The organism is Myxococcus hansupus (genome assembly GCF_000280925.3).
Taxonomy (GTDB): Bacteria; Myxococcota; Myxococcia; order Myxococcales; family Myxococcaceae; genus Myxococcus; species Myxococcus hansupus.
In genome coordinates, this window is the sequence record NZ_CP012109.1 from 4881928 (window position 1) to 4939598 (window position 57671).

The window sequence follows — 57671 nt, forward strand, 5'->3', positions numbered from 1 at the left end:
GCGCCCGGGCTGGCGCCGGACGTGCGGCAGCGGCTGGGCGCGCGGCTGGTGGAGCGCGTGGGCCCACCGGACGCGGCGTCGCTCGCCGCGGTGCTGGCCTCGGCGGAGAGCACCGAGGCCTTCCTGCGCGCCCGCGTTCAAGGAGCGCGCTGACATGGCCACGCCCCTTCCCGCCTATGTGGCCCGCCGCCGGCAAGACTGGGACGCGCTCCAGGCCCTGCTGACGCGCCAGCGCGCGGGCACGCTGAAGCTGGACGAGCTGCGCACGCTGGACACGCTGTACCGGCGCGCGTCCGCCGACCTGGCCCATACCCAGACGTTCTATCCCGGCACGGATGCCCACCGCTTCCTCAACCAGCTCTGCGGGCAGGCCTACGCCGCCATCTACCAGCCGCCGCGCGAGCGCTGGCCCGCGGTGCGCGACTTCTTCCGCCGGGAGTTCCCCGCGACGCTGCGACGCGAGCGCGGCTTCGTGGGCGCCAGCGCCGCCTTGTTCATCCTGGGCCTCGTCCTGGGCGCGGTGGTGGTGCTGTGGGAGCCCCAGGGCGCCGAGCTGCTGGTGCCCTCCGGCGTGCGCCACTACGTGGCCCAGGGCCGCATGTGGACGGACGACATCCTGTCGGTGGCGCCGCCCAACTCAGTGGCGTCCGGCATCGCCACCAACAACCTCACCGTCACCATCGTCACCTTCGCCACGGGCCTCACCTTCGGCCTGGGCACGCTGTTCCTGCTGGTGAACAACGGCGTGCACATTGGCGCCATCACCGCGCTGTGCGCGCGCGAGGGCATGGTCGGCGGGCTGCTGGACTTCATCGCCGCGCATGGGCCGGTGGAGCTGTCCATCCTCGTCATCGCCGGTGGGGCGGGACTGATGGTGGGCCAGTCGCTCATCGACCCGGGGGAGCTGCCCCGGGGACAGGCGCTGGCGCTGCGCGGACGGGAGGCGGTGAAGCTGGTGCTGGGGTGCGCGCCGTTCCTGGCCCTCATCGGCGTGGTGGAGGGCTACGTCTCACCGGGCGACCTGTTCCCCACCTGGATGAAGGCGGGGCTCGGGTTCGCCCTGGGCGCGCTCTTCTGGGGCTACCTGCTGCGCGCGGGCAGGACGGACGCGGAGGCCGCGGGCACGCCGGACGACAGCGCCTCCTGACGCTTGCGCTGGCGGTGCCGGAGGATGCGCTCATAGGCCGCGTTCAGCTCGCGCATCTTCTCCGGTGAGCCGCCGCGGTCCGGGTGCGCCTCCATGGCGAGCGCGTGGTAGCGCGCGCGCACCGTGTCCGCCGAGTCCAGCGGCGACACGCCCAGGAGCCGGTACGGGTCCTGCTCCTCCAGCGCGGACAGCCAGCGGTCCAGCCGGTCCTTGACCTCGATGAACTGCTCGTCCTGCGCGCCCGAGTCCTTCACCGGGTGCGTCCGCACCTTCGCGTCCGCCCGGAAGACGTCGGAGTACACGCTGGACACCCAGCGATGACACCCGGAGCACCGGTAGTAGCGAACCCGGGTCCCGGGTTGCAGGGTCATCCGGATGCCGCAATGGGTGCACTCCACATCGACGTTTTCCAGCGTCTGCCAGTTCGCGGCCGCGTTCATCGAACCTTGCTCCTGTTCGCAACACACATGTAGCAGCGGCAAGCTCCCACGATGAGCGATCGCGTCAAGAAAAACTCTTCGCTCCGGGGTAGAAGGGGCTCCATGCCTCCCCTGTTTCTCACTGGCCTGCTGCTCGCCGCCACCGCACCCGCCCAGGCCCCGGCTGCCCCGCCGCCCGCCGCCGTGGCCCCGGCGGCGGCCCCGGCCACGGCAGGTGCGCCTGGCGCCGCAGCGGAGGCCTCGGACGACACCGCCCTGCTGCGGGGGCTGCTGGGGGCGATGAAGCCGGCGCCAGAGGAGGTCCGGGCCCTGGCCATCGAGGACCTGGCGCTGCTGGGTGACGCGCGGGCGTTGGATTCGCTGGCGCTGCTGCTCTGGGACCCCAATCCCCGCATCCAGCAGGCCGCCCTGCGCGCGGTGGCGCTGTTCCAGCACACGCGGGCGGAGGAAATCCTCGCCAACGTGGTGCGCCACCCCCGCCTCCCGGACGCGCTGAAAATCCAGGCGCTCAACGGGCTCATCTTCCAGCGCACCCCCACCGCGCGCCGCGCCGTCCAGGACGCCGCCGTGGATGCCCGGCTCACCTCGGGGGTGCAGAACGCCGCCCGGACCGTGGTGTCCCAATGGGACGCCGCCCGCCGCTGACGCCCGCCCGCCGGGCAGCCAGCCAGGCACCACGCCGTGGGGCTCCACCCCGGCGCCAGGGCCGATTCCTGGAGAAGTGACGCCCCTGCGCTACACTGCGGCGTCATGAAAATCACCCCGCTCGACATCCGGCAGAAGCGGTTCGAAACGGCCCTGCGCGGCTTCTCCCGCCGTGAGGTGGAGGCCTACCTCGAGCTCATCGCTGGCGAATTCGAGGAGGTGGTGAAGGAGAACATCGCGCTCAAGGAGGAAGTGAAGCGCACCCAGTTCAAGGTCGAACAGCACCAGGAACGGGAACGCACCCTCCAGGAGACGATGGTCACCGCCCAGCGCATCAGCGAGGACCTGAAGGACGCCGCGAAGAAGGAAGCGGAAATCATCATCGCGGACGCCGAACATCAGGCGGAGAAGATTGTCCACGGCGCCCACCAGCGGCTGGTGCAGGTGGTGGAGGACATCAACGAGCTGAAGCGCCAGCGCACCCAGTTCGAGTCGCAGGTCCGCTCGGTGCTGGAGGCGCACCAGAAGCTGCTGGAGACCTTCAAGAGCCCCACGTTCGCGGACCGCGACTACGCGCGCGTCGAGGACAACGTGGCGTACCTGTCCCAGAAGAAGGCCAACGCCGACTCCTGACGCACCGCGCTGCGCCCACCACGGGCGCGGAGGTTGCGGCAACCAGGGGCGAGGCTGTTATGTCAGTGGAACGTGAGGCCGTCGCACATGCGCCACCTGCTTGTTCTGCTCCTGCTGCTGGCCGCCCCGCTCGCCCGGGCGCAAGAGCCCGGCGGCGCCCACGGCACCCACGCGCATGACGTGGTGTACGACGCCGCGCTGGTGCCGCTCACGCCCCCGCCCGTCGTCAGCGGCGAACTCACGACGAAGCGCTTCCGCATCCTCCACACGGCCGCCGCCACTGGCGCCGCGCACGAGCTGTCCCGTCACATCGAAGGCGTCCGGGACACCTTTGGCACCATCCTGGGCAAGGACTGGCCGGGGGTGACGGAGATTCGCCTGGGCGTGGGCCGCTCGGAGTTCGAGGCCCTGGCGCTGCCCGGCGGCAAGCCTCCCGGCTGGGCCGTGGCCCTGGCCTACCCCGTCCACCAAATCATCCTCCTGGACGCGCTCAGCCTGAATGCCCCGGACGGACAGCAGACGCTGCGCCATGAGCTGGCCCACGTCGCGCTGGGGCAACTGGCCCCGCAGTGGCCCCGCTGGTTCCAGGAGGGCGTGGCCCAGAACGTCACCGGGGAGCGGTACTCCATCACGCACTACGGCGCCCTCTTCCGCGCCGTGACACAGGAGCGCGTCTTCCACTTCGAGCACCTGGACCGGGCCTGGCCGGATGTCCCCTCCGACGTGGAGATTGCCTACGCGCAGAGCGCCGCCTTCGTGGCGCACCTGTCCGCGAAGTTCGGCCCGCTGGCCATGGCCGCGCTCGTGGAGGGCGTGGCGCGCGGCGAGCCCTTCGAAACCGCCTTCGGCAAGGCCTTCCGCACCTCGCTGCTGGTGGAGGAGACGGATTGGCGGGAAGGCCTGGCCGCGCGCTACGGCTGGCTGCCGCTCACCACCAGCTCCGCGCTGGTGTGGCTGGGCGCCTCCTTCCTCTGCGTGGCCGCCTACGCCCGCCGCCGCCAGCAGCGCGCCGCGAAGCTGGCGGAGATGGCCGCCCAGGACGCCGCCGAGGACGCCACCCTGCGCCTGCTGGCCGCCCAGGCCGCGGCGGCCAACGCCCAGGCCGAGGCGTCGCTGGCCAGCACCACGGACGCGACGTGGCCGGACTGGCCCGCGGGTCCTCCGGGCGCGGAGGGCCACGAGCCCGCGCACGAGTCCGACGCCGCGCTCGCGGAGGGTGCGGCAGCCGACTTCCCAGGGGACCTGGACGACGAGGAAGGCCCCCACGGCCGCCCGCCCAAGCCCACGCTGCACTGAGTCCTCCCGACCCGGTAGGACTGCAATCCCCGCCCTGTAGTTTCTACCGCGCTCCCGCCCCTCTGCCTGCTCGCCACTCCGGGCCAACCCGCTGAATTCATTGGAGTCTGGGACTCCAAAGGCGTTGGCAGCCGGATTGCTATGACCTCCGTACGCGATGCGGAAGGCACTGGACATGAGCGAGCGTGGACGTAAGGCAGCCGTGCTGGCGCGGTTCTTCCGCCAGCAACCGGATCGAATCTCGGCGCTGTGGCGGAGGATGGTGTTGGCGGCGCCCGAAACGGACGTCTCCCAGGGCATGCCCACCCAGTTGGACAACCTGGTGGAGCCCTTCATCCGCGAGCTGGGCAAGACGCTCGCCGGTGAGGAGTCGAGCCCCTGGAGCCGCACGCGCGCGGTGCTGCGCCTGTCGCCGCACCGGGGGGCCCGCGCCCTCTATGACGAATTCGCGGCGCTTCGGCGCTGCCTGGTGGACGCCTCCGAGGTGCTGGGTGGCGGGGATTGGGAACGCGAGCGCATCAACCGCGCGGTCGACGAGGCCGTGGACTCCGCGGTGGCGCTGCTTCAACGGATGAAGGACCCGCGGGCGGATGGGCCGCGAGTTCCCTTCGGTGGGCTGGTCGTCGAGTACTTCGAGCGTCCTTCGCGGACGCGGCGCGTGTCTCCGGACACGGGAGATGGACGTACGGCAATGCACTGAGGGCGTGTAGGGGTTGGCCGGCCCGTTCGACTTGACGCTTCCGGCAACGGGAGCGTCCGAGACCGGCGGGAGGGAGTGCGCCTGGGTGGGGGCCCATGGCGCGCTTGTGGGAAGTCGCGCTCCCGCTGGGGAGTGGTGAGCGCGCACCGCGAGCCGCTGGCAAGACGTGTGGATGGGGGTCCACACGACTCGCCGGTCGGACGGGTCGGCGCATTTGTCGAAGTGTGCAGTGGCGGCCGTGGGGGCCGTGGGGTGCAGCATCCGGGAGGGGCGCCTACGGGGGTGGGCGCTCCTCCCGTCTTTTTTGGAGCGTCAGTGCGCGTCCGCCCAGCTCCGGCCCGCGCCCACGTCCACCTTGAGCGGCACCTTCAGGTCCGCCACCGACGACATCGCCTGCACGGCCAGCGCCTTCACCTGTTCGACCTCCGCGTCGGGGGCCTCGAAGAGGAGTTCGTCGTGCACCTGGAGCAGCATCCGGGTGCGCAGCTTCTGGGCCGTCAGCGCCGCGTCCACCGCGAGCATCGCCTTCTTGATGAGGTCCGCGGCCGTGCCCTGGATGGGCATGTTGATGGCGGCGCGCTCGGCGGCCTGGGCCACGCCGCGGTTCTTCGAGTTCAAGTCCGCCATGTACCGGCGGCGGCCGTAGAGCGTCTCCACGTAGCCCGTCTTGCGCGCCACGGAGACGGTCTCCTCCAGGTAGCGTTTGATGCCCGCGTAGCGGATGAAGTACCGCTCGATGATGTCGCGGGCCACGTCCTGCGCGATGCCCAGCCGCGCTGACAGGCCGTGCGGCGACAGGCCGTACGCGATGCCGAAGTTCACCATCTTCGCGACGCGCCGCTGCTCCCGGTCCACCTTGTCGGTGGGCACGCCGAAGACTTCCGCGGCGGTGCGGGTGTGGATGTCCTCGTCGTGGCGGAAGGCCTCGATGAGCACCGCGTCGTCCGCGATGTGGGCCAGCAGCCGCAGCTCCACCTGGCTGTAGTCGGCGCTCACCAACTGGTGCCCCTCCGCGGCCACGAAGGCCCGGCGGATTTCGCGGCCCAGCTCCGTGCGGACGGGGATGTTCTGGAGGTTCGGGTCGGTGGAGGACAGGCGCCCGGTGGCGGTCGCCGCCTGGTGATACGTCGTGTGGATGCGCCCGTCGGCGGCCACCAGCGTGGGCAACGTGTCCAGGTAGGTGCTCTTCAGCTTGGACAGGCTGCGGTACTCGATGATGGCGCCCGGCAGCGGGTGCTCCTCGGACAGCTTCTCCAGCACCTCCTGGTCCGCCGAGGGGCCCGTCTTCCCCTTCTTGATGATGGGCAGCTTCAGCTCGTTGAAGAGCACGTCGACCAACTGGGGGTTGGAGCCGATGTTGAACTCGCGCCCCGCGTGCCGGTAGACCTCCTTCACCTGCGTCTCGACGGCCGCGTCCACCTTCACGGACGTGCGCGACAGCTCCGCGGTGTCGAGCAACACGCCCCGCTGCTCCATCTGCGCGAGCAGCGGCAAGAGCGGCAGTTCCAAGTCCCGGGCCAGGTCCGCCAGCTTCGCGACCTCCAGCTCCTTCCACAGCTCGGGGGCCAGCCGGCGCGCGGCCTCGGCGCGGATGGCGAAGCCGGTGGCCACCTCCTCCACCGTGTGGTCCGCCAGGGCGCGGTCCTTCTTGCCGCGCTTGCCCTCCGCGGCGGCTGGCAGCGGCGGCAGCTCCGTGAACAGCCGCTCCCGCGACAGGTCCACCAGCGCGTGCTCGCGGCGCGACGGGTTGAGCAGGTAACTCAGCAGCTCCACGTCGTCGTGCGCGCCCCGCAGGGTGATGCCGTCATTGGCCAGCACCAGGGAGAGCGCCTTGAGGTCATGGCCGCCCTTCTTCACCGCCGCGTCCTCCAGCACGGCGCGGAAGGCCGTGGTGAAGGCGTCCGGCTTCACCTGCGTCACGCCCAACTGCGCATGCCGCAGGGGCACGTACGCCGTCTGCCCATCCGGCAGCGCGAGCGCCAGTCCCACCAGCTTCGCGCCGAAGGGCGCGCCCTCGTACGCGGGAATCAGGCTGACGGCGCCCGCCTCGCGCACGGCGTTGGCCAGGGGTGCAAGCTCCTCCTCCGTGCCCACCAGGCGCGGCGTCACCGTCAGCGGCGCGGGCTTCTCCTTCGCCACCTCGGGCGCGCCCGCCGCGGCGCCGTCCTGCGCCGGCAGCTCCTTGAGGAGCGCGAAGAACTCCAGCTCCGTGAAGAGCTCGCGCGAGCGCTGCGCGTCCAGCGGCCTGCGGGCCAGGTCCGCCATGCCCACGTCCAACGGCAGGTCCGTCTTGAAGGTGACGAGCTGCTTGGCGCGAAGGAGGCTCTCGCGGTGGGAGGCGATGTTCTCCCGAATCTTCGGCTTCTTCACTTCCTCCAGGCGCTCCAGCAACGTCTCCACGTTGCCGAACTGCTGGATGAGTTCCGTGGCCGTCTTCGGGCCAATGCCCGGCACCTTGGGGACGTTGTCCACCGCGTCACCGATGAGGGCCAGGTAGTCGCGCATCTGCCCCGGCTCGATGCCCAGCCGCGCCTTCACGTCCGCGGGCAGCGTGTGCACGTCCTTCATCGGGTCGTACAGGCGCACGTCGTCGTCGACAATCTGGACGAAGTCCTTGTCGCCCGTGACGACCTGGACGCAGAAGCCCTCCTGCTTCGCCTTCACGGCCAGCGTGCCAATGACGTCGTCGGCTTCCCAGCCGGCGACCTCCAACACGGGCACGTTGATGGCTTCCACCACGCGGCGGATGAGGGCGAACTGCGGGATGAGGTCCTCGGGAGGACCCTCGCGGTTCGCCTTGTAGGTGGGGTCAATCTTCTGGCGCTCGGTGCGGCTCTCCTTGTCGAAGGCGAGCGCCACATGCGAGGGCTTCAGCTCGCGCAGGGCCTTGAGCACCATGCGCGTGAAGCCCAGCACCGCGTTGGTCTGCACGCCCTTGCTCGTCGTGAGCGGAGGAATGGCGTGGTACGCGCGGAAGATGAAACCCGAAGCGTCGATGAGGACCAGGGTGGGCGCGGAGCGCGAGGGGCTGGTGTCGACCATGCCCCGTGCCTAGCGCGCCCGCCCCGCCCTGTCCATGACGGGCGCTACTTGCAGCCCAGCTCCGCCTTCTTCGCGACGACCATCTCCTCCACGCCGTCACCCTTGACGGCGTAGTCGAGCGGCACCGCCATGTCGTTGCAGGTGCTCGACGCCCGGAACGCCTCCAGGGCCCGCGTGGAGCAGAAGGCCGCCGCCTTGTTGAGGTTCGGATTGCCCGCGTAGAAGCTGAAGCCCAGCTTCCACACGCGGCACGCGCGGCGGCGGTCCTCGCGGTCCGCCCAGTGCTTGCCGCGCTGGTAGGACTTCTCCGCGAAGTCCTGGAGGATGTTGCGCCGGTAGAACGACGGCTTGGCCTCGGCCAGCTCCTGCATGAGCATCTTGTCGGTGGCCAGCGCCTCCCGGAAGGGCTCGGCGGCCTTCTCCGGGTCCTCCGCGGCCAGGTAGCTCTGGCCCGCCTTGAAGAGCTGATCCACCGTGGACATGCTCTTCATCAGCTCGTCCGCCTGGGCGTGGTACTGCGCGGCCTCGTAGTTGGCGCGCAGCTTCTGCATCGTCGCCAGCGCTTCGCTGCCACGGCCGCCCCAGTAATCCAGCAGCGCGGCCTGCATCAGCTTGTTGGGATAACGCTTCTTCGCCGCCTCCGCGATGATGGTGCGCGGATCCACGGCACGCTCGTCACCGGCGAGCACCTCCGCCACCGGGCACACCCACGGCGCCGCGTTGGGGTCCATCTTCTGCCGCGCGATGAGGAACTTCACGAACATCGGTTCCTTGGGCCGCCACTCGTTGCGGCGCAGGCGGCCCTCCAGCTTCAGCGTGAAGCCCAGGGGCGGCTGCAGGTCGTCGCGCGGGACGGACTGGCACCACACCGCCATGTACACCCCGCAGCGAGACACCGCGGCGCTCCACTGCGAGTCGCGCAGGTACAGCTTGCAGTCCTCCTGCGCGCGCTTGGTCACCGCGTCGGCGGCCTCGCGCGCCTTGGCGCGGGCCCGGCGGAAGTACTCGCTCTCCTTCTGGATCTTCCGGAACGACTCCAGGGCCTCTTCCGGCTTGAGGCGCTGCAGCAGCCGCTCACCCTGCGAGTAGTAGTCGAAGGACTCCTTCTCCAGCTTGATGCGCCGGATGAGGGTGTTCGCCTCCGGGTGAATGGGGTCCAGGTCCAACGCCTGGGTGCAGACCTCGTTGGCCTTGTCCCAGTTCGGCGCGCCCAGCTCGCTGGACGCGTAGGAGCGGCACTCGCTCAGCAGCTCCTGGATCTTCTGCGCCTGGTCCGCCTGGCTGACGACACCCGGGGGGGGAGGTCCGCCGGCGGAGGGCTGAAGATGGACGACACCATCCCCACCATCAGCAGCACGCCCACGAGCGCCGCCGCCACCATGATGAGCTTCTTGCGCTTCTCGGCCGGGTCGACCTCCACGTCGCCGCCTCGCGCCGCTCCCGGGCCACGACGCGCCGGCGCCGCGGATGCGTCCTCCTCGAACGACATCTCCACCACGCCGAACTGGAGCAGATCCCCGGGCTCCAGGGGCACTGGCGTCTGGTCCAGGGGCTCGCCGTTGAGCAGCGTCCCGTTGGCGCTGCCCAGGTCCTTCACCATCACGCCATCGCGGGTGACCTCGAGCTCCGCGTGCCGACGGCTGACCGAGTCATCATCCAACTGGATGGACGCGGGCGGCTGACGGCCCACGATGACCTTGCCCTTGAGGGGATACGTCTGCCCCGCCCATGGCCCCACCATGCCGCGCAGCGAAGGCCCGCTGGCGGTCGGCTCCGGACGGGCGCCGCCCGCGGCCGGGGAGCGCGCTGGACGCGGACGCTTCGCGAGCTCCGCCCCGGCGCCGCCTCCCTTCGCCCCGCCCGGCGACTTCTTGATGCTGGGCATGGCCCGGGTAGCGCGAGGGCCCGCGCCCTCGCCGCCCACGGGCATGGCGTCATCGCCCCCCGCCGCGGGCTTCGCCGCGCGCCGCGCCCCCGAGCCCCGGACCGCGGCGGCCTTGAGGGTGAGGGTGTAGTCCCCGAGCAGCACCTCCGACTGAGGCGTCAGCGCGGTGGGCTCCATGATGCGCTTGCCATCCACGAACGTGCCGTTCGCGCTGCCCACGTCATCGATGAAGACGGTACCGCCCTCCTCGAAGACGCGCGCGTGCGTACGCGACACACCGCCTTCGGTGAGGAGGATGTCGCAGCCTTGCTGGCGGCCCAGCTTCAGCTCGCCAGTGATGGCGTATTCGTTCTCAGTACCGTCAGGCAGACGGACGACCAGAGTGGCCATGGGGACGCGTCACTCCTCGCGGAAGATGCTCATGTTGACGGGGATGCCCTTGCGCTGGAGCTCGTCGTAGAACTTCGGCACGAAGCCGGAGGCGACGTAGCGGCCACGGACCTTGTGGTCTTCCGTGAAGCCATCCTGCTTGAAGTAGAAGATGTCCTGGAGGGTCACGATGTCGACCTCCATGCCGGACACCTCCGTGATGTAGCAGATCTTCCGCGTACCGTCGGAGAAGCGCGTCTGCTGCACGATCATGTGCACCGCGCTGGCGATCTGCTCGCGGATGGCCTTCACCGGCAGGTCCATGCCGGACATGAGCACCATCGTCTCCAGGCGGGCGATGGCGTCACGCGGCGTGTTCGCGTGCAGCGTGGTGAGCGAGCCGTCGTGGCCCGTGTTCATGGCCTGGAGCATGTCCAGCGTCTCACCGGAGCGGCACTCACCGACGACGATGCGGTCGGGCCGCATGCGCAGGCAGTTCTTCACCAGCTCACGGATGGTGATGGCGCCCTTGCCTTCCAGGTTGGGAGGCCGGCTCTCCAACTGCACCCAGTGGTCCTGGGGGAGCTGCAGCTCGGCGGCGTCCTCCACGGTGATGATGCGCTCACCCTCCGGGATGAACGAGCTGATGATGTTCAGCGTCGTCGTCTTCCCGGAACCGGTTCCGCCGGAGATGACGATGTTGCGCCGGGCGGTGACGCACATCTCCAGGAACTCGGCCATCTGCGCGGTGACGGTCTTGTACTTGATGAGGTCCGCGATCTTCAGCGAGTCCTTCTTGAACTTGCGGATGGTGATGCAGGGACCCTTCAGCGCCAGCGGCGGGATGATGGCGTTGACGCGGCTGCCGTCCTTGAGGCGCGCGTCCACCAGCGGGCTGGACTCGTCGATGCGGCGACCGATGGGCGCCACGATGCGCTCGATGACGCCGAGCACCGCCTGGTTGGAGGAGAACGTCTTCTCCGACAGGGTCAGCTTGCCCTTGCGCTCGATGTAGATCTGGTTGGCGTGGTTCACCATGATCTCACTGATGTCATCCGACGCGAGGAACGCCTCGAGGGGCCCCAGGCCCAGCGCCTCGTTGATGACGTCGGTGAGCAGCTCCTCGCGGTCCACGTCCTCCGGAAGCTCACCGTCCGCTTCCATCTGGTCGATGATGTCGCGGATGGCCTTTTCCGTGCGCCGCCACAGCTCGTCGTCGCCGAGCCGGTCCATGTCCATCCGGCGCAGGTCGAGGTACTCGATGAGGCGGTCGTGGATCTCCTTCTGCAGGCGCGTGTAGCGCTCCTGCCGGGGGTCCACCTTGCGCTTGTTCTTCGCCAGCGCGGAGGCCAGCGACGCGGGCATGTTGCTCTTGACCGCGGGGGGCGGCGCCGGCTCCGGCTCCTCCTCCTCGTAGGGGCCCTCCTCGTCCTCGTAGGGGCCCTCCTCGTCCTCGTAGGGCCCTTCCTCGCCCTGCTCGTCGTAGTACTCCTCCTCGGGCTGACCCGCGCGGGTCATCACGGGGCCCTCGTCTTCGAGCCCCTCCACGTTGAGGATGTAATCGCCGATGTAGACCTGATCGGTCGGTTTGAGGACCTGAGGCGCGGCAATCTTCTTGCCGTTCACGAACGTGCCGTTCGTGGACTTCATGTCCACGATGATGAACTTCCCGTCCTTGGCGACGATTCGCGAGTGGTACTTGGAGACGTTGCCCTTCGCGAGGATGATGTCATTGCCCGGCAGACGGCCGATGGTGACTTCATTCTTGTGGTACTCGCGCTGCTCGGTCCCGCCGCCCTTTTCCGCGAGGGTGATGAGAAACATGGGGACGGATGCTAGCAAGCCCCCCTTCGTACTCAAAGCGTGAGAACCGGGTTGCTCGCTTGCCCGCAAGGCGACGGGCCGGCAACCACCCCTGAAAGGGTGGCGGCCGGCCCGTGAAGGCAGCGCCAGGAGGCGCCCGCCTCAGTCGAAGATGTTGAAGTTCACCTCGGACCGGGCCTGCTTGTAGCGGCTCTTCACGTCCTCGATGATGGTCCGGACCTTGTCGGAGTCCGGGTTCACGATGCGCGGGGTGACGAAAATCACCAGCTCGCGCTTGGTGGAGTCGAAGCCGCGGCTCTTGAAGAGCTCACCGATGATGGGGATGTGACCCAGGCCCGGCAGCTTGGACACCGACTTCTGCTCGTCGTGGCTGAACACGCCGGAGAGGACGATGGTCTCACCGTGGCGCACGGTGACGTTCGTCTTCACCCGGCGGGTGCGGAAGCCCGGGATGGAGGCCGAGCCACCGAAGGACACCGCCACGGACGTGTCGATTTCGGACGCCTCCGCCTCGATCTCCGTCTGGATGTTGCCGTTGCGGTCCGCGGTGGGGCGCAGGTTCAGGATGACGCCGTACTTTTTGAACTCGACCGTGAACTGGTTGTTGGTGATGAGCGGGATGGGCACCTCGCCGCCGGCGAGGAACTCCGCCTTCTCACCGCTGGCGCACACCAGCTTGGGCTGCGCGAGCAGGCGGCCGTAACCGTCGTTGCCCTGGAAGCCGAAGGAGAAGTCCGCGCTGGCGTTGATGCCGATGTTGGCGATGCCCTGGCCGAACGTCGCGGGGAAGAGCTGCTGGGTGATGGTGGAGACGGCCTGCGCGGTGCCCGTGATGTCCGTGGGGTACCGGATGCCGTAGCGGTCGCGGCTGTTGCGGCGGATCTCCACGAACTGGACCTCGGAGAGAATCATCCGCTTGATGCCGACGACGAGGAGGTTCTCCACCTTCTCACCGATGGCCTTGGTGATGAGCTCGGCCTTCTGGAGGTCCTGCTGGCTCTCCACGGAGCCCTCCAGGAAGATGGTGGCGCCCACCACGTTGGCCTGCACGTTCTTCAGGCCGGCCTTCTGGAAGGCCGCGTTGAGGTTCTGGGCCACCAGCTTCTTGGCGTTGGGGGCGATCTTCACGAACGACTTCACGTTCGGGTAGAGGCCCACGACCTGCTCGATGCGGTCGGCGTCCTGGGTGGTGTAGGCCTGACCGTCCAGGTAGATGCGATCTCCCACCATGCGGACGGACACACCTTCGATTTCACCGAGCAGCCGCTTGATCTCGGTGATGACCTCGTTGGGGTCCTGCTTGCGAACCGCGACCAGATAGCTGACGCGCTGGCCCGAGGACTTCCAGACGAGCAGCGTCGTCTTGCCTTCGGCCTGACCGGTGATGAGAAGCTGACCGGAGCCCAGCGTCTTCACGTCCGCGATGCTCGGGTCACCGAGCGCGACGCGGCTGAGACCCGGAATGGTGATCACCTTCTGGGAGCCCACGCCGAGGCTGACGGTGGTGTTATCCTGCGCCAGGGCATTGCCGCCAGCCACCATTGCGATGAGGGCGCCAAGCGCCGCGGCATGCGTGATGCGTGTGAACATCGTCCGTGTCCCCTCTTCTCTTCCAGAAGTCCGAGCTAACTCAACGTTCCGTGCTGCCACCACAGCGCCCAGAAGGTGCCGAGCGCGATGGCCACTCCATAAGGAATGTGGCGCTGGGGAGCTGGCTGCGCGTCCGCGCTCGCCAACCGGACCCGCACCGCCCACCGGCGGACCACGGCCGCCAGTGTGTCCCAGACGGCGCCCTGCCAGAGCAGCGTCACCACCGCCTGCAGCGCCCCCACCAGTGAAATGAAAGCCGCCGCCCCGAGCACCGCCGGAAATCCCAGCACGGCGCCCACCCCGCCCATCAACTTCACGTCGCCCCACCCCATCCGCCCGCGCAGCGCCGCTGGCAGCAGCAGCAACGCGAGCCCCACCCCCGAAATCAGGCCGCTGATGAGGCCGTTCTCCAGGTCCCCCACCCCCTCGGTGGCGAGACGTACGCCCAGCCCCACCGCCATCAGCGGGTAGGTGACCACGTCGAGGATCTCCCGGCGAAGCACATCCGTCACCACCGAGATCACGAGGGCCACTCCGAGAACCATCCAAAGCGCGATTTGAACAGGCGTCATCAGCGCCTGTCCTCTTCGCGGCAGGCGTCCGGTATCAAACCAGGGACGCCTGGAGCCCGTCAATTGGCGAACAACCAGAAGCCCCGCGGGACGGGGCTCGGGTCACGCAATTATCGGAGCAAGAGACGGATTTTCTCGCTGCAGATGAAATACTCGTCCCCGTCCTCGACCTTGCGGCGCTTGATGCGCTGCTTGTTGAACCAGGTCCCGTTGGACGAGCCGAGGTCCTCGATGGTCCATTCATCCCCCTCGCGGGCGATGACGGCGTGCTCTCGAGAGACCTTGCCGGAGTTGATGACGAAGTCGCAGTGCTTGCCACGGCCGATGACGAAGCGATCCTTGACGATCTGCTCCTGATCACCCGACTCGGTGACGAGGTACAGCGCGGCGCCCCCCTCTTCCTCCTCGGCGAGGTCGTCGGCGGGCTCCTCCTCCAGGTCGTCCGGGGGCGGCTCCTCGTCCATGAGGCCCGGATCCTCGGCGTCGGGCAGCGGCTCCTCGTCCTCGACCATGTCGTCGGCGGGAGGAGGCGGCTCGCTGTTCTTCCCCTTGATGAGGCGCTCGAGCTCCGCGGCCGTCTCCAGCACGCGCTCGGCGACCTCGCGACGCACCGGGTCATTGTCCAGGCCGTTGGCGGAGGCGCGCTCCTCCGGCGTGGAGCGCACGGGCGGACGCGCGGGGGCGGGGGTCGCGTCGGCCTTGGGGGCAGGCGCGAGCACGGGCGGAGAAGCCGGCCGCGAAGGGCTCGGCGCGGCGGCCACGGGCTTCACCGGCGCGGGCGCGGCGGCGGCGGCCACGGGCGCCACGGCGGCGTCGGAGCGGGACCTCACTTCGAGGAAGCCGTTCAGACGCGCGAACATGAAGAGCGCCTGGTTGATCAGCGCATCGCGATCCGAGCCCATCTGCTGGGCCATGTCTTCGAACGTCTCCCACAGGTGGTCGGCGATACCGACCTTGCGGGCGGGACGGGAGTTCTGATCGATCATCGGTCTTGACTCGCGTGAAACTGGAAGCCCCGGACGATAGCAGAGGCCTCCACTCCCGCCCAGTTACTCGAAGGGAACCAGTGCCAGGGACTGCGCCCGGTTGTCGGAGAGGGCTTCCAGGCCGAGTTGGAGGATGCCGTCCGCCGACGGGTAAGCGATGTAGGCGAGGTTCGTGTTCCGCTTCTGGGAAGCCGCCACCGTTGCAGGCAGGGTGTAGAACGACAGGCCCGTGCCCGCCGAGTTGTCCGGCGTGAAGATGTAGTTCCGGATGCCGGAGCTCACCGTCACCGCGTAGCGGTCACCCCGGCGCAGCTCGCGGCCCACCGCCGTCACCCGGATGTGCAGCGGCGGCGGAGGCTGGGGGAAGCGGCTGAGGTTGGGCACCGGAGGCGTCGCCGGGTCGCCGTCGTCGTCGATGTAGAACTCGGCCGGGTGGAAGTAATACTCGGTGGGGATGCTGTAGCTGGACGACCCCGTCACATCCCGCGACAGGAAGGTGCCGCCCTCGTTGAAGAGGACGAAGGGCTGCTCACCACCCGCACGCACGGTGAAGCGCGTCAGGCTGGCGCACTCCGTGGGGATCTGCTGCGCCTCCGGCACGACGAAGCGCGAGCGGGAGGTCCCCGGCACGGGCTCCACGGACGCGATGGGCAGGTCGACGGCGCACAGCGCATCCGAGCTCTCCAGGACGATGATGTCCCCTGCCCTGGCGTTGGCGGCGAGGCTGGCCTCGGCCTCGAAGCGGCGGGGATCCTCCGGATCACGGACCAGGCTGCTCAGCCCCGGAAGGCCGCCCTGGTAGATGATCCGGTAGAAGCCGTTGGTCACGGAGCCCTCGTAGAGCACCGTGGACTGGAGCGACGGATCCTGCGTGACGGTCACCAGGTTGGCGGTCTCGATGGTCAGCGGCACTTCATTGCTGTCGCGAAGCCCGACGATGGACCGCGCCGTCGCGGCCGAAAGGTCGAACTGCCGCAGGTCCGCGGCGGAGAACAGCGTGATGTAGCCATTGGACGACGGCATGACGCCCAGCAGCGGCACCGTGATGGACAGCTCCGAGCCATCGTCCTGGACGACGCGCAGTCTCGCATCCGGAACCAGCGCCAGCCCCGTGGGCAGGCCTCCCGCGGGGAAGATGGGCAGCATCGGGGCGCCGCTGAGGTCCCGGGCCGTCTGCCCTGGCGGAGACGACTCGAGGTCCACCGCGAGCACGCCGGAGCACTCGCGGGCCGCGGCGCAGGCCGCCTCGTCACGGATGCCGAAGATGTAGCGCCCCGCGTTGACGGGGTCTTCATCGGGGATGGCCGCGCGCGGGTGGCTCACCAGGAGCCGCACGGGCACGTTGCCAAAGCCCGCGGACACGTCCAGCGTCGGAACGGAGGGCTGGAGGCAGTCCGCCACGGGGCCAGAGTCGGTAACGACCAGCGTGCGGCCAGACCGGCCCGACGCCTGCCGCGTGGCCACCGCGAACTGCCCCTGCCCCGCGAGCATCGTCATCGAGAGAATCGACTCGCCCGGCTGAAGGCAGAACACCGCCACCGGGGGAGGCACGGCCGCGGGCTCGGACGCCAGGAGCGCGTCGGGGCCGGGGACCTCCTGCCGCATGATCCGGGCGCCGCCGGTGTCGGCGTCGAAGATGCCGTCCGGATCCTGGATGGCGTAGTACAGCGTGCTCGGCGCGCCCGAGTTGGCGGCCGGGGAGCGCGACGCGAACGCGGTGACGATGCTGGCGGCCTGGAGACGGACGACCTGCCGCAGCAGCTCGCGGGCCGACGCCACCACGGAGATCTCCGGCGAGCCCGAGCTGCGCGCGTAGATGTAGGGGCCCGGAACGTCGTTGCCGTCCGCGTCGTAGCCGACGTCCCGCGTGAGCGCGTCCGGCCGGTCCAACACGGGGATGGAGAGCGCCTGGAGCGGGTTGGGCGCGGCCACGTAGGCGCGAGGATTCGCCGCCGTGTCGAGCACGCGCAGCTCGTCCCGGTCCGAGGACGTGACGAAGACGAGATCATTGCTGGTCATCGTCAGGTCGAAGGCGCCCGACAGACCGGCGAAGCCCGTGGTCAGGTTGGTCGCGGAGCAGCTACCGGCCAGGCCAGCAAACGCGAAGAGGGATACGAGGTGACGGCGCTTCACGGGGAGGTCTCCTGGCACAGGCTGGTGCCCTGGCGCGGGTCACGCCCCTGCCGGGCGCCGAGCCTCGCCACCAGCCGCGCGTTCTGCGGCCGGTCGAGGTCGGGGATGTCGATGATGGCCACGCGGCCGTCGCCGAAGGTGCTGGCGAAGATGCGGGCGGAGTTGCCCCGGACATCCGACGCCAGGCCGAAGGGCTGGCTGGGGTTGTTCGGGTCGTTGTCGCCCACCTGCACCTGCGCGATGAGCTGGCCCACCTCCTCGTCGAAGATGGCCACGGCCTCGTCGCCGCTTCCCGTCACCGCCACCAGGTTTCCCCGGCCCGGGCCGCGCGGAATCACTTCCAGCTCGCTGGCGGACGCGGGCACGGGCAGCGCCGACACGATGCGCACGGTGGGGTTCGTCCCCGCATCCGGCGCCGTCCCCGCGGCGTTCAACACGTCCAGGACGAGCAGCGTGTCCGGGCCGCGCGCCAGGAGGTACACGCGCTCGTCCACGATGGTGCTCTCCGGCGCGGCCGGGTCCGGAATGCGAACGGCCGACGGCACCACCGCGACGCCCCGGGCCTCACGCACCGAGTACGTCAGCTCCAGGTCGGTCTCCAGCACCCGGCCCGGCGTGGCGCGGTCCACCAGGCGCAGGATGAAGCGCGCGGGCAGCGCGCCCAACTGCGGCGACGAGGAGTTGCGCCCGGACGCGTACACGTACCGGCTGCCCACGGCGGTGGCGTGCGCGACGCCCGAGAGCCGATCGTTGGTGCCCAGCACCACGAACTCATCGGTGTTCAGCGCGTCGCGCGTGGGGTTCGCGGCCGGCAGGTGGAGCAGGTAGCCCCGCAGGTCCGCCTCCGCGATGGTCGTCCGGGGACCGGCCAGCTCGGTGTGCGTCACCCAGACGCGGGCGTCGTCGCCCGTCCCCGCCACGCTCACCCCCAGGGGGCCCGGCGCCGAAGGCAGGTTGTTCGAAGCACCCGGCACGTCCAGCAGCGACAGCGCGTTGGCGCGGCAATCGCGGTCGCCACCCTGCACGCAGCTCAGCGTGAGGCCATCCGCCCCCACGTCGACGGCGTGCAGCACGCTGCCCTCGTCTCGCGACGGAACGAACAGCCGGGGTGGACGCCCCGGCGGGCTCCACATCGCCATCTCACCGGCGAAGCTCTGGATCTGCACGTAGGACTGGGAACCAATCCCCAGCGACGTGACGTCGTTGGGCAGACTCTCCGACGGGTCGAAGGGCGCTCCGAACGGCCGCACCCCCACCGCGTCGAGGTCCAGTGCGATGACCGAGCCTGAGTCGTAGCACTTGTCGAAGTTGGCGCTCGCGACGTAGAGGAATCCGTTGGTGGACGGACCCGCTTCGGGGCGCCAGAAGGCAAGTCCACTGGGGTAGACGAGCCGGGTAGACGGCGGGGGCTTGCTCTCGACGCCGATGTCACACGACACGAGAAGCAACGCGGAGGAAAGAAGGTAGGCGCGCATCAGAGGGGGGCGGAGTGTAGGAAGGGGCCTCCCCCCGGGCAACCGGAAACGCGGTGCGCCATTCCCGTGCGCCTTGCGTACGACGTCGGCGTGCCCCCCGGGGTGCTTCTCCCCCCGGAGGGCAGCCAGGCCCGACGTCAGGCCGAGGCCGTCTCGGCCTGGATCTTCGAGAAGTCGGCCACCTGATTGAACAGGGCACCAATCTCCACCAGCAGGCGGATGCGGTTTTCCCTCAGGGCCTTGTCCTCGGCCATCACCATCACCTTGTCGAAGAAGGTGTCCACGGCGGGCTTGAGACTGGTGATTTCCCGGAGAGCCCCGGCGTAGTCGTCCGAGCGCACCAAACCCGACACGGCGCCGCGGGCCTGGGTGAAGGCCGCGTGGAGGTTCCGCTCGGGCTCGTCCACCAGCTTCTGGGGATTGGTCTCCCCGCCCTGCACGTCGCGGCCCTGCTTCTCCACGATGTTGACCACGCGCTTGAAGGCCGCGGCCAGCGGCTGGAAGTCCGCGTGCCCGACGATGAGGCTGAGCGCCTCCATCCGCTTCTGCGCGGCCACCAGGTCGTCGAAGCCGGCGGCGAGCACCGCCTCCACGACGTCCGTGCGGTGCTGCTCGCCCCACAGCGCCTTGAGGCGACCGCGGAAGAACTCCAGTACCTGCTCACGCGGCGCGGGCTCGCCGGCCTTGCGCTTGGCGTTGGCGATCTTCGGCGCCAGCAGCCGCAGCGACTCGTCCACCGCGGCCGACAGGCTGAAGCGGTAGCCCCGGCCCAGCACCAGCCGGATGATGGCGATGCACGCGCGACGCAGCGCGAACGGGTCCGCAGCGCCGGAGGGCGCCTTGCCGATGGCGAAGATGCCGCACAGCGAGTCCAGCCGGTCCGCGATGCCAATGAACGCGCCCGGGTCCTGCGTGGGCAGCGCGTCCTCGGCGCCGCGCGGCAGGTAGTGCTCCGCGATGGCCAGGGCCACCGCGTCCGGCTCACCGCCGGCGCGGGCATACTCACGGCCCATGACGCCCTGGAGTTCGGGGAACTCGCCCACCATGCCGGTGACGAGGTCCGCCTTCGCCAGGGTGGCGGCGCGCTCGATGGTGGCCGCGTCCCCTGCCCGCCCGGACTGCTCCGCCAGCCACAGCGCCAGCGTGCGGAAGCGCTCCACCTTCTCCAGGTAGCTGCCGAGCTGCCCCTGCCACACCACGCGGCCCAGCTTCTCCACGCGGTCGATGAGCGGCGTCTTCCGGTCCTCGTCGAAGAAGAAGCGGCCGTCCGCGAGCCGCGCGCGCAGCACGCGCTGATAGCCGCGCAGGCTGAGCTGCTCGTCGCGCACCGGCGTGTTGGACACGGCGATGAACTTCGGCTGCAGCTTGCCCGCGCCGTCCACCAGCGAGAAGTAGCGCTGGTGGCTCTTCATCTCCTGCACCAGCACCTCGGGGGGCAGGTCCAGATGGCGCTCCTCGAAGGTGCCCACCACCGGGCTCGGCAGCTCGACCAGGTTGGTCACCTGGTCCACCAGGGACTCATCCTCCAGCACCTGGACGCCCGCCTTGGCCGCGGCCGCCTTCACCTTCTCCACCAACTGCGCGCGGCGCTTGGCGATGTCCGCAACCACGTGCGCCTTCTCCAGCGTCGCCTCGTAGTCCGCCGGCGCCTTCAGCTCGATGGCGTCCGGAGCCAGGAAGCGGTGGCCCCGCGTGGACCGGCCGCTCGTCACGTCGCCGAACACCACCGGCAGCACGTCCCCGCCGAGCAGCGCCACCAGCCACTGCACCGGCCGGGCGAAGGACATGTCCACGTCACCCCACCGCATGGACTTGCGGAAGTTGATGCCATGCACCGCGGCGTGCAGCGCGTCCTTCAGGATGTCCGCCGCAACGCGGCCCTTCTCCTCCACGCGCGCGGACACGTACTCGCCCTTGGGCGTGGTGGCGCGGCCAAGCTGGTCGACCGTGAGCTTGAGCCCCTCGGCGAACTTCTCCGCCGCCTTGGTGGGCTTGCCCTGCGCGTCGAAGGCGGCCTTGGCGCTGGGCCCCAGCACCTCCTTCACGATGTCCTCGCCCGCGTCGGCGATGTCCTTCACCCACACCGCCAACCTGCGCGGCGTGCCGAAGGTGCGCACCTCACCGTGCTTGAGGCGGGCCTCCGCCATGCGCTCGGTGATGACGCGCTTGAGGTCGTCCAGCGCCGGCCCGATGAACGACGCCGGAATCTCCTCGGCGCCCACTTCCAGGAGCAGATCACGCGCCATGGCCCACCTCCGCCTTCTGCTTCTTCTCCACGGGCTTGTTGAGGACCACCGTCTTCCAGTAGTCGCTGGCCGGCTTGCCCTCCAACACCGGGGGCTGCTCCCCCACCGTCCACGGCGTCTTGAGCAGCGGGTAGCCCAGCCGCTCACGCATCTGGAGATAGCCCTCCGCGCACAGCCTGGCGTTGTCGCGCACGCGCTTGATGAAGTTGGCGCGCTCCGTGACGGAGATGGCGCCGCGCGCGTCCAGCAGGTTGAAGGCGTGCGAGCACTTCAACGCGAAGTCATACGCGGGCAGCGGCAACTGCCGCTCGATGAGCCGCTTGCACTCCTTCTCGTACGCATCGAAGAGCGCGAAGAGCATCTGCGCGTCCGACTCCTGGAGCGCGTACTTGCTCATCTCCACCTCGTTCGGGTGGAACACCTCGCGGTACTTCACGCCCTTGACCCACTCGATGTCGAAGACGTTCTCCACGTTCTGCAGGTACATGCAGATGCGCTCGAGCCCGTAGGTGAGCTCCGCGGCGACGGGCTTGCAGTCGAAGCCGCCGCACTGCTGGAAGTAGGTGAACTGCGTCACCTCCATTCCGTCGCACCAGACCTCCCAGCCCAGGCCCCAGGCGCCGAGCGTGGGCGACTCCCAGTCGTCCTCGACGAACCGGATGTCGTGCTCCAACGGGTCGATGCCAATCTTGCGCAGCGACGCCAGGTACAGCTCCTGGACGTTCTTCGGCGCCGGCTTGAGGATGACCTGGAACTGGTGGTGCTGGAACAGGCGGTTGGGGTTCTCGCCAAACCGGCCGTCCGCGGGGCGCCGCGAGGGCTGCACGTACGCCACGTTCCAGGGCTCCGGGCCCAGGGCACGCAGGAAGGTATACGGGGCCATCGTGCCCGCGCCGACCTCGACATCGTAAGGCTGCGTGTTGATGCAGCCCTGGTCGGCCCAGTGCTTCTGGAGCGTGAAGATAAGGTCCTGAAAATACATAGCGCGCGGACCCTAGTGACGGGGGTCCGGAGCGTCAAGGACGGCGCTTAGTCCTTGTACAGTGGGAGATCCGCCAGCCGGATCTGAAGCTTCGTCTCCTCGCCCGGCTTGATGGGCACGGACAGCAGCCGGCTCTCCGACGCGACGTCCGTCGGGTCCACCACACGGAGCCGGTAGACCCCGATGGGCAGGGGAAACTTCTTCAGCGGCGAAGTACCGAGCTGCGTGGCCCCGTCGAACACGGCCGCGCGAGGCACCGTGTAGAGGGTAATCCACCCGAGCCCGGCCTTGGCCGCGCCCTTCGCCGTGCTGGTATCCAGGACCTCCGCCATGCCCTCCGGCTCCTGCGTCACCGTGGTCACCGGCTCCGCCACCGGACGGGCGGCGGCCGGGGCCGGGGGCTCACGGTTGAGGGGCCGCGCCGGCTCGGCCACCGCAGCCGCGGCGGCGGGGACGACGGCCGCCTTGGGCTCGGGCTTGGGTGCGGCGGCCACCTTGGCCGGAGAGCTGGCCTCCTTGGGCTTCCGCGCGGGCTTCGGGGCCTCCGGGGCCTTGTCGCCCCCCTCGGGGGCGTCCTCCTCCGCGGAGTTGGCGCCCACCGTTGGGGCGTCATCGGAGGGCGCCGCGGCGTCCGCCACCGGTTCGGAAGGCGCTCCTTGGGCCGGGCGCGGGAAGCCCGGCGGCGGGCCGGCCTGCTGCGGCGGCCACGGCGAGTTCGCGGGATCCGATTCAGGGGGCGGATCCAACTCCGCCTTCACCCAGGCCTTGGCGGAATCGAAGGCCGGCTGGAGCTGCGCGCGCACGGCGGGCAGCGTCGCCGCCCAACCCAGGCCGGCCAGCACCACCAGCGTGACCAACCGCCCGGCCCACCGCGACGGCGGACGAGCCACGGGGGTCTCCACCGGCGTATCCGTGGGCGGGGGCGCATTGGCGCGAGCCGGCCGAGAGGTCCGCGCGGCTTCCGCGCCAGGACGCGGCGGCCGCGAACGGAACCGCTGGGTCTGCGTATCGCTCGGCTCGTCGAACGACTCGGCCTCTTCTTGAGGCTCTTGCCGGGCTGCCGCGCGGGGGCGCGGCGTGCGAGACGCGGCGGCTGCCTCCTGTGCGCCACGCGGGGTGCGCGACGAGGCCGCCTCGGCCACGCGGCGTTGGGGCGTCGGCTTGGGCGCGCTGCCCTGCCCCACGCCGCCTTGACCACGCGGCGTGACACCCTCGCCCGTGCGGCGCTGCGGCGCGGCCTTGGGAGCACTGCCAGCGCCAGACCGGGCCCCAGCCTGCGGCACAGCGCGGCCCCGGGGCGCGGGCATCTGGGACGTCGGCGCGCCCTCCGCGCCCTCGTCCTGTTGCAGCGCGCCGGCGACCTCGCTGATCCGTGCGTCTTCCGCGCGGCTCGCCAGGTCCAGCAAGGTGCGCGTCTTCTGGCGCTTGTCGGCGAACAGGTCGCCCATGACGGCGGAGACGCCGTCCTCGTCGAAGAGCTCCGAGCCCAGCGCGGCCTCGATGGCGCGCGCCATTTCCCGGCAGTTGGTGAAGCGCTGGGACACGTTCCGGGACAGGGCCCGCAGCACGACGGCCTCGAGCGCCTCCGACACGTCCGGGTTGATGCTGCGCGGCGGCGGAATGTCCGCCTCCACGATTTGCAGCATCACCGCCGCTTCGTGCGGGCCGCTGAACAGGCGCTGGCCGCACAACATCTCGTGCATCATGACGCCCACGGAGAACAGGTCACTGCGACCATCCAGGGTGGCCGCGCCCCGGACCTGCTCCGGGGACATGTAGCCGCTGGTCCCCTTCACCGTTCCCACCTGCGTGCGCCCCAGGCTCCCGCGCGCCTTGGCGATGCCGAAGTCGATCACCTTCACGACGCCGTCGTAGGTGAGCATCACGTTCTTCGGCGACACGTCGCGGTGCACCACCACCGCCGGACGGCCCGAGGGGTCCGTGAAATGGTGCGCGTAGTGCAGGCCCAGGCAGGTATCGCGAATCACCCGCCCGACGAAGCCCAGCGGCAGCGGGTACCCCTGGCGGCTGGAGGCCTTGGCCACCTGCTCCAGGTTCTGCCCCGGCAGGAACTCCATGGCGAGGTACAGCTCGCCGTCCTCCTCGCCCAGGTCGAACACCTGCCCGATGTTCGCGTGCGAGAAGGCCGCGGTGATGCGCGCCTCGTCCAGGAACATCTGGACGAACTGCTCGTCCTTCTTGATGTCCGGGAGGATCTGCTTCACCGCGACGAACTTGCGAAACCCTCCGGGACCCGAGGTGTACGCGAGGAAAAGCTCCGCCATGCCTCCAATGGAGAGGCGCGTGAGGATTTCGTACTTTCCGATCCGCCGCCCCCGGTCGGGATCATCGACGGCGCCACCCTGCATGGACATTCGCGAGGCATGTTAGCCCCCGCCTGGGTCCCCGTCGACCTTCAATGATGTCACAGCGCGCCTGGGTGTCCCACGCGCGCGGTCCGCCAGCCTGCCCGTGTCCCGGCCAGAGTGTCCGCTGGCTGAAGGGTGCCCAGGACGCTTCCCCGTGGCATCGAAGCCCGTGTTCTCATATCGAGCAGGCTGACGCAGGAGTCCCATGGAAGACATCAAGGGTTGCCCAGGAAATGCAGAGAGCCACGCATTGACCGGGCCGAGCGATTCCAAGCAGGACGCCGCGGACCAACTTCGGCTGTTGATTGAGTGCGTGACGGACCACGCCATCCTGACGCTCGACCTCCATGGCCACGTGGCGAGCTGGAACCCCGGCGCCGAACGCATCAAGGGCTACCGCTCGGAGGAAATCGTCGGACAGCACTTCAGCCGATTCTATCCACCCGAGGCCGTGGCGGCGAACAAGCCCCAGCGAGGACTCGACGTCGCGACGCGCGAGGGCCGCTTCGAGGAGGACGGCTGGCGGGTGCGCAAGGACGGCAGCCGCTTCTGGGCCAACGTCGTCATCACCGCCCTCCTCGACGAGACGGGCCAACTGCGCGGCTTCGGAAAGGTGACCCGGGACTTCACGGCCCGCTATCAAGCCCAGGAGCGCCGGGAGATGGAGCGGCTGCGCGAAGCCCTGCGCATCCGGGACGACTTCCTGTCCGTGGCCTCGCACGAGCTGCGAACGCCGCTCACGCCGCTTCACTTGAAGCTGACGGCCATGCGCCGCGCCATCGACCAGGCGCCCAATGGCGCCGTGTCGAGTGAGCGCGTAAGCCGGGACCTCGATGTCGCCGTGCGACAGGTGCGCAAGCTGGCGGAGCTCGTCGACGACCTGCTCGACGTGTCGCGCATCACCGTGGGCCAGATGAAGCTGGAGCGTGCGCCCACCGACCTCACCCCGCTGCTGCGGGAGGTCGTCGCCCGTTATCTGCCCCAGGCGACCCAGGTCGGTTGCAGCGTGAGGCTGGATGCGCCCGCTCCGGTGCGAGGTGATTGGGACGCGCGCCGCGTCGAACAGGTGATGACCAACCTGCTCTCCAACGCGCTCAAATACGGCGCTGGCAAGCCGGTGGACGTCAGCCTTCACGCCGAGGCGGGCATGGCGCGGCTGACCGTCCGCGACGAGGGCATCGGCATCGCACAGGACGCCCTGCCGCATGTCTTCGACCGCTTCATGCGCGCCGTGTCGGGCCGCAACTACGGCGGGCTGGGCCTGGGGCTCTACATCGCGCACCAGGTCGTCACCGCCCACGGCGGCGACATCCAGGTGCGCAGCGAGCTGGACCACGGGAGCACGTTCAGCGTCCGGCTACCGCTTGCCCCCATCTAGCCCGGGGGCCTTTCACGTGCTCAGCGCGCGGACGCGGCCCGCCAGGTTCTGGGTGAAGAGGCGGTAGATGCGCAGCGCCGCCGCCTCGTGCGTGTCCACGTAGCGTTCGAAGTCCGCGCGGCTGATGCGCAGCGCGCGCACGGACGTCCGCGCGCGGACGTGGGCGGAGACGGGACCGTCCTGCACCAGGGAGATCTCCCCCAGGTAGGCGCCGGGCCCCAGCGTGTTGAGGTGACGGGCGTCGTCCTCCGGGCCACTGAAGACCTCCACGGAGCCGTCCATCAGCACGAAGAGCCCCACGCCTGGCGCCCCCTTCTCCAGCAGCACCGTGCCGGGCGCGATGATGACCTGCCGCGCCAACCGGTAGAGGTCCTTCATGTCCTCCAGCGAGAGCTCCCCGAAAATCGGAATGGCCTTCAGGAAACGATAGCCATTCGCCGCGGGCGCCGTCGCACCCGCCGCGCGACGGGTGAGCATCGCGTCCGCCTCGGCCTCCATGCCCATGCGCCGAAGCAGCCGCGCCTTCTCCGTCACCAGGTCCGGGTGTCCACGCGCCACGTCGGAGCTGCTCACCGCGTCCGCGAGCACCGCGAGCGCCCGGTGGGTGAACCCCTCGGCATCCAGCAACTGGCAGATGCGCAGCACGGCCTCCACGAAGCGGTCGTCATCCGGACGCACGCCCCCGAGCGCCTCCACCTCCGCGTGGGCCTGCCCCAGCTCCTGGTAGAGCACCGCGGCGTCAAAGGACCGGTCCAGCCGGACCAGGCACTGCGCCATGGCCTCGCGCGCGCCCAGCTCGCGATAAATCGTCAGGGCCCGCTCCAACGCCCCACCCCGCTCGAAGGCGGCGGCGGCGCGCTCGGGCTCACCGGCGCGAAGGTAGCTCTCCGCGGCGGCCATGTATTTGCCACTCTGGAAGTAGAGGTCGCCCGCGGTGGCGTCCTCGCCCTGCCCGTCCATCAGCTTCGCGGCGCCCAGGAAGTCGCGCGCGCGCCGCAACACCTCGACGAAGCCCCGGCGTTCCTTCGCCGGCCCCTGCTCGGCTTCGCGGCGGATGCGTTCGCGCTGCGCATCGCCCATCTCTTCATAAATCTGCGCCGCCCGGTCCGCGTCCTCCAACTCCACCAGCGACCTGACCGCGCGCAGGGCCCCCTCGCCAGGCGTGCGAATCCGTCCGCCCTGTTCGCCCTGGCCTCCTGCCGACTCTGACATTGTTGGGTCTCCCGTTCGGGTGAGACCGGCCAGCATAGATGCGGTGCCTTCAAACCGCTCGTTCCCGGCCTGCCCCCCTCGCCCCCAGAGACTCGCATTGAAATTGTGGCCTGCCAACGGCAGCCACCGCGAAAGTCACTCGGCGTTCCGCGCCCGCTCCGCCAGTTGGCGCTGGGACGCACCGCGGCGCCACGCATCCTCCAGCAGCTTCCGGACCAGCGCCGGGCGCGCCTGTGCGACGCGCACCAGCATGTATTCCGGATAGCCCGCGTAGTGGTCGGTGATGAAACAGCTTTCGGGCTCGGCTTGCATGAGGACCTCTCGCACGCCGGGCTCCACCTTCACGACGAGCGACGCGCCATCTTCATGGAACCGCGCGACGAGCTTCTTTCGCACCCGGAACGCGGGCGTTCCGTAGGACGTGCCCTCCTCCATCCCCGGCAGCGACATCGCCAGCGCACGCACCGCGTCGAATGTCAGTCCCTTGCCTCGTGCGGCCATGTGCCTCCCTCGCGCGGACTTCAGACAACCACGTCCAGGGGACGCGGCGTGATAACAAACGCAAGGCCCCGCGCCTGAAAGCCTTGCATGGCGCGCATCACGTCTGTGATTTCATCCGCGCGCCTCCCAACCCGGCCCTGGGTCCACGGCGCTCCGAGTCCCCGCCGACACGGCACCACCCCGTCGCCATGCGTCGGGAACGAGGGAGATTCCGACTTGTCACGACTAGCGGAAAACCCTCAGTCCCTGTGACGCCACACCGGAGGTGACTTGCTCCCACAGCGTGCGGCCGTGACGCCCGGGGACTTCGTGCAACGTCGATGGAGAGAAGCGTTGGGATGTCGGGCCCCGTGATATCTTGACTTCCATGTCTGCACTGGACCGGGGCCGGGCTGCACCTTCCTCGCCGGACGCGAAGGGCGAGTCGCAATGGAGGACGGATGTCGCAGGTGACGGGGATGCGCCACTGCACGTCACGCTGCCCTACGAGCACGCCCGTCGGGCCTATGACGCCTCCACGGTGCGCCGGTTCCGGCTCACGGTGGCGGAAGGTCCCGGCACGGGCGCGACGTGGGAGTCCACGGGAGACACGTGCTCGGTGGGCTCGCACCCGCTGAACGACTTCACCGTGGAGGACTCCACGGTGTCCCGGTTCCACTGCGAGGTTCGCGTGGGCCCACGAGGTCCCCAGGTGAAGGACCTGGACAGCCTCAACGGCGTCATCCTGGACGGGGTTCAGGTGGTGGAGGGCGTGCTGCGCAGCGGCAGCCTGCTGCGGCTGGGCCGCGTGGTGCTGCGCTTCGACTTCAGCGCGGAGAACAACCGCCTTCCGCTGTCGGAGAGCACGCGCTTCGGCACGTTGGTGGGCGCTTCGGTGGCCATGCGCGGCTGCTTCGCGATGATGGAGCGCGCGGCCGGACGCGACGTGACGGTGTTGCTCGAAGGCGAGACAGGCACGGGAAAGAGTCAGGCCGCGATGGCCATCCACCAGGCGAGCGCCCGGCGTGACGCGCCCTTCCTCATCGTGGACTGCGGCGCCATCCCCGCGCACCTGCTGGAAAGCGAGCTGTTCGGCCACGAGAAGGGCTCCTTCACCGGCGCGGTGCAGCGGCGCGCGGGCGTCTTCGAGGAGGCCGACGGAGGCACCGTCTTCCTCGACGAGATTGGCGAGCTGCCCGCGGAGCTCCAACCCAAGCTGCTGCGCGTGCTGGAGAACCGCGAGATTCGCAGGGTGGGCAGCAACAACTACCAGCCCGTGGACGTGCGCCTCATGGCGGCCACGCACCGCGACCTCCGCGCGGAGGTCAACGCGGGCCGCTTCCGCTCCGACCTCTTCTTCCGGCTCGCGGTGCTGCGCCTGCTGCTGCCACCGCTGCGCCAGCGTCCGGAGGATTTGCCCATGCTGGTGGAGGGCATCCTCGAATCCCTGCGCGCGGACCCGGAGCGGACGGGCGCGCTGCGCACGTCGGACTTCCTCGCGCGGCTGCGCCATGCCGCGTGGCCCGGCAACGTGCGCGAGCTGCGCAACTACCTGGAGCGCTGCCTCGTCTTCGAGGAAGCGGTGGAGCTCTCCGAGGAAGAGGCGCGCCGCGTGGGTCCGCCGGAAGTGGACCCGACGCAGCCGTACGCGGACCAACGGCGGCACGTCGTGGATGACTTCGAGCGCCGTTACCTGCGCGCGCTGCTGGAGAAGCACCAGGGCAAGGTGGCCCAGGCCGCCGTCACCGCCGGCATGGACCGCGTCCACCTGTACCGCTTGCTGCGTCGTCACGGCATCAAGCCGTGAGCGTCACCGCGCGCTGCTGACCCGCCAGCAGCCCAGCCGCGCACCGGACACGGGCGTCGCCACCAGGCCCGCCTCCAGTCCTTCGAGCGCGGCCTCGGTCGCCACCAGCCCCGTTCCCGGTGGCTCCGCGACCCATCCGGGCAGGTGGAGCAGCCCGTCCACATCGCGCCCTGCTTCGTTCGGAAGCGGCGCGACGTGCACGGTGATGGCCAGGTCCACGGGCCGCGGCGCGGCGCCCGTCTCAACGTGCTCCACCAGGCCGAGCGCCGCGTGCAGCACCCGAGCGCGGGCGGCTTGCCGTGCGCCCGCCTCCGCGGGCAGTGGCGCGAGGGCCAGCAGACACCCGCTGCCTTCGACGCGCACATCCAATCCCGCGGCACGCGCCGTGCCCCCCACTTGCTCCAACAGCGCGTCGAGCCGCTCCAGCGAGGACGTCTCCGGCGTGCCCCGGAGCCGGGCCTCGGCGTAGAGCGCCACCGCGAGCACGGGCCCCTCCAACGCGACGCCGCCGCGCACCGCGCGCCGCAGCTCCTCCAGCAACGCGTCCACGTCCGGGTAGCGGTCCTCTCGCCGCTTTCCCATGCTGCGCAGCACCACCGCGTCCAACGCCGTGGGAACGGGCGCGCGCTCACTGGGACGGGGCGGCGGCGCGTTCAGGTGCAGGTCCTCCACGTCATGCCGCGTGGCGCCCTGGAATGGAGGCTGCCCGGTGACGAGCTGGAACAGCAACACGCCCATCGCATACAGGTCGGTGCGCGCGTCGGGCGGCTCACCGCGAATCTGCTCGGGCGCCATGGACAGCGGCGTGCCCAACGACACCCCCGTGAGGGTGAGCGTGGAGGCGCCGGGCGCATCCGGCGTCAGGCCCTTGGCCACGCCGAAATCCACCAGCTTCACCCGCGGCGCCTCGCCCTCGCGAGAGAGGCACACCACGTTCTGCGCCTTCAAATCGCGGTGCACCACGCCCGCCTGATGCGCGGTCCGGAGCGCGTGCCCCACCTGCTCCAGCACGTCCAGGGCTTCAGAGGGAGACATGGGCCCCCGCGACTCCAACTCCGCCGCGAGGTCCCGCCCGTCCAGCCACTCCATGGCGATGTACGGCCGCCCATCCGCCAACGTGCCGTAGCCGAGCACCGCGACGATGTGCGGATGGCTCAGCCGCCGGAGCGTCTCCGCCTCACGCCGGAAACGGCGAAGCGCCACGTCCGACGGCTGCGGCAACAGCACCTTCAGCGCCGCGGCGGCCCCCGTGCGCACATGCCGGGCGCGGTAGAGCGTGGAGACGGGCCCCCGGTAGTGGACGTGCTCCACGAGCCAGTCCGCCACCAGGGCCCCGATGCCCAGCTCCTCGCCGTAGAGGGCTTCTTCGTCGCGGGGAGCCATGCGCGCTACGGCAGCAAGTCCTTCTTCCGGGGCGGCCACGGCAGGGGCTGCGTCGGCACCGGATTGCCCGACACGGCCCGACCGCAAATCTTCGAACGTTCAGCCCGGGTCACCGTGTCACACGGAGTATGGAGGAAGGTGGTGACCGTCTGCGTCCACAGCTTCTCCGCCGTGTCGGTGCACAGCTCGTAGTCACCGTCACCTGGCGTGAGGGGCCCGTCCTGGATGGCGCACTTGCCCGCCAGCGCGGGCGTCGGGAAACAGGGCCCCGTCACCGTCGAGGCGCAGTTGGCGATCATCGAAGGGAGCGCGCAGACGCGGCCCGCCGAGTAGGCCGCCCCTTCCGACCAACCTGGGTCGTAGCAGGAGAACATCTGCTTGTAGATGGAGCCATCGACGATGACGTCGGCGCCGACCACCTCGTACACCTTGCGGTCGTTCACGACGCGCTCCTCGACATCCACTTCCGCGGCCAGTTCATCCGGCAAGAAGATGTTGCCGTAGAACGCGCCTTCCCGGACGCCGTACACCTGCTGCTCCGACAGGCCATAGGCCGTCGGATACTCCGCGAACGTTCCCACGGTCGCGACCAGGCCCGTCGACGTGCTCGAGACCGGCGCCGTCATCACACTGAAGTAGCCACCCACCGGACAGGTGAACGTCGCCACCGGCGTGCCAAACGAGCCCAGGCAGACGCCCGCGGCCTCGCTCAGATTGCGCGCATCGAAGTGGTCACATCCCGCGACGCCCTCACACACGCGAAGGGCCGCGGGGCCATTCACGCTGGAGCCCAGCGTCGACGACGGCGATCCACAAGACATCGGTCCGCCCGCGCCCACCCACACCGGTGTCGACGGCGTGCAAGTGCCGATGCCATCCGCGGTCCATCCACAGTTGCGCTGCGCACCCGACTCGCCCATGCCACAGGGTCCGAAGCTGGCCACCGGAACCCCCGTCACGGGCACATGGTCGGCGGGACGCGTCTTCGCCTCCAGCGTGTAGATGTTGGGACCGGACGCCGTGAAGCGGTGCTCGCCGCGGATGGACAGCTCCACGCGCCGGCCCTCTTTGTTGTTTCGGGCCAGGAGGCACGCGGACACGCGCTCCAGGCAGCTCTCCGACGGAATGGACCAGGCCCAGGAGGGACACAGTCCTGCCTGTCCCCACCACTTCCGCACCCCCGGGTTGGGCATCCGTGGATTGAAGTACTCCACGCTCTGGGAAGGCGTCAGCGCGCAGCCCACCAGGTACTCCATGAACTTCTGCGCGTTCTCGTCATGCAGGCGCATGCGCGTTCGTTCGTCACCGAAGACCGGATCGAACAGTTGCAGGAGGGCGCTCGTCCCCAGCAGCTCGTTCGATTCCCGGTTCGTGGCGATGGCGTTGAGCACCAACGCCTTCGTGGTGAGCGCATTGGCGATGCGGATCTCCGACGACTGCGTCCCCAGCTCGGGAACGTCCTCGTCGTGCGGCGCCGTTCCACATCCCACGACGGCGAACAGCAGAAGCGTGGGGACCGCCACCAGGCAAGGCAAGCGAAGGGCCATGAGTCTTCCTCCAACGACACCAGACGTAAGGAGAGCGTACTCCCAGCAAGCATGTGCCGAGCCAACCTGGGAGAATGGAGTCCGCAGTATCACAGCAAATCCCCCAAGGACGTTCGTGTAGCGATTCGCGTCACACCTCCATGGGGGCGTGACATTTCACGCTACTCCCCTGGGACCGAGGCCCGCAGGCTCTCCAGCCGGGCGCGCCAGAGCGGAGCCCCCTCCTCCACCGCGCCCTCCGCCCGCGCCAACCAGACGCGGGCCTCGACGACACGGTCCGCTTGAAGCGCGACCCGGGCGGCCTGGAGCAGAATCTCCGCCTTCTCGTCCGCCGAGGCCAGGGCGTCCGCATCCTCCGCCAGGGCGAGCCACGCCGACTGGGACGAGCGTCCCGCCTCCGCGTCCTGGACCTGGAGCTCCACCAGCCGGCGCATGACCGCCGTGGGAGGGAGTGAGTCGGGGGGACAGTGCGCATCAATCCATCGGAGCTGCCCCGTGGCCTCGCCCAGATCACCCATGGCCGCGCCAATGCGCGCCAGCAGCAACGCATCCACTGGAACGGGGTGCTCACGGAAGAAGCGCACGCCCAGCGCGTGGACGCGGCGGGCCAGCGGCAAGGCCTCCTCCAAGCGGCCTTGCATGTAGAGCACCTCGGCGAGGTTGAACGTGGACCACCGCTCCACCTGGGCATGCCCCAGCTCGCGGCCCAGTGACATGGCCCGCCGCAGGTCCTCTTCCATCCGCGACACGTCCCCCAGTCGCAGCCACAGCAGCACACGGTTGATGAGCGTGGCGGCCTGATGCAGGGCATCTCCGGCCCGCTCGCAGTGCAGCAACGCTTCGTCGAACCGGCTCGCCGCCGACTCCGTCCGGTCGAGGAACGTGAGCGAGGAGCCGAGCAACGCCAGGGCCACCACGAGCGACTCGTGGTCATGCGCCCGCTCCGCGCCCTCGACGACACTGGAGAGGATGCGTGCCGCGGCGCCCCACTCGCCCAGGCGCACGTGCAGCCGGCCACGGGCCAGTGAGCAGCGCAGCGACAACCGTGGGTCGTCCAGCCGTTCGATGCGCTCCAGCGCCTCGCGCGCGCACGAGGAGGAGCCCTCCACGTCCTCCATCCAATCGCGCGCGGTGGCCTCCTCCAGGAGGAGCTCCACCTGCTGTGCCTCGTCCCCCCGTGCTTCGGCCAAGGCGCGCGCCGCACCCAGGTCCGCCAGTCCTTCCCGGAAGCGCTGGAGCCGGTGCCGGACCCGCCCGCGCCCCGACAGCGCCAGGGCACGTCGCTCCACGTCGCCTTCTGGCAACAGTGCGAGCACCCGCGTGTAGTGCTGCTCGGCTTCGACGGAGAGGTGCGCGCGCCGGGCCGCCTCCGCGAGCGCGAGGAACGCCGTGGTGGCCTCCGCGTGAGCGCCACAGGCCGCGGCGTGGTGGGCCCAGCGGCGACGGTCAGCCATGCCATCCCGAGGCGTGGCGCGAAGCGCGGCGGCGTGAAGCGCGCGGCGCTCGGCCGGCGGCAACAGCGCCTCCAAGGCCTCGCGCAGCAAGGGATGACGGAAGGCGAAATGACCGGGGGCGGTGGGCCGCAACAGACCGGAGCGCGCCAGCCGCTGAAGCCCCGCCCCCGCGTCGAGCGACGCCACCCGCGCCGTGTCCTCACGGGGCTCCAGGTGGTGCAACGCGGCGTCCACGCGGGACACTTCCACCTCCGTGCCCAACACCGCGCACAGCCGCGCCAGCACCCGGTGCGCCGCGGGAAGCCCCGCCAGCGCCCGCGCGGCGAGACGTTCGAAGAGGGGCGTCACCGACACGTCCAGCAGCGCGTCGGGGGCGATGTACCAACCGCCGCCTGGAGACGCTCGCAGCGCACCCGCGGCACGCAGGGCTCCGGCAAGCTCCACCAGCGACAACGGGACACCTTGCGCGAGCTGCTCCAGCCGCGCCAGCACGGGCTCCGGCACGTGTTCCGCCGGGCGCAACAGGTGCATCAGCAGCGAGCGGCTCGCCTCCGGCGACAGCGGCGGCAACGTGAGCCTCGTGACGCGGGCGCTTCGCTCGCCCAGGTGCGGACGCAGGCCCAGGAGCGCGGGCCTCGCGGCGACACAGACCCAGAGCGGGGCGAGGGCACCCGCCAGGGTGGCCACCTCCAACGCATCCAGGCTGGTGGGGTCCGCCAGATGGCCGTCATCCACCAGCAGCACACGGGGCGCTTCGCGAGCGCTCCGCCAGAGGCCCTCGGCGAGTGAGCGCGCCCCGGCGTGGCGCGCGTCCGCGAGCGGCAACGTCGCGGTGTGCACGACGCGAGGCAATTCAGCCACCGAACGCAGCGCCTCCACCAGCGGCACCGCGGACGGCGTATCCGGAGACGGTGCGCGCAACCGCACCACGATGCACCGGCCCGCCGCTTCCAGACGCGTGGCGAGTGCCTCCAGGACGCGGGACGTTCCGTGCCCCACCTCCCCCGTGAGGACGCACAGCCCCGGGACGCCGTCCGCGATGCAACGGGAGGCCTCCGCCTCCAGCGAAGCCAACAGCGACTCTCGTCCCGACAGGGGCGGCGCCTCCGCGGATGACGTGGACGCGCCGCCATCATGCAGCCGCAGGCGGGCACCGTCCGTCGTGGACTCCGTGGCACCGGGGCCCAACCGCGCCGCCGCGCCAGCCGTGACGCGGACCTCGCCCACGCCCAGGTCCTCCGGCCACCAGTCCCCGAGCGCCTCCAACGCGAGCCCCGCGACCCGCGTGGTGGTGGCGCCGGGCAGGACGTGCAACCGCGCCAGGTGCAGCACCGTGGCGGCGGTCCCCTCCTCCATCAGCTTGCGCGCGACCACCGCGCCCGCGCGCAGGTTGGCCTCGGCGGAGAGCGATTCGGAGAACGCGACCACGTAGCCCCGAGCCCTCACACGCGCGAGCGTGCCGCCCTGCGGCTCGATGGCCGCGCGCAGCGCCTCCACGGAGAGGTCCGCGCGAACACCCAGCAGCGCCACCCAGCGCGCTCCCGCGCCCGGCGTGGAGGCCGCGGGCACGACGGCCGCTTCGCCTTCGACCGGCACGGAAGGCACCGGCAGGGACTGGCTGCACGCGGCATCGAACGCGGCCAGCACATCGGACGCGCGTGCGAAGCGCTCGGTGGGCGACTTGGCCAGACACCGCCGCAACACGTCGTCGAGCGCGGCGGGCACGGGCGCGCGACTCGACACGCGCGGCGCGCGGAGGCTCACGTGGCCATGACGAATCTCCTCGGCGCCACCGGTGAACGGCGGTGCGCCGGTGAGCAGTTCGAACAGCAGGATGCCCAGCGCGTAGACGTCCGCGGGCGCTCCCGCTTCGCGCGCATCCAGGCACTGCTCGGGCGCCATGTAATAAGGCGTCCCCAGCCGCTGCCCCACCAGCGTCAGCGCGTCGGCGCCAGCCCCGTCACCGGCGCCCTCCTCGGGGACCTCGATGAAGCGCGCGAGCCCCAGGTCCAGCACGCTGAGCGCGCCACCTTCGCGCAGGAAGATGTTCTCCGGTTTGAGGTCCCGGTGGGCCACGCCCACGGCATGGACGCGCTCCAGGGCGGCACAGAGGCCTCCCAGCAACTCCCGCACGCGCGGCACCGACGCGGCCCCCGAGCCCGGCAACGCGGCCATCCACGCAGCGAGCGTCTGACCATGCAGCCGCTCCATGACGATGTAGGGGCGCCCCCGGATGACGTCCGCGTGGAACACCTCGGGTGCCGTTGGCGCACCGATGCGGCGCAGCGCCATGGCCTCGCGCACGAATCGGTCCTGGTGAACGGGCCGCCCGAGCTTGAGCGCGACCTCCCGGCCGTCCTCCTCGCGATACGCGCTGAAGACGTGGGAGAAGCCACCCGTGCCCAGCAGGGCTCCGGGATTCAGACCTGGCACATCCGGTAGCGGCAGGGGCTCGGCATCAGGGCCAGGCGACGCCGCGCGCTGGCCATGCACGGGACACACCGCGCCGGTGGCGAGACGGCGGTGGCAGACCAGACAGCGCATGGGGTGGAGCGCAGATTACCAGAGCGCGTGTCCCAGGACGATGACAACCCCCATCACCCCTTCGCCCGCGATGAGGCCCGCGGCCAACGTGAGGACGCCGCCACCCTCCTCACGGAAATGCCACTTGCGCGCCGCCGCCGCCGCAAGTCCCCCCAGGAAGAACCCCAGCGCGGTCGACGCGGGCAGCAGGCACGCCAGCCCCATTCCCAGCGGCGACGGCACCCAGTGTCGTACACGCGTGGGCAGCAGCCGCTCGGCCAGTGTGAGTAACGCGGCCGCGAGCGCGGCCCAACCAAACGCCGCGCGGGTGCCAGGCGCCAAGGCCCCGAGTCCCGACGCGAGCACCTGCGCGATGCTGGCCGTGACGGTGGCCGCCGGTGCGGGGAAGCGCTCCCCTCCAAGCGCGGCGCGGTCCGGCACCAGCAGGAAGAACAAGGGCACCACCGCGGCGGCCCCCACGACACACCCCAGCAACTGCGCCAGGAAGACGCGGCGGGGATGGGCACCCAGCAGGTGGCCCGTCTTCGCGTCGCTGAGGAGGTCCGCCGCGGAGGACGCCGCGTTGACGGTGATGCCCGCGGTGGCGAGGTTCGCCTCCACGTTGCGCGGCAACAGCACGCCGTAGGTCATCTGCGTCAACTGCTGCAACGGCCCCGCCGGCGTCACGTCCGTCTCCCCCGTGACGCGACAGGCGATGATGCACAACACGAACGACAACGCCACGGCGAGCGCGGCGTGCGGCAAGGGCACGCCGAAGCCCACTTTCGCCACCGCGAGCGTGGCGGGCGTCAGGACGATGAGCCCCGCGAGCAGCCAACGCCCTGGCACCTGCAACGCCTCCACCGGATGCGCGGACGCGGCGCGGCGCTGAAACAAGCCCTTGAGCGCCCGGCCCAACACGCGCCCCTCCAGGGCGAAGTGCAGCAGCGACGCGGTGGTCAACGCCGCGGTCCCCGGCCAGAGGCTCCACTCGAGGAAGTCCCCATCCGGCGGAACCAGGCCAGCGCCGAAGACGCGCGGCGCCACGACGCCGTGAATGAGCAACGCGCCCAGGAAGCAGGACGCCGTGAGGCGCAGCCCCAGCAGAGCGCCCGCGCCCAGGGGAAGCATGCTCGTCTCGACGCCGAAGCCCAGACGCTCCAGCGACAGGCCTCCCAATGTCCCCGGAAACGGAAACACGTAGGCCAAGCGGCCCAACCCATCCCGTGCCAGCGTGAGGAGCGCGGCGATACCGCCGCCCACGCCCAACATCGACAACCGGGGACGGGCAGCGTCACCCGCGGTGTGCAAGGCGCGAATGGTCGCCGCGGAGGCAGTGCCCGTGGCGAACGGGAGCTGCTCGTGGTCCACGAACTTGCGCTTGAGGGGCACCGCGAAGAACACGCCCAACGCGGACAGAAGAAAGGTCCACGCCAGCAGCGCCCACCCCGGAGGATGACTCCCCGTCGTCAGCAGCCACGCCCCTTGCACGGACACCAGGGCGCCGCCCGTCGCATACCCCGCGGATGACGCCACGGCCTGCGCGGAGCACGTCTCCAGCGGCGACAGCGGCGTGCCCGCCACACCCGGCGCCATGCGCCGGAACGCGCCATGCGTGGCGTGCGCGAGCAGCGCGGCGGTGATGGCCACCGGGAACACCACGGTCATCTTCAGGCCCGCGTAGAGGTTGGTCGCACAGGTGACGATGCCAATGACACTGCCCAGCAACACGGCACGCAGCGTGAGCTGGGGCATCCGATCGCCCTGGAAGACCTCGCGCAGCCAGTAGGTGTCCAGGGCCTCGGGAGATTCACCCGGAATCCGCAGCAGCGTCAGCGGAGCCTGCGGCGGCGCCACTTCCTGGGAGTCAGTGTGGGGAACGGGCTGGGACATGGGGCGCCCATCCTTTCACCCCCCGGCCCCGTGGGACGAGCCCCCTCCTCCACTCGCCGTCGCGTCGCTGCCCAGGCGTTGAACGCCGAGGAGGAGCAGATACCGGTCCGAGACACCGGGCAGGTAGCGCTCCAGGTGCAACCCATCCGGACGGAAGCCCAGCTCCGCCAGGAAGCGGAACACGCGGTGGGCGGCGGGCTCATCACGCACGGCGCATTCCAGTGTGGCGAAGAGTGAAGGTGGAACCTCCTGCCCACGGCACCCCGGAGGCAAACGTCGGCGAGGCTTGATGCGGAATCCGACCTCCCCCAGAAGCCGCCCCGCCTCGATGTCGAGCGTGCGGACATACCCACTGGTGAGGACGGGGATGCCCCGCCGCTCCAACGCCTTCTTCCCGGCGGGAACGGCCGCGCGAAACGCCAGGGGCCCTGGCGGCGCCGAGGCGGGGAACCATACGAGCAAGGAGGGCTCACTCCAGTGCTCCAAGTGGACCCGAGGTCCCGAAGTCGTTCCAAGTCCACGCAGGTACTGGTCCGCGAGCTGGAGCGAGAGCAGACGCGCCGAGAGGTCCTGCCGCCAGGCCGTGAGCATCGACTCACGTGTCCGCGCGTCACGGCGGAGGAACTCTCGAATGGCGGAGAGGGAGATGCCCGCCGCGCGCAGGCTGCTGATGAAGCGGGCCTCCGCGACCTGTTCCGGCGCATAGGCGCGGTAGCCATTCTCCCTCCGGGCAGCGGGGAGCAGGAGCCCTCGTCGCTCGTAGAAACGCAGGGCGCTCGCGGGCAAACCACAACGGTCCGCGAACTGCGAAATCGTCAGCATGCGGAGACTTTCGCCTTGAGGTTGAACCTGCTTCAAGGTGCAGGGTGCGAGGACCATGAACGTTTCCGTCGTCGCCCCAGGCGCAATCCAGTTGGTGGGCATCAAGGTGGTGGGCCGGCGCAGCGAGCTGAGCCACCGCGTTCCCCTGGCCTGGCTCGAGCTGCTCTCTCGGCTGGACAGCATCCCCGGCGTCGTCGACCGCGACGTGTTCCATGGCTGCGTGCCCGGGAGCGACCACGCCCAGGAGGACACCGACCCCGTCTACCAGTACTGGGTCACCACCGCAGTGCGCGCCGTGGCGGCACTTCCCGACGGACTGAAAGCGCTGGCGGTACCCGCGCGCACCTATGCCCTGACACCCGTGCAAGGCGGCGCGGAGGCCATCGACGCCGCGTATGTCCAGGTGGCGCAGTGGCTCGACGCCCAGGGTCGCCGCTCGGATGCGGAGTCGTTCGTCCTGGAGCGGTACGACCAGCGCCGGCAGCGGGTGACGCCGCCCTATGAGCGCTTCGACTACGACCTGCTCACGCCCCTGTGCCCCTGAGCGCGGCAGGCGGCACGCGTCACGCCGGGCGAACGGGCAGCACGTGGGCGAGCGTCTCCACCCGGGGCAACCCTTCCACCGCGCCGAGCTTCTCCACGACCCGCGCCCCCACCTCGCACGCGAAACGCGCCAACGCCGTCAGCTCGTCGGCCGAGGCGCCCCGCAGCGCCTCCGTGTTGCCGTACCAATGAACCAGCCCGTGCAGGAATCCGGCGACGAAGCCGTCGCCCGCGCCCGTGGTGTCCATCACCGGAACCTGGGGCGCGGGAACGTGGTGCCGCTCCCCCTTCCACAGCAGCACCGCGCCGCGCGCGCCCAGGGTCACCACGGGCAGCAGCACCCCCATCTCCGCCAGCCGCGCCAGCGCCTCTTCGGGAACCTCGGTGCCGGTGACGAAGCCAATCTCCTCCTCGGAGAGCTTCACCACCGTGCACAGCGGCAGCATCCGCGCCAGCAGCCCCTTCAGCTCGGACGTGTCCTCCCAGGCGTGGAGGCGCAGGTTGGGGTCGCAGCTCACGATGCGGCCCGCGTCGCGAGCCAGGCCCAGAATCCGCACCGCCGCCTCGCGCGCCTCCTGCCACTGCAGCGAGTTGGAGCCACAGTGGACCGCCTTCGCGCCCTGGACGAACGCCGCGTCCACGTCCGCCTGCCCCAGCAGGAACTCCGCCGAGCGCGTCCGGAAGAAGGTGAAGGAGCGCTCGCCCTTCGCGTCGAGCGAGATGAACACCAGCCCCGTGCGCGCCTCGGCCGTCTGGCGCAGGTGACTGACATCCACGCCCTCGGCAGCCAGCCGCTCGCGCAGGAAGTGCCCGAACTCGTCGGCGCCCACCACGCCCAACATCGCGGGACGCAGCCCCAGCCGCGCCAGGCCCACGGCGACATTCGCCGGAGAGCCGCCCGAGCACGGGTGCCACGCGGACACGTCACGCACCCGCTGCCCTGGGGCCGCCGGAAGGAAATCCACCAACGTCTCGCCAAAGCACACGACGTCCAGCGGCGGCATGAGCCCCTCGCTCTCGACCTGCGTCAATCCGTCAGTCCAGGCCCACCTGGGCCATGAAGTCCACGCTCTTGAGCCGGCGGCCCAGATGGTGCGAGATGAAGACGTTGAGCAGTCCTCGCGCCCGAGCCCGCAGCTCCGGGGACAGCGGCGTCCGCGCCCCCTCCTGCAACGCGCGCAGGCCCGCGAGCAGGTTCGCCGGCACCGCCACGGACTCCCGCGCGCGGGCACCACACGGCTCGCACACCGCGCCGCCGTGCGCCTGGTCGAAGCGCGGTCGCTCTCCGGGCATGCCTCCGCACAACGAGCACGAATCGAAGCGCGGCATCAAACCCGCGTGCGCCAGCGCGGACAGCTCGAAGGCCAGCAGCGACGTGGGCCCGGCCTCCTTCGCATCCAGCCGCGTCAGGTAGGACTCGAGCAGGAAGAACAGCTCCGGCTGCGGCTCGTGGTCCCGCGTCAGCTCGCGGCACAGCTCCACCGCGTACAGCGCCCGGGCGATGAGGGACAGGTCCTCGCGCGCGGCGTAGTAGCCCGCGACGATGTCCGTGCCGTCCAGCCGCACGGTGCTGCCCCGCGTCTCCACGATGTGCACGCGCAGCCGCATGAACGGCTCCAGCGCCCCGGCGAAGCGCCGCTTGCTCTTGCGGGCCCCCGCGGCGAAGGCCGTCAGCTTGCCGTGCTCACGCGTCAGCAGCGTGACGAGCCGGTCGGACTCGCCGTAGTCCACCGAGGACAGCACGAGGGCTTCGTCGTCGTAGCGCTCCATGGAGGTATTTCAACGCGCGAGCGGACTGGGAAGCTTTCCGCTCAGCACGAGGAACAGGTACACGCCCAGGAGGAGCGCCGCCAGCAGCACGGACAGCCCCACGTAGGCCCGCTTGCGCCGCTCCTGTTCGAGCTGCACGGGCGACGGCGCCGGGACGGACTTGTCCACCTCCTCGTAGCGCAGCACCGCCTCCTCGGGAGACATGCCGATGACCTGCGCGTACGCGCGGATGTAGTTCACCACGAAGATGCGCGAGGGCAGTCGTTCCACCTGACCGGCCTCGAGCGCGGTGATGAGCGTGGGAGGAATCTTCGTCTCCCGCGCGACGTCGTCACGCGACAGTCCCCGCAGCTCGCGTTGCTGGCTCAAGTATTTGCCGAAGTCGACGTGGTCCACGGGTCCCCAGATACCCAACGCGCTAGAGCTTTTCCAGCAGCCTCCTGCAGTCGTCCTTCAACACCTGTTCACCAGCTTTCGCCTTGCTCTCGCAAGAGGCGAACGCGGCCCTCGCCGCATCGACCTGCCCCTGCTTGGCCTGGCAGACGCCCTCACGCAGGTACGCGTCGGCCACGTCCGGGCAGTTCTCCCGGTACAGCGTGTACTGGCGGCAGGCGTCGGCGGTGCGGCCCGTCTCGTCGTAGATGAGCCCCAGGTTCTTGTAACCCAAACAGAAATTGGGGTTCGTCGTCACCGCCGCCTTGATGCTCTCCACGCCGCGGTCCGTCTCGCCCTTCTTGTAGAGCGCCCAGCCCAGGTTGCCCTGCGCGATGAAGGGCGTCGGGTAGAGCATGTCGTTGAGGACGGTTTCGTAGAGTTTGATGGCCTCGTCGTAACGCCCCTGGTCCAGGTGGACGTTGGCCAGGTTGGTGCGCGCCTCGGAGAAGTCCGGGCGCACCTTCAGGGCCCGCTCGTAGTGCGTCACGGCCTCGTCCGGGCGGCGGAAGGCCAGGTGCAGCAGGACGCCCATGGCGTTGTTCGAGTCCGGGTAGTCCGGGTCGTTCTTCAGCGACTTCTGCAGCTCGCGCAACGCGTCCTGGAGCTCCCCGGCCTGCTGCGCCTGGAGGGCCAGGTCATAGTGAATCTCCGCGCTCCGCCGCTCCTTCTCCGTGGGGGTGTGGGAGCAACCGGCGGACACCAGCAGCAGCGCGAGCGAACAGGACGCGGTGGAAAGGCGGAACATGGGGGGCGGCTCTTGGGCGGGGGTGAGGGGGGCGGAACTCAGAAGGCGGCCAGGAAGCGGCCCAGGGTGGTGGTGACGTTCTTCTTCTCCTCGGCGCGGGCCACCACGGCGGGCACGAGCTTCGGGTCCTTGAAGAACACCGGCAGCGTCTTGAGCATCTCGTCCTGCTGGCCCGCGTCCAGCGCGCGCCAGTTGGCATCATCCATCATGAAGCCGAGCGACTCCACGAAGGCCAGCGCGTCCCCTTCATCGTCCCGGTACTCGTCCCCGGACATATTGCGCCGGCCGGACAGGTACACCGCGCAGTCCGCGGCCTCCGCCAGGTACAGGTAGACGAAGACGGCCGCGGCCCCCTGCCCTCCCCGGATGCCCACGACGAAGGCCTGCGCCGGTCCGGCCTGCTTGCCCGGAATGGCCACGTGCGGCGTGTTGAGGGAGGTGTGCAGCGCCAGGACCTGCTCCCGCGTGGCGGGCAGCCCCCGGTAGCGCTCGTCGAGGTTGAACACGGTCGTCTCCGTTACCCGAAAACCCGCACCCGTCAGCGCGTGGTGAGGGTGAACTCCTGCGTGGCGTCCTGCGTGTCCGCCGCCGTCTTCTGGAAGCGGATGAGGGGGTTGTCGATCATCACGTTGCCGCCGCCCTCATTTCCCTCGCCAATGATGACCCGAAACACGTGTCCAGGCGAACTGCTGCGCGCATCCGCCGCCAGGCCCTTCCGGGCGATGAACGTCACCGTGTTCGCCCCGGGCTGGAGACTCCGGGTGATCTCCGTCACCACCTGGTCCTCGTTGCCGCGCAGCTTCCGCAGCCACTTGGAGTTGATGAACACGTCGATGTCGTACCCCGTCATCCCCGGTACCGGCTGCTCCGTCACCAGCCAGTACCGCTGGGTGAGGCGCCCGGGCGCGGCGGCCTGCGGGGGCGCCGACGGGGGCTTGGCCGCAGGCGCCGCGGGGGCCGCCCCTGGCGCAGGGGTGCCGGGCGCCGTCGGCGTCTGGGCCGTGGGCGCGCTCGGAGCCGGCGCTGACGGGGGCGTCACCGTGGTCACCCGCGCCGCGTAGCCCGGGGCGTCGATGTGCACGTTGCCCGACTCGTCGATGCGGACGGTGGCCTTCTCGAACCGCTGGTTGGTGACGCCGTCAATCTTGACGCCGTTGAGGAAGACGGAACCAGCGTGCGCCCCGAAGGGGGCCAGCGCCAGCGCGGCCGCGGCCAGGGCGGAGGTGAACAGGGGCTTCTTCATGGCGGGTCACTCCTGGGAATCTTCAACAGTCCCGGGCACTTGGAACGCTTAGCGCACCCGGCGGGACGGAACAAGGTGCGCGTGCACCCCGCTTGGAGCGGCCCAGCCGCCTGGAGATTCACCTGCCCGCTCAGGGCATGGGTTCGGGGGGCACTTCGCGCTGGGCCAGCGCCCAATCGCCGCCCAGGCCGTGGCCCTCGCGGAAGCGCTTGAAGTCCCTGCGCACCGCGCGCGGATAGCGGCGGAAACGGTCCAGCTCGCCCTGCTTGATGGCGTTGCGGATGCGGGTGGGGCCGGCGTTGTAGGCCATCAAGGCCAGGTCCAGGTCCCCACCGAAGCGCTCCTGCAGCGAGCGCAGATACCGGATGCCCAACCGCACGCAGAGCGCGGGGTCGGCCGTCACTTCCTCGCGGGACAGGCGCAGGCCTTCCTTCTCCGCCAGGAAGTGGAGCGTGCTGGGCTTGATTTGCATCAGCCCCCGCGCGCCCTTCACGGACACGGCCTCCTCCGTGAAGTCGGACTCCACGTCGATGATGGCCAGGATCAGCAGCGGATCATACGCGAGCCGCCCGGCCTCCTCCGCGATGGCCTGGATGAGCTGCCGGCGCAGCGTGAGCCCCAGGTCCGGGGCACGCCGCGCCAGCACCGCGTCGATGAGGGACGCCTCGGGCGAAATGACTTCCGCGGCCACCACGCCGGGCACGACGGGCTGCACCGGACGCTCCTCCAGCAGCGGCACCAGCCGTGCGGACACGACGAGCGCCGCCCCCGCGAGGAGCGGAAGCCGGGAACAACCCGAACTGAAGGCGTGGAGACGTTCGAAGAGCCGCGAACCGAAGGACCTCCCGCCCGTGGGGGCGGGAGACTTCACTTGGGCTGCTCCAGGTTCTGGATGCGCTCGGCCAGCTTGGAGAGCCGGGCGTCGAAAGCCGACAGCTCCTCGCGGCGGGGCAGCTTCATCCGAGACAGCGTCTGGCGCACACGCTCTTCCACGTTGTGCTCCAGGTCCTTGCGGTGCCCGGCCAGCCGTTCGGTGAACTCGCGGGCCTGGCGCCGGACCTCGTCCTGGCTCCAACCGGCCACGGTGGCCACCTTCTGCACCGCGCGGGAGGCCTCTTCTTCAGCCGTGTTCACCGCCAGCAGGGCCTGGCTCCAGAGACGCTCGAACGTCTCCGCGACGGGATGCTTCTCTCGGGGGGCCTCGGGATTGTTGTCCATGGGGTCTCTCCGGGAGGTGTACGGACCGGACGTTGGTGCCCGAACCGGTCGGGGGGAACGGCCGAAATAAGCACACCCCCGCTGTGAAGGAAACGACGGTGATGTACCTCTCCCTTCCCTTTTTCACTCCAGGAAAGAGAGAGGCACGACGCTCCGTCGAAGTCCCGCGGGAATTCAGGCGCGGGGCGAGGATGCGGGGCTGCTGGCCGCGGACTTGGCGCCGTTGACGCGACGGACCGGCTTGAGCAGCGAGTCCACCTTGCGGGACAGCTTCGCCAGCTCCTTGTTCAGGTCCTTGAGCTGCGCCTGGCTGGCCACACCCACCGCCTCGACGACGCGGGTCTGGATGCCGTCAAAGCGCTTGCGGATCTCCGTGCCCGCCGCGTCCACGCGCTGGGTCAGCTCGGTGCTGGCCGCGTTGGCGCGCGCGCGCAGCTCCTGCACGCGAGGGTCCGTCAGCAGCTCACCGGCCTGCAGCTTCGTCCAAAGGGCCTGAGCCTCCTTGGCGGCCTCCTGGCCACGCGACTCGAGCGTCTTCACCACCTTGCCCGCTTCGCCTTCCAGCTCCTCGATGCGCTTCTGCGCCTGAGCAAGCTGCGTCTTCAGGAAGCTCTCCACGTTCTGCGCCAACCCGCTTTTCGCGGCGGCCTCGGAGCTCTGAACTTCGTTCTGCGTCGCCTCAGTCTCGGTCTTCATCGTGGCCATACCGTCCTCCCCTATCCCGGCTTTCACCGGGCGGCATCCAGGTGCGTCAATGCAGCGTCCAACAGTTAACGCAGCGCGCCATGAGCGTCAAGGCAAGGACAGACTCATAACGCGACTGGCCATGAACAAAGAAAAACCGCCGCCCCGGGGAAAGCTCCGGGAGCGGCGGTTGTCTTCAAGCGGACGTTTGAGAGGCTTCCGGACCGCGGACTAGGCCGCGCCGGTCGTCTGGTTGCCGACCGGGCGCTCGCCCAGCGGGCCGGTGTCGCCGTGAGTGGCGGCCAGGGCGGCCTCCATCTCATTGACCTCGTCGGTGGGGCTCTCCACCGCGATGTCCAGGTGCTTGTAGTTCGGCAGACCCGTACCGGCGGGGATGAGCCGGCCCATGATGACGTTCTCCTTGAGGCCGCGCAGGTAGTCCACCTTGCCGTTGATGGCGGCCTCGGTGAGCACCTTGGTGGTCTCCTGGAAGGACGACGCGGAGATGAAGGACTCGGTGGAGAGCGAGGCCTTGGTGATGCCGAGCAGCAGCGGCTCGCCCACGGCGGGACGCTTGCCTTCCGACATGACCTTCTCGTTCTCCTCCTCGAACACCCACTTCTCGACCTGCTCGTCGACCAGGAAGTTGGTGTCGCCCACATCGGTGACGCGCACGCGGCGGAGCATCTGCCGCACGATGGTCTCGATGTGCTTGTCGTTAATCTTCACGCCCTGGAGCCGGTAGACCTCCTGCACTTCGTCCACCAGGTAGCGCGCGAGTTCCTTCTCGCCCAGCACCTTGAGGATGTCGTGCGGGTTGGCCGAGCCGTCCATCATCGCCTCGCCGGCCTTCACGCGGTCGCCGGAGTGGACGCTGATGTTCTTGCCCTTGGAGATCAGATACTCCTTGGCCAGGTCCGTGCGCTGCTCGCCATTCACCTCGGGGGTGATGATGAGCTTGCGCTTGCCCTTGGTGTCCTTGCCGAACGACACCACGCCGTCGATCTCCGCGATGGCCGCCGCGTCCTTCGGCTTGCGCGCCTCGAAGAGCTCGGCCACGCGGGGCAGACCGCCCGTGATGTCCTTGGTCTTCGTCGTCTCGCGCGGCACCTTGGCGATGACTTCGCCCGGGTGGATCTCATCGCCGTCGTTGACGGTGATGATGGAGCCCTGGGGCAGGAAGTAGCTCGCCGGGTTGCGGGAGCTCGGCAGGTCCTTCACGTTGCCATTGGCATCGCGGATGGTGACGCGCGGACGCGCCTCCGGGTCCTTGGACTCGATGATGGTCTTGCGCGACAGACCGGTCACCTCGTCCAGCGTCTCGGACATCGTCACGCCTTCGATGATGTCCTCGTAGCGCACGACACCGCCGACCTCGGTCAGCAGCGGGATGGCGAACGGGTCCCACTCCGCCATGAGGACGCCCGGCTCGATGCGCTGGCCCTCCTTCACGAGGATGCGGGCGCCGTAGATGACCTGGTAGCGCTCGCGCTCGCGGCCCGAGTCGTCCACGACGACGATTTCGCCGTTGCGGTTCATGGCCACCAGGGTGCCGTCCATCTTCTGCACCGTGGTGAGGCCCGCGAACTTCACGCTACCCGCGTAGCGGTTCTCCAGGCTGGACTGCTCCGCGCGCCGCGTCGCCGCACCACCGATGTGGAAGGTGCGCATCGTGAGCTGCGTACCCGGCTCACCGATGGACTGCGCCGCGATGACGCCGACCGCCTCACCCACGGACACCTTGCGGCCGCGGGCCAGGTCACGGCCGTAGCACTCCACGCAGATGCCGCGCTTGGCCTGGCAGGTGAGCACCGAGCGGATCTTCACCTTGTCCATGCCGCTGTTCTCGATGCGGCGGACGCGCTCCTCGTCGATCTCCTCGTTGGCGCGCACCAGCACCTCGCCCGTGACGGGGTCGAGGATGTCGTCCAGGGCCACGCGGCCCAGGATGCGCTCGCCGAGCGGCTCGATGATCTCGCCGCCCTCCACCAGGGCGCCGATGAACAGGCCGTCCATGGTGCCGCAGTCGTACTCGTTGATGATGGCGTCCTGCGCCACGTCCACGAGACGGCGGGTGAGGTAACCGGAGTTGGCCGTCTTGAGCGCCGTGTCCGCCAGACCCTTACGAGCGCCGTGCGTGGAGATGAAGTACTGCAGCACGGAGAGGCCTTCACGGAAGTTGGCCGTGATGGGCGTCTCGATGATTTCGCCGGAGGGCTTCGCCATCAGACCACGCATACCCGCGAGCTGACGGATCTGCTGGGCGCTACCACGCGCGCCCGAGTCGGCCATGATGTAGATGGGGTTGAAGGACGGCTGCTTGCGCGTCTCGCGCTTGCCGTCGCGGTCCCCGGACGTCTCCTCCTGGGAGATCTGCTGCATCATCTCCTGGGCGACCTTCTCGGTGATCTCCGCCCAGATATCGATGACCTTGTTGTAGCGCTCGCCGTCGGTGATGAGACCCTCGAGGTACTGGTTCTCGATCTCCGACACCACCTCGCGCGCCTCGTCCAGGAACACCTGCTTCTTCGCAGGGATGATCATGTCCTTGAGCGCGATGGAGATACCGGCGCGGGTCGCGTTGTAGTAGCCGAGGCTGCGCACGCGGTCCGCGAGCAGCACCGTCTCCTTCTCACCCGTGAGGCGGTAGCAGAGGTCGATGAGGCCGCCGAGCGACTTCTTGTCGAGCACCTTGTTGATGGCGTCGAAGCCCACCGCGCGCGGGACGACCTCCCACAGCAGCACGCGGCCGACGGTGGTCTCCTTGCGATTGCCGTCGATGCGGCAGACGACCTTCGCCTGGAGGTGCACTTCACCGTGGTCGTACGCGGCGCGCACCTCGTCGGGCGAGGCGAACACGCGGCCCTCGCCGTTGGCGAACTCGCGGGCGCGGGTCATGTAGTAGATGCCGAGCACCATGTCCTGCGTCGGGACGATGATGGGCTTGCCGTTCGCGGGGCTGAGGATGTTGTTCGTCGACATCATCAGCACGCGGGCCTCCATCTGAGCCTCGATGGAGAGCGGCACGTGGACGGCCATCTGGTCGCCGTCGAAGTCGGCGTTGAAGGCGGCGCACACCAGCGGGTGGAGCTGGATGGCCTTGCCTTCAATCAGCACGGGCTCGAAGGCCTGCATGCCCAGACGGTGCAGCGTGGGCGCGCGGTTGAGGAGCACCGGGTGCTCGCGGATGACGTCCTCGAGGATGTCCCAGACCTCGGGACGCTCCTTCTCCACCATCTTCTTCGCCGACTTGATGGTGGTGACGTAACCCTTCTCTTCGAGCTTGTTGTAGATGAACGGCTTGAACAGCTCGAGCGCCATGATCTTGGGCAGGCCGCACTGGTGCAGGCGCAGCTCGGGACCCACGACGATGACGGAGCGGCCCGAGTAGTCCACGCGCTTGCCGAGCAGGTTCTGGCGGAACCGGCCCTGCTTGCCCTTGAGCATGTCGGACAGCGACTTCAGCGGGCGCTTGTTGGGGCCCGTGATGGTCTTCCCGCGGCGGCCGTTGTCGAACAGCGCGTCCACGGCCTCCTGCAGCATCCGCTTCTCGTTGCGGATGATGATGTCCGGAGCGTTGAGCTCCTGGAGGCGCTTCAGACGGTTGTTGCGGTTGATGACGCGGCGGTACAGGTCGTTCAGGTCGGAGGTCGCGAAGCGGCCACCGTCCAGGGGAACGAGCGGGCGCAGGTCCGGCGGAATCACCGGAATCACGTCCAGCATCATCCACTCCGGCTTGTTGCCGGAGACGCGGAACGCCTCGGCCACCTTCAGGCGCTTGGCGTACTTCTTCCGCTTCGCCTCGCTAGTGGTCTCGCGCATGTCCTTGCGCAGCTCTTCGGACAGCTTCTCGACGTCCAGCGCCTTGAGCATCTCGCGGACGGCCTCGCCGCCCATGCCCGTGGTGAAGGAGTCCTCACCGTGCTCCTGGTAGAGCCGGTGCATCTTGTCCTCGCTGATGAGCTCGCCCTTCTGCAGCGGCGTCGCCTTCGGATCGAGGACGATGTAGCTCTCGCAGTAGAGGACCTTCTCCAGCTCCTTCAGCGTGATGTCGAGCAGGTTGCCGATGCGGCTCGGCAGCGACTTGAGGAACCAGATGTGCGCCACGGGCGTGGCCAGGGTGATGTGGCCCAGGCGCTCACGGCGAACCTTCGACTGGATGACCTCGACGCCGCACTTCTCGCACACCACGCCGCGGTGCTTCATGCGCTTGTACTTGCCGCAGTTGCACTCGTAGTCCTTCACCGGTCCGAAGATGCGGGCGCAGAAGAGCCCGTCCCGCTCCGGCTTGAACGTGCGGTAGTTGATCGTCTCCGGCTTCTTCACCTCGCCATGGGACCACTGGCGGATCTTGTCGGGCGACGCCAGGGCAATGCGGATGGCGTTGAACGACAGCGGGTCCTTCGGCTTCTCGAAGAAGTTGAAAATGTCCTTCACGTTGCCTCCGAAATCTCGTTGGGCGCCCCCCTCTCACGAGAGGGGCCGCCAGCTGATTCGGGCCCCCGCCCCGACCCGGCCGCGCCCGCCCCTCTCAAGGGACGGCGGGCGGCCGGTCAGGCGGGCGCTCCGTGCAATCAGGCCTCGGTTCCCGTCTTGCGCTCCTCGCCGTCACCGCCGCCGAGGAAGTCACCACCGAAGCTGCGCTGCCGCTCCGGCGGAGCGCTCTCCAGCAGCTCGACATCGAGCGCGAGCGACTGGAGTTCCTTGAGGAGCACGTTGAACGACTCGGGCAAGCCGCTCTCGAGGACGTTGTCGCCCTTGACGATGGCCTCGTACATGCGCGTGCGGCCCACCACGTCGTCCGACTTGACGGTGAGGAACTCCTGCAGCGTGTACGCCGCGCCGTAGGCCTCCATCGCCCAGACTTCCATCTCGCCCAGACGCTGACCGCCGAACTGGGCCTTGCCGCCCAGGGGCTGCTGCGTGACGAGCGAGTAGGGCCCGATGGAGCGGGCGTGGATCTTCTCGTCCACCAGGTGGTGCAGCTTCAGCATGTACATGACGCCCACGGTGACGTTCTGGTCGAACGGCTCACCGGTGCGCCCGTCGAAGAGCACCATCTGGCCCGTGCGAGGCAGGTGGCCCTCGTCCAGGAGGGAGTGGATCTCCGTCTCGTGCGCGCCGTCGAAGACGGGCGTCGCGACGTGGATGCCCTTCTTGGAGCGGCGGCAGAGCTGCTTGATCTCCTCGTCGCTGAGCTTGTCGAGGAACTCACCGAACGCCGGGTCGCTGTAGATGACCTTGAGGCGCTCCTTGATGGCGTCCGAGCTCCAGTTGGACTCGACGTAGCGCTGCAGCGCTTCGCCGGTGCCCTTGGCGGCCCAGCCCAGGTGCGTCTCGAGGATCTGCCCGATGTTCATGCGCGAGGGCACGCCCAGCGGGTTGAGGACGATGTCCACCGGACGCCCGTCCTCCAGGTACGGCATGTCCTCCTCGGGGAGGATGCGGGACACGACGCCCTTGTTACCGTGGCGGCCGGCCATCTTGTCGCCCACGGCCAGCTTGCGCTTGATGGCGACGTACACCTTCACCATCTTGATGACGCCCGGCGGCAGCTCGTCGCCCTTCTTGATGCGGGCGATCTTCTCGCCGAAGGCCAGCTTCACGGCCTCCTTGGTCTCCTCCAGGTTGCGGAGGATGTCGCGCAGACGGGAGTCCAGCGGGTCGCCGACGGAGATCTCGCCCCAGTACTTGTAGGGCACCGTGGACAGCAGCTCGTCGTCGAGGATGTCCCCCTTCTTCAGGAGGATCTTCCCCTTGTCGTCCACGAGCTTGCCCTGGACCTCCTTGGTGCGCACCAGGCCGCGGATGCGGCCGAAGGCGCTGTCCTGGAGGACCTTGATCTCGTCGTTCTGGTCCTTGAGGAGCTTCGCCTCCTCCATGGACTCGATCTGCTTGGCGCGCTCGTCCTTCTCCACGCCCTTGCGGCTGAACACCTTGGCGTTGATGACGGTGCCCACCACGCCCGGAGGAACGCGCAGCGAGCTGTCACGCACGTCGCCGGCCTTCTCACCGAAGATGGCGCGCAGCAGCTTCTCTTCGGGAGAGAGCTGCGTCTCGCCCTTCGGCGTGATCTTGCCCACCAGCACGTCGCCGGGCTTCACCTCGGCGCCGATGCGGATGATGCCGCTCTCGTCGAGGTCCTTGAGGGCCTCCTCACCCACGTTCGGGATGTCGCGGGTGATCTCCTCCTTGCCCAGCTTGGTGTCGCGCGCGATGCACTCGAACTCCTCGATGTGGATCGACGTGTAGACGTCGTCCTTGAGGATGCGCTCGCTGATGAGGATGGAGTCCTCGAAGTTGTAGCCCTGCCACGGCATGAACGCGACGACCACGTTCTGCCCCAGCGCCAGCTCGCCCGTCTCCGTCGCCGGACCGTCGGCGATGACGTCACCCTTCCGCACCCGGTCGCCCTTGCTGATGATGGGCTTCTGGTTGAGGCAGGTGTTCTGGTTGGAGCGCTGGTACTTGAGCAGGTTGTAGATGTCGACTTCGCTCGTGACGTCGCTGAGCGACTCCGGCACGTCCGCCTTCACCACGATGCGGCCGGCGTCCACGCTCTCCACGATGCCGTCACGCCGGGCCACGCAGGTGACGCCGGAGTCGCGGGCGACAATCGCCTCGATACCGGTGCCCACCAGCGGCGCCGCGGTACGCAGCAGCGGAACAGCCTGGCGCTGCATGTTGGAGCCCATGAGCGCGCGGTTGGCGTCGTCGTTCTCCAGGAACGGGATGAGCGACGCGGCCACCGACACGAGCTGGTTCGGAGACACGTCCATCAGGTCCACGTCCTCGGCGCGAGCCTGGACGAACTCACCGCCGCGGCGGCTGGACACCAGGGCGTTGGCGAACTTGCCCTTCTTGTCCGTCTCCGCGTTGGCCTGGGCGATGGTGTGCTTCTCCTCCTCGAGCGCGGAGTAGAAGGCCACGTCCGCCGTCACCACGCCCGCCTCGACCTTGCGGTACGGCGTCTCGACGAAGCCGAACTCGTTGACGCGCGCGTAGGTGGACAGCGACGCGATGAGGCCGATGTTCGGACCTTCCGGCGTCTCGATGGGGCAGATGCGGCCGTAGTGCGTCGGGTGCACGTCGCGCACCTCGAAGCCCGCGCGCTCGCGGGTGAGGCCGCCGGGCCCGAGCGCCGACAGGCGGCGCTTGTGCGTGACTTCCGACAGGGGGTTCGTCTGGTCCATGAACTGCGAAAGCTGGCTGGACCCGAAGAACTCCTTGATGACCGCCGTGACGGGCTTGGCGTTGATGAGATCGTGCGGCATGAGCGTCTCGATCTCCTGGAGGCTCATGCGCTCCTTGATCGCCCGCTCCATGCGAACCAGACCGATGCGGTACTGGTTCTCCAGCAGCTCGCCCACCGCGCGGACGCGGCGGTTGCCCAGGTGGTCGATGTCGTCGATGGTCCCCTTGCCGTTCTTCAGATCGATCAGGTAGCGGATCACCTCGAGGATGTCCCGCTTGGTCAGGATCTGCCCGTCGAGCGGCTCCTCGAGGCCGAACTTGAAGTTCAGCTTGAGGCGGCCGACCTTGGAGAGGTCGTAGCGCTCCGGGTTGAAGAACAGGTTGGTGAACAGGTTGATGGCCGTCTCCGGCGTCGGCGGATCGCCAGGGCGCAGGCGGCGGTAGATCTCCATGATGGACTGCTCGGGGGTCTCGAGCTTGTCCAGCATCATCGTCTCACGCAGGTACGGACCCACGTTGAGGTTGTCGATGAAGAGAACCTTGAACTCCTTGATGCCGTGCTTCAGGAGCTCGTCGACCTTCTCCTGGGTGACCTCCTCGTTGCACTCGAGGAGCACCACGCCGTTCGTCTCTTCGACGACGTCGTAGGCGGACACCTTGGTGAAGAGCTCATCCGCATCGATGGGGAGCGTCTTCATCTTCGCCGCTTCGAGCTTCTTGATGGCGGCGCGGGTGAACTTGCGGTTCTTCTTGACGATCAGCTCGCCCGTCTTGGTCTTGATGTCGCGCGTGGCGCGCTGACCGGGCAGCAGCTCGAGCTCGACGCTCTTCTCGAACTCCTCGGCGCTCTGGAGGTAGATGGTCTCCGTCGCGTAGTAGTAGTTGAGGATCTCCTCGGGCGAGCCCTTGAACTCCAGCGGGTTCTTCTTCGCGGTGTCCGGGACGGCGCCGAGCGCGCGGATGAGCACCGTGGCCGGCAGCTTGCGGCGGCGGTCGATGCGCACGTACAGCAGGTCCTTGTGGTCGAACTCGAAGTCGATCCACGAACCGCGGTAGGGAATGATGCGGGCGTTGTAGAGCAGCTTGCCAGACGAGTGGCTCTTGCCCTTGTCGTGGTCGAAGAAGGCACCCGGGCTGCGGTGGAGCTGGCTGACGACGACGCGCTCGGTACCGTTGATGATGAAGGTGCCGTTCTGGGTCATCAACGGGATTTCCCCGAAGTAGACCTCCTGCTCCTTCACGTCACGAATGGACTGGGCACCCGTCTCCTCGTCCTTGTCCCACACGACCAGGCGGACGACGACCTTGATGGGGGCCGAATAGGTCATGCCACGCTGGTGGCACTCATCGACGTCGTACTTCGGACGCTCCAGGTGATAGCTGACGAACTCCAGCGAAGACGTCTCGTTGAAGTCGCGGATGGGGAAGACCGACTTGAAGACGCCCTGAAGTCCCAGGTCCTCTCGCTTGTCGGGAGCGATGTCAGCCTGAAGGAACTTCTCGTAGGACTGCTTCTGGATGTTGATAAGGTTGGGAATGTCGATGATCTTCGCGATCTTCGCGAAGGTCTTCCGCACGCGGAAATTGTTCTGGATCTGCGTCGGCATTCTGGCTCCGGGGACGACTGCTCGGGCGGGCAAACTTCAGTAACGCGCGGCGGCGCCGGGAAATTTGCAACGGACAAATGGGCAAAGCCGACGCCCCCACTCAGGGAGCGCCGGCCTGCACATCCGGTCAGGGTACTGCCCGAAATTTCCCGGAAACCGGGCAGCCCCTGTAGGAACTACTTGACCTCGACGGTCGCACCAGCCGCGGTGAGCTGGTCCTTGATCTTCTTGGCGTCGTCCTTGTTGACGCCTTCCTTGACGTTCTTCGGAGCGCCCTCGACCAGGTCCTTGGCCTCCTTCAGGCCCAGGCCGGTGATCGCGCGGATCTCCTTGATGACGTTGATCTTGTTGGCGCCGGCGTTGGCCAGCACCACCGTGAACTCCGTCTTCTCCTCGACAGGAGCGGCGGCGGTCGTCGGGCCCGCGGCAACGGCCACGGCGGCGGCGGAGACGCCCCACTTGGTCTCGAGCTGCTTCACGAGCTCGGCCGCCTCGAGGACGGTCAGGGTGGAGAGCTGGTCAACAATCGCGTTCAGGTCAGCCATTGAAATGTGTCCTTCTGGTTTCGACTAACGGCCCACTCCCCTTTGGAGAGTTCCGGCCGGAGAGGTTGCGGTAGAAAAACTTCTCGAACAGATGAGGGAAAACTAACCCTGCGCCTTGTCCGCGTTGGCCTGGATGACCCGGGCGAGCTGCGAACCCGGAGCCGCGATGGTCCGAACCAGCTTGCTCGCGGGCTGGCTGATGACGCCCAGCAACTGCGCGCGAAGCTCGGGCAGACCCGGCAGCTTCGCCAGGGCCTTCACGCCGGCGACGTCGACCTTGCGGCCTTCGACGACGGCAGTGCGGATCTTGATCTTGTCCTCGATGTCCTTCGTGAACTCGACCAGGATCTTCGCGGGAGCCACGACATCGCCGTAGCTGATGCACAGGGCCACGGGACCCGTGAAGTCATCAGCGATGACCGACACGGACGTGCCCTGCGCGGCACGGCGCGCCAGCGTGTTCTTGATGACCTTGTACTCGACGTTGCCCTCGCGGAACTTCTTGCGGAGCTTGGTCACCGTCTCCACGTCCACCTTGGTGAACTCGGCCACGACGGCGGAGGTCGTCCTCGAGAACTTCTCGTGGAGCTCCTTGATCATCTCTTCCTTCTCGCTCTTCAGCACTTTGACTCACCTCCTTACTGGGCCCGCCTTTTCAGGACGGGCGTGATGCCTGGGCCAAAGTGGCAGAGCGAGAGGAGCCTCGAGAGGCACCACACCGCACCTCCAGTCTCGGCAGGGCTGACCTTGCGGCCGTTTGAACCAGGGGTTGAAGGTGCCGTCCTCCCGGTTGCCCGGTTGCCAACGGAACGTGCGCCCTCTTCACCCCAGGTCCCTGCTGTCATGAACCAGGTGTCGGGACGACACGCCTCACGACGTGGCGCCCCAATTGCAAAAGCCGGGGGCCTATACCCCCGGCTTCAGCAAAGATCCAGAACTTTCGAACCTAAGACGTCAGACAGGTGACAGCCCTGACCTCAATGCCAGGGCCGGCCTCCCCGTCCGCACGGCGGGTGATTAGCCGTGACGCGCCTTGATCTCCGTGGTGTCGATCTTGATGCCAGGACCCATGGAGGAGGAGATGGCGATGCCCTGGAGGTAGACGCCCTTCGCCGCGGACGGCTTGAGCTTCATCACCAGGTCGACCAGCGCGTTGAAGTTCGCCTCGAGCTTCTCGACCTCGAAGGAGGACTTGCCCAGCTTCGCGTGGACGATACCGGCCTTCTCGGCGCGGAAGTCGACCTTACCGCCCTTGGCGTCGCGGATGGCCTTCGCGACGTCCATGGTCACCGTGCCGACCTTCGGGTTCGGCATCAGGCCGCGGGGACCGAGCACCTTACCGAGGCGACCGACGACACCCATCATGTCCGGGGTCGCGATGACGGTGTCGAAGTCGAGGAAGCCTTCCTCGATGCGCTTCTGCAGGTCCTCGGCGCCAACCACGTCCGCGCCGGCGTTGGTCGCGTCGGTGGCCTTCTCACCCTTGGCGAACACGGCCACGCGCACGGTGGCACCCGTGCCGTGCGGGAGCACCACGGCGCCACGGACCATCTGGTCCGCGTGCTTCGGGTCCACGCCCAGGTTGATGGAGACGTCGACCGTCTGGTCGTACTTGGTGGCGCGAGCCTCCACCGTCTTCTTCAGGAGCTGAAAGCCCTCGCCGATCGTGTAGCGCTTGTCGCGGTCCACCAGAGCAACGGCCGCACGAAACTTCTTCCCAGTCTTAGCCATGACAGAAATCCTTGTCGTGAGTGGGTGCGCGGCGGCTTAGCCGACGACGTCGATGCCCATGGAGCGCGCGGTGCCGGCAATGGTGTTCATGCAGGCTTCGATCGACGCAGCGGTGGTGTCCTGGATCTTCTTCTTCGCGATTTCCTCGAGCTGAGCGCGGGTGATCTGCCCGACCTTCTCCTTGCCCGGCTTCTTCGCGCCAGAACCCTTCTTCTTCTCGGTGTGCAGACCGGCGGCCTTCTTGATGAGGACGGCGGCGGGCGGGGTCTTCAGGATGAAGGTGAAGGAGCGGTCCGCATACACGGTGATGACCACCGGGATGATGAGCGCTTCCTTGGCTTCAGCCTGCGTCTTCGCGTTGAACTGCTTGCAGAACTCCATGATGTTCACGCCCTGCTGACCGAGCGCGGGGCCGATCGGCGGAGCGGGGTTCGCCTTGCCGGCGGGAATCTGCAGCTTGACCTGACCTGTGATCTTCTTCATCGAACGACAACTGCCTTTCGAGTGGGTGGTGCGAGCGGGCTACCAGACGGGGAAGCCCTCCCACCCATGAGTCCGGCCCCCACAAGGAGGCCGGAAATGCGAACGCCGCGCACCCCCATACAGGGGTGCACGGCGTGGCATCAACTGCTAGCCGGTGGTCTTCTCCACCTGCATGAAGTCCAGCTCCACGGGGGTGGCACGGCCAAAGATGCTCACGAGCACCTTCACCCTGCCCTTCTCCGCGTTCACCTCTTCCACGGTGCCGTTGAAGTTCGCGAACGGACCGTCGATGACACGCACGGTGTCGCCGTCGTCGAACTGCACCTTGGGCTTCGGCTTGAGCGTGCCTTCGGAAATCTGTGAGGTCAGCCGGGCCACCTCCTGGTCGGAGATGGGGAGCGGATTCTGGTTCTGCGCCGTCCCCGGGAAACCGGTGATCTTCGGCGTGTTCTTCACCAGGTGAAGCGTCCGGTCGTTCAGCTCCATCTGCACGAAGATGTAGCCGGGGAAGAACTTCCGGCGAGACGTCTTCTTCTCGCCCTTCACCATTTCGACGACCTGCTCCATGGGGATCAGGATCTCACCGAATTGGTCCTGAAGGCCCTCGAGACGGACCTTCTCTTCCAGGCTCTTCTTCGCC

45 protein-coding genes (2 of these 45 only partly in view) are annotated in these 57671 nt (G+C 68.9%); 9 read left to right on the forward strand and 36 right to left on the reverse strand.

All coding sequences use genetic code 11. The annotated features are described in order from the left end of the window. A protein-coding gene (locus A176_RS18745; RefSeq protein ID WP_002640681.1) for an RDD family protein crosses the window boundary here: on the forward strand, positions 1-153 show its 3' portion. 612 nt of this gene lie to the left of the window's left edge; only the last 153 of its 765 coding nucleotides appear in the window; its start codon lies beyond the left edge, outside the window; its stop codon occupies positions 151-153. 1 nt (position 154) lies between these two features. After that, the gene (locus A176_RS18750) at positions 155-1147 is read left to right on the forward strand and encodes a stage II sporulation protein M (protein ID WP_002640680.1); all 993 of its coding nucleotides are present in this window, start codon (positions 155-157) and stop codon (positions 1145-1147) included. Here the strand turns inward: A176_RS18750 and A176_RS18755 are convergent. Beyond that, positions 1081-1587 carry a J domain-containing protein gene (locus tag A176_RS18755; RefSeq protein WP_044891020.1) on the reverse strand — a complete coding sequence of 169 codons (507 nt, stop codon included), beginning with the start codon at positions 1585-1587 and terminating at the stop codon, positions 1081-1083. The genes A176_RS18750 and A176_RS18755 overlap by 67 nt on opposite strands. Before the next feature lie 102 nt (positions 1588-1689). Here A176_RS18755 and A176_RS18760 point away from each other — a divergent pair, with 102 nt between their 5' ends. From A176_RS18760 to A176_RS18775, 4 genes are all read left to right on the forward strand, one after another. After that, the gene (locus tag A176_RS18760; RefSeq protein ID WP_002640679.1) at positions 1690-2232 is read left to right on the forward strand and encodes a HEAT repeat domain-containing protein; all 543 of its coding nucleotides are present in this window, start codon (positions 1690-1692) and stop codon (positions 2230-2232) included. Between the two features lie 105 nt (positions 2233-2337). After that, a complete protein-coding gene (locus tag A176_RS18765; protein WP_002640678.1) occupies positions 2338-2865 on the forward strand; it encodes a DivIVA domain-containing protein in 528 nt (175 codons plus the stop codon). Between the two features lie 87 nt (positions 2866-2952). Continuing rightward, positions 2953-4161, forward strand: coding sequence for a peptidase MA family metallohydrolase (locus A176_RS18770; RefSeq protein ID WP_002640677.1), 1209 nt, complete (start codon positions 2953-2955; stop codon positions 4159-4161). Between the two features lie 157 nt (positions 4162-4318). After that, positions 4319-4861, forward strand: a complete 543-nt coding sequence (locus tag A176_RS18775) for a hypothetical protein (protein WP_002640676.1) — start codon at positions 4319-4321, stop codon at positions 4859-4861. Between the two features lie 312 nt (positions 4862-5173). On the opposite strand, the gene polA is transcribed toward A176_RS18775, so the two are convergent. From polA to A176_RS18830, 12 genes are all read right to left on the reverse strand, one after another. After that, positions 5174-7903, reverse strand: a complete 2730-nt coding sequence (gene polA / locus A176_RS18780; RefSeq protein WP_002640675.1) for a DNA polymerase I — start codon at positions 7901-7903, stop codon at positions 5174-5176. Positions 7904-7947: 44 nt separating this feature from the next. After that, positions 7948-9069: a hypothetical protein gene (locus tag A176_RS40030; RefSeq protein WP_226993916.1), complete on the reverse strand. Its 1122-nt coding sequence runs from the start codon at positions 9067-9069 to the stop codon at positions 7948-7950. A gap of 77 nt (positions 9070-9146) precedes the next feature. Beyond that, positions 9147-10178, reverse strand: coding sequence for an FHA domain-containing protein (locus A176_RS40035; protein ID WP_226993917.1), 1032 nt, complete (start codon positions 10176-10178; stop codon positions 9147-9149). Between the two features lie 9 nt (positions 10179-10187). Then, entirely contained in the window at positions 10188-11981 is a 1794-nt protein-coding gene (locus tag A176_RS18790; RefSeq protein ID WP_002640673.1) for a TadA family conjugal transfer-associated ATPase, read from the reverse strand. Positions 11982-12122: 141 nt separating this feature from the next. Beyond that, positions 12123-13571: a type II and III secretion system protein family protein gene (locus tag A176_RS18795; RefSeq protein ID WP_002640672.1), complete on the reverse strand. Its 1449-nt coding sequence runs from the start codon at positions 13569-13571 to the stop codon at positions 12123-12125. A gap of 35 nt (positions 13572-13606) precedes the next feature. Beyond that, positions 13607-14143 carry an A24 family peptidase gene (locus A176_RS18800; protein ID WP_044891018.1) on the reverse strand — a complete coding sequence of 179 codons (537 nt, stop codon included), beginning with the start codon at positions 14141-14143 and terminating at the stop codon, positions 13607-13609. 110 nt (positions 14144-14253) lie between these two features. Beyond that, on the reverse strand, positions 14254-15129 hold the full coding sequence (locus tag A176_RS18805; RefSeq protein WP_002640670.1) for an FHA domain-containing protein: 876 nt from the start codon (positions 15127-15129) through the stop codon (positions 14254-14256). A gap of 63 nt (positions 15130-15192) precedes the next feature. Beyond that, positions 15193-17262, reverse strand: a complete 2070-nt coding sequence (locus A176_RS18810) for a hypothetical protein (RefSeq protein WP_002640669.1) — start codon at positions 17260-17262, stop codon at positions 15193-15195. Continuing rightward, entirely contained in the window at positions 17259-18737 is a 1479-nt protein-coding gene (locus A176_RS18815) for a YncE family protein (RefSeq protein WP_002640668.1), read from the reverse strand. The genes A176_RS18810 and A176_RS18815 overlap by 4 nt, the downstream gene beginning before the upstream one ends. 137 nt (positions 18738-18874) lie before the next feature. Further along, complete coding sequence (gene glyS, locus A176_RS18820) at positions 18875-20983, reverse strand: glycine--tRNA ligase subunit beta (RefSeq protein WP_002640667.1); 2109 nt, start codon at positions 20981-20983, stop codon at positions 18875-18877. After that, positions 20973-21965, reverse strand: a complete 993-nt coding sequence (gene glyQ, locus A176_RS18825) for a glycine--tRNA ligase subunit alpha (RefSeq protein WP_002640666.1) — start codon at positions 21963-21965, stop codon at positions 20973-20975. Before glyQ ends, glyS begins: the two co-directional genes overlap by 11 nt. 47 nt (positions 21966-22012) lie before the next feature. Continuing rightward, on the reverse strand, positions 22013-24340 hold the full coding sequence (locus A176_RS18830) for a serine/threonine protein kinase (RefSeq protein WP_044891016.1): 2328 nt from the start codon (positions 24338-24340) through the stop codon (positions 22013-22015). A 244-nt stretch (positions 24341-24584) separates the two neighbouring features. On the opposite strand from A176_RS18830, the gene A176_RS18835 reads away from it, so the two are divergent. After that, the gene (locus A176_RS18835; protein ID WP_226993918.1) at positions 24585-25712 is read left to right on the forward strand and encodes a PAS domain-containing sensor histidine kinase; all 1128 of its coding nucleotides are present in this window, start codon (positions 24585-24587) and stop codon (positions 25710-25712) included. Positions 25713-25724: 12 nt separating this feature from the next. Here the strand turns inward: A176_RS18835 and A176_RS18840 are convergent, their stop codons facing one another. Then, positions 25725-26924, reverse strand: a complete 1200-nt coding sequence (locus A176_RS18840; protein ID WP_021781603.1) for a cyclic nucleotide-binding domain-containing protein — start codon at positions 26922-26924, stop codon at positions 25725-25727. Positions 26925-27059: 135 nt separating this feature from the next. Further along, complete coding sequence (locus tag A176_RS18845) at positions 27060-27425, reverse strand: MmcQ/YjbR family DNA-binding protein (protein ID WP_002640868.1); 366 nt, start codon at positions 27423-27425, stop codon at positions 27060-27062. A gap of 367 nt (positions 27426-27792) precedes the next feature. Here A176_RS18845 and A176_RS18850 point away from each other — a divergent pair, with 367 nt between their 5' ends. Beyond that, positions 27793-29211, forward strand: a complete 1419-nt coding sequence (locus A176_RS18850; RefSeq protein WP_002640870.1) for a sigma 54-interacting transcriptional regulator — start codon at positions 27793-27795, stop codon at positions 29209-29211. Between the two features lie 3 nt (positions 29212-29214). On the opposite strand, the gene A176_RS18855 is transcribed toward A176_RS18850, so the two are convergent. From A176_RS18855 to A176_RS38070, 5 genes are all read right to left on the reverse strand, one after another. Further along, positions 29215-30594, reverse strand: coding sequence for a serine/threonine-protein kinase (locus tag A176_RS18855; RefSeq protein ID WP_002640871.1), 1380 nt, complete (start codon positions 30592-30594; stop codon positions 29215-29217). Positions 30595-30599: 5 nt separating this feature from the next. Then, positions 30600-32141, reverse strand: a complete 1542-nt coding sequence (locus A176_RS18860; protein WP_002640872.1) for a hypothetical protein — start codon at positions 32139-32141, stop codon at positions 30600-30602. 161 nt (positions 32142-32302) lie between these two features. Then, complete coding sequence (locus A176_RS18865; protein ID WP_044891015.1) at positions 32303-36139, reverse strand: serine/threonine-protein kinase; 3837 nt, start codon at positions 36137-36139, stop codon at positions 32303-32305. A 15-nt stretch (positions 36140-36154) separates the two neighbouring features. Continuing rightward, a complete protein-coding gene (locus A176_RS18870) occupies positions 36155-38011 on the reverse strand; it encodes an OPT family oligopeptide transporter (protein WP_002640874.1) in 1857 nt (618 codons plus the stop codon). A 15-nt stretch (positions 38012-38026) separates the two neighbouring features. After that, complete coding sequence (locus A176_RS38070) at positions 38027-38833, reverse strand: MerR family transcriptional regulator (protein ID WP_002640875.1); 807 nt, start codon at positions 38831-38833, stop codon at positions 38027-38029. A 55-nt stretch (positions 38834-38888) separates the two neighbouring features. Here A176_RS38070 and A176_RS18880 point away from each other — a divergent pair, with 55 nt between their 5' ends. Then, positions 38889-39377, forward strand: a complete 489-nt coding sequence (locus A176_RS18880; RefSeq protein ID WP_044891014.1) for a GyrI-like domain-containing protein — start codon at positions 38889-38891, stop codon at positions 39375-39377. A 19-nt stretch (positions 39378-39396) separates the two neighbouring features. On the opposite strand, the gene A176_RS18885 is transcribed toward A176_RS18880, so the two are convergent. The 16 genes from A176_RS18885 to nusG form a co-directional block, all read right to left on the reverse strand. Next, complete coding sequence (locus A176_RS18885) at positions 39397-40407, reverse strand: carbohydrate kinase family protein (protein WP_002640877.1); 1011 nt, start codon at positions 40405-40407, stop codon at positions 39397-39399. Positions 40408-40411: 4 nt separating this feature from the next. Next, on the reverse strand, positions 40412-41146 hold the full coding sequence (gene recO / locus A176_RS18890; RefSeq protein ID WP_002640878.1) for a DNA repair protein RecO: 735 nt from the start codon (positions 41144-41146) through the stop codon (positions 40412-40414). 9 nt (positions 41147-41155) lie between these two features. Continuing rightward, positions 41156-41542, reverse strand: a complete 387-nt coding sequence (locus tag A176_RS18895; protein WP_002640879.1) for a helix-turn-helix domain-containing protein — start codon at positions 41540-41542, stop codon at positions 41156-41158. Positions 41543-41564: 22 nt separating this feature from the next. Beyond that, complete coding sequence (gene tgl / locus A176_RS18900) at positions 41565-42326, reverse strand: social motility TPR repeat lipoprotein Tgl (RefSeq protein WP_002640880.1); 762 nt, start codon at positions 42324-42326, stop codon at positions 41565-41567. Positions 42327-42364: 38 nt separating this feature from the next. Beyond that, positions 42365-42832 (reverse strand): hypothetical protein, encoded by a 468-nt coding sequence (locus A176_RS18905; protein WP_002640690.1) that lies wholly within the window; start codon positions 42830-42832, stop codon positions 42365-42367. Positions 42833-42864: 32 nt separating this feature from the next. Further along, positions 42865-43569 carry a hypothetical protein gene (locus tag A176_RS18910; RefSeq protein ID WP_002640691.1) on the reverse strand — a complete coding sequence of 235 codons (705 nt, stop codon included), beginning with the start codon at positions 43567-43569 and terminating at the stop codon, positions 42865-42867. Positions 43570-43699: 130 nt separating this feature from the next. Continuing rightward, positions 43700-44440, reverse strand: coding sequence for a lytic transglycosylase domain-containing protein (locus A176_RS18915; protein WP_002640692.1), 741 nt, complete (start codon positions 44438-44440; stop codon positions 43700-43702). Continuing rightward, positions 44437-44787 carry a phasin family protein gene (locus A176_RS18920; RefSeq protein WP_002640693.1) on the reverse strand — a complete coding sequence of 117 codons (351 nt, stop codon included), beginning with the start codon at positions 44785-44787 and terminating at the stop codon, positions 44437-44439. Before A176_RS18920 ends, A176_RS18915 begins: the two co-directional genes overlap by 4 nt. Positions 44788-44961: 174 nt before the next feature. Next, positions 44962-45492 (reverse strand): hypothetical protein, encoded by a 531-nt coding sequence (locus A176_RS18925; RefSeq protein ID WP_002640694.1) that lies wholly within the window; start codon positions 45490-45492, stop codon positions 44962-44964. A 210-nt stretch (positions 45493-45702) separates the two neighbouring features. Then, positions 45703-49908 (reverse strand): DNA-directed RNA polymerase subunit beta', encoded by a 4206-nt coding sequence (gene rpoC / locus A176_RS18930; RefSeq protein ID WP_002640695.1) that lies wholly within the window; start codon positions 49906-49908, stop codon positions 45703-45705. A gap of 137 nt (positions 49909-50045) precedes the next feature. Further along, positions 50046-54272, reverse strand: coding sequence for a DNA-directed RNA polymerase subunit beta (rpoB, locus tag A176_RS18935; protein ID WP_002640696.1), 4227 nt, complete (start codon positions 54270-54272; stop codon positions 50046-50048). Between the two features lie 176 nt (positions 54273-54448). Further along, positions 54449-54817 carry a 50S ribosomal protein L7/L12 gene (rplL, locus tag A176_RS18940; RefSeq protein ID WP_002640697.1) on the reverse strand — a complete coding sequence of 123 codons (369 nt, stop codon included), beginning with the start codon at positions 54815-54817 and terminating at the stop codon, positions 54449-54451. 102 nt (positions 54818-54919) lie between these two features. Further along, positions 54920-55441: a 50S ribosomal protein L10 gene (gene rplJ, locus A176_RS18945; RefSeq protein WP_002640698.1), complete on the reverse strand. Its 522-nt coding sequence runs from the start codon at positions 55439-55441 to the stop codon at positions 54920-54922. 393 nt (positions 55442-55834) lie between these two features. Continuing rightward, the gene (gene rplA, locus A176_RS18950) at positions 55835-56548 is read right to left on the reverse strand and encodes a 50S ribosomal protein L1 (protein WP_044891012.1); all 714 of its coding nucleotides are present in this window, start codon (positions 56546-56548) and stop codon (positions 55835-55837) included. A 36-nt stretch (positions 56549-56584) separates the two neighbouring features. After that, positions 56585-57031, reverse strand: a complete 447-nt coding sequence (gene rplK / locus A176_RS18955) for a 50S ribosomal protein L11 (protein WP_002640700.1) — start codon at positions 57029-57031, stop codon at positions 56585-56587. A 147-nt stretch (positions 57032-57178) separates the two neighbouring features. After that, on the reverse strand, positions 57179-57671 hold the 3' portion of the coding sequence (gene nusG, locus A176_RS18960; RefSeq protein WP_002640701.1) for a transcription termination/antitermination protein NusG. Its footprint extends 50 nt past the window's final position; 493 of the gene's 543 nt are visible here — the last part of the coding sequence; its start codon lies beyond the right edge, outside the window — the gene reads right to left on this strand; it ends in the stop codon at positions 57179-57181.

What these genes read in the sequence shown, in the direction of transcription:
- A176_RS18800 (WP_044891018.1), bottom strand. Translation starts at nt 14,143, where the DNA reads ATGACGCCTGTTCAAATCGCGCTTTGGATGGTTCTCGGAGTGGCCCTC.
- glyS (WP_002640667.1), bottom strand. Translation starts at nt 20,983, where the DNA reads ATGGCGCGTGATCTGCTCCTGGAAGTGGGCGCCGAGGAGATTCCGGCG.
- rplL (WP_002640697.1), bottom strand. Translation starts at nt 54,817, where the DNA reads ATGGCTGACCTGAACGCGATTGTTGACCAGCTCTCCACCCTGACCGTC.
- A176_RS18910 (WP_002640691.1), bottom strand. Translation starts at nt 43,569, where the DNA reads ATGAAGAAGCCCCTGTTCACCTCCGCCCTGGCCGCGGCCGCGCTGGCG.
- A176_RS18880 (WP_044891014.1), top strand. Translation starts at nt 38,889, where the DNA reads ATGAACGTTTCCGTCGTCGCCCCAGGCGCAATCCAGTTGGTGGGCATC.
- A176_RS18760 (WP_002640679.1), top strand. Translation starts at nt 1,690, where the DNA reads ATGCCTCCCCTGTTTCTCACTGGCCTGCTGCTCGCCGCCACCGCACCC.
- polA (WP_002640675.1), bottom strand. Translation starts at nt 7,903, where the DNA reads ATGGTCGACACCAGCCCCTCGCGCTCCGCGCCCACCCTGGTCCTCATC.
- A176_RS18765 (WP_002640678.1), top strand. Translation starts at nt 2,338, where the DNA reads ATGAAAATCACCCCGCTCGACATCCGGCAGAAGCGGTTCGAAACGGCC.
- A176_RS18840 (WP_021781603.1), bottom strand. Translation starts at nt 26,924, where the DNA reads ATGTCAGAGTCGGCAGGAGGCCAGGGCGAACAGGGCGGACGGATTCGC.
- A176_RS18920 (WP_002640693.1), bottom strand. Translation starts at nt 44,787, where the DNA reads ATGGACAACAATCCCGAGGCCCCCCGAGAGAAGCATCCCGTCGCGGAG.
- A176_RS18770 (WP_002640677.1), top strand. Translation starts at nt 2,953, where the DNA reads ATGCGCCACCTGCTTGTTCTGCTCCTGCTGCTGGCCGCCCCGCTCGCC.
- A176_RS18870 (WP_002640874.1), bottom strand. Translation starts at nt 38,011, where the DNA reads ATGTCCCAGCCCGTTCCCCACACTGACTCCCAGGAAGTGGCGCCGCCG.
- A176_RS18830 (WP_044891016.1), bottom strand. Translation starts at nt 24,340, where the DNA reads ATGTCCATGCAGGGTGGCGCCGTCGATGATCCCGACCGGGGGCGGCGG.
- rplK (WP_002640700.1), bottom strand. Translation starts at nt 57,031, where the DNA reads ATGAAGAAGATCACAGGTCAGGTCAAGCTGCAGATTCCCGCCGGCAAG.
- A176_RS18855 (WP_002640871.1), bottom strand. Translation starts at nt 30,594, where the DNA reads ATGGCTCCCCGCGACGAAGAAGCCCTCTACGGCGAGGAGCTGGGCATC.
- tgl (WP_002640880.1), bottom strand. Translation starts at nt 42,326, where the DNA reads ATGTTCCGCCTTTCCACCGCGTCCTGTTCGCTCGCGCTGCTGCTGGTG.
- A176_RS40035 (WP_226993917.1), bottom strand. Translation starts at nt 10,178, where the DNA reads ATGGCCACTCTGGTCGTCCGTCTGCCTGACGGTACTGAGAACGAATAC.
- A176_RS18865 (WP_044891015.1), bottom strand. Translation starts at nt 36,139, where the DNA reads ATGCGCTGTCTGGTCTGCCACCGCCGTCTCGCCACCGGCGCGGTGTGT.
- A176_RS18755 (WP_044891020.1), bottom strand. Translation starts at nt 1,587, where the DNA reads ATGAACGCGGCCGCGAACTGGCAGACGCTGGAAAACGTCGATGTGGAG.
- A176_RS18750 (WP_002640680.1), top strand. Translation starts at nt 155, where the DNA reads ATGGCCACGCCCCTTCCCGCCTATGTGGCCCGCCGCCGGCAAGACTGG.
- A176_RS18805 (WP_002640670.1), bottom strand. Translation starts at nt 15,129, where the DNA reads ATGATCGATCAGAACTCCCGTCCCGCCCGCAAGGTCGGTATCGCCGAC.
- A176_RS18845 (WP_002640868.1), bottom strand. Translation starts at nt 27,425, where the DNA reads ATGGCCGCACGAGGCAAGGGACTGACATTCGACGCGGTGCGTGCGCTG.
- A176_RS18815 (WP_002640668.1), bottom strand. Translation starts at nt 18,737, where the DNA reads ATGCGCGCCTACCTTCTTTCCTCCGCGTTGCTTCTCGTGTCGTGTGAC.
- A176_RS18795 (WP_002640672.1), bottom strand. Translation starts at nt 13,571, where the DNA reads ATGTTCACACGCATCACGCATGCCGCGGCGCTTGGCGCCCTCATCGCA.
- recO (WP_002640878.1), bottom strand. Translation starts at nt 41,146, where the DNA reads ATGGAGCGCTACGACGACGAAGCCCTCGTGCTGTCCTCGGTGGACTAC.
- A176_RS18860 (WP_002640872.1), bottom strand. Translation starts at nt 32,141, where the DNA reads ATGGCCCTTCGCTTGCCTTGCCTGGTGGCGGTCCCCACGCTTCTGCTG.
- A176_RS18775 (WP_002640676.1), top strand. Translation starts at nt 4,319, where the DNA reads ATGCGGAAGGCACTGGACATGAGCGAGCGTGGACGTAAGGCAGCCGTG.
- A176_RS18790 (WP_002640673.1), bottom strand. Translation starts at nt 11,981, where the DNA reads ATGTTTCTCATCACCCTCGCGGAAAAGGGCGGCGGGACCGAGCAGCGC.
- glyQ (WP_002640666.1), bottom strand. Translation starts at nt 21,965, where the DNA reads ATGTATTTTCAGGACCTTATCTTCACGCTCCAGAAGCACTGGGCCGAC.
- A176_RS18850 (WP_002640870.1), top strand. Translation starts at nt 27,793, where the DNA reads ATGTCTGCACTGGACCGGGGCCGGGCTGCACCTTCCTCGCCGGACGCG.
- rpoB (WP_002640696.1), bottom strand. Translation starts at nt 54,272, where the DNA reads ATGCCGACGCAGATCCAGAACAATTTCCGCGTGCGGAAGACCTTCGCG.
- A176_RS38070 (WP_002640875.1), bottom strand. Translation starts at nt 38,833, where the DNA reads ATGCTGACGATTTCGCAGTTCGCGGACCGTTGTGGTTTGCCCGCGAGC.
- rplA (WP_044891012.1), bottom strand. Translation starts at nt 56,548, where the DNA reads ATGGCTAAGACTGGGAAGAAGTTTCGTGCGGCCGTTGCTCTGGTGGAC.
- A176_RS18925 (WP_002640694.1), bottom strand. Translation starts at nt 45,492, where the DNA reads ATGGCCACGATGAAGACCGAGACTGAGGCGACGCAGAACGAAGTTCAG.